50 protein-coding genes, 2 tRNA genes, 2 rRNA genes and 1 other RNA gene (1 of these 55 running past the window's edge) are annotated in these 57,671 nt (G+C 44.5%); 36 read left to right on the top strand and 19 right to left on the bottom strand.

Features of this window, described 5'->3' with window-relative positions; translation table 11 throughout:
• The first annotated feature begins 40 nt into the window (after positions 1-40).
• From rrf (GVO60_RS13365) to GVO60_RS13380, 4 genes are all read left to right on the top strand, one after another.
• Positions 41-157, top strand: a 5S ribosomal RNA gene (rrf, locus tag GVO60_RS13365).
• A gap of 100 nt (positions 158-257) precedes the next feature.
• Positions 258-333: transfer RNA gene (locus tag GVO60_RS13370), tRNA-Thr, on the top strand.
• 57 nt (positions 334-390) lie between these two features.
• Positions 391-507, top strand: a 5S ribosomal RNA gene (gene rrf / locus GVO60_RS13375).
• A gap of 30 nt (positions 508-537) precedes the next feature.
• Positions 538-614: transfer RNA gene (locus GVO60_RS13380), tRNA-Asp, on the top strand.
• A gap of 159 nt (positions 615-773) precedes the next feature.
• Here GVO60_RS13380 and GVO60_RS13385 read toward each other — a convergent pair.
• From GVO60_RS13385 to leuA, 5 genes are all read right to left on the bottom strand, one after another.
• Positions 774-1,556 (bottom strand): DUF547 domain-containing protein, encoded by a 783-nt coding sequence (locus GVO60_RS13385; protein ID WP_159654848.1) that lies wholly within the window; start codon positions 1,554-1,556, stop codon positions 774-776.
• 103 nt (positions 1,557-1,659) lie between these two features.
• A complete protein-coding gene (leuD, locus tag GVO60_RS13390; protein ID WP_159654850.1) occupies positions 1,660-2,262 on the bottom strand; it encodes a 3-isopropylmalate dehydratase small subunit in 603 nt (200 codons plus the stop codon).
• 14 nt (positions 2,263-2,276) lie between these two features.
• Positions 2,277-3,677 carry a 3-isopropylmalate dehydratase large subunit gene (leuC, locus tag GVO60_RS13395; RefSeq protein WP_159654852.1) on the bottom strand — a complete coding sequence of 467 codons (1,401 nt, stop codon included), beginning with the start codon at positions 3,675-3,677 and terminating at the stop codon, positions 2,277-2,279.
• A gap of 23 nt (positions 3,678-3,700) precedes the next feature.
• The gene (gene leuB / locus GVO60_RS13400; RefSeq protein WP_159654854.1) at positions 3,701-4,792 is read right to left on the bottom strand and encodes a 3-isopropylmalate dehydrogenase; all 1,092 of its coding nucleotides are present in this window, start codon (positions 4,790-4,792) and stop codon (positions 3,701-3,703) included.
• Between the two features lie 64 nt (positions 4,793-4,856).
• Positions 4,857-6,404 carry a 2-isopropylmalate synthase gene (gene leuA, locus GVO60_RS13405; protein WP_159654856.1) on the bottom strand — a complete coding sequence of 516 codons (1,548 nt, stop codon included), beginning with the start codon at positions 6,402-6,404 and terminating at the stop codon, positions 4,857-4,859.
• A 469-nt stretch (positions 6,405-6,873) separates the two neighbouring features.
• On the opposite strand from leuA, the gene GVO60_RS13410 reads away from it, so the two are divergent.
• The 6 genes from GVO60_RS13410 to ilvN all read left to right on the top strand — a co-directional run bounded on the left by GVO60_RS13410 (position 6,874) and on the right by ilvN (position 14,465).
• The gene (locus GVO60_RS13410) at positions 6,874-7,398 is read left to right on the top strand and encodes a phosphatase PAP2 family protein (protein ID WP_159654858.1); all 525 of its coding nucleotides are present in this window, start codon (positions 6,874-6,876) and stop codon (positions 7,396-7,398) included.
• Between the two features lie 7 nt (positions 7,399-7,405).
• A complete protein-coding gene (locus GVO60_RS13415) occupies positions 7,406-8,452 on the top strand; it encodes an MJ1255/VC2487 family glycosyltransferase (RefSeq protein WP_159654860.1) in 1,047 nt (348 codons plus the stop codon).
• A gap of 425 nt (positions 8,453-8,877) precedes the next feature.
• The gene (leuO, locus tag GVO60_RS13420; RefSeq protein WP_159654862.1) at positions 8,878-9,837 is read left to right on the top strand and encodes a transcriptional regulator LeuO; all 960 of its coding nucleotides are present in this window, start codon (positions 8,878-8,880) and stop codon (positions 9,835-9,837) included.
• Between the two features lie 164 nt (positions 9,838-10,001).
• Positions 10,002-11,810: an AMP-dependent synthetase/ligase gene (locus GVO60_RS13425; RefSeq protein WP_159654864.1), complete on the top strand. Its 1,809-nt coding sequence runs from the start codon at positions 10,002-10,004 to the stop codon at positions 11,808-11,810.
• Positions 11,811-12,244: 434 nt separating this feature from the next.
• A complete protein-coding gene (locus tag GVO60_RS13430) occupies positions 12,245-13,969 on the top strand; it encodes an acetolactate synthase 3 large subunit (RefSeq protein ID WP_159654866.1) in 1,725 nt (574 codons plus the stop codon).
• A 1-nt stretch (position 13,970) separates the two neighbouring features.
• Complete coding sequence (gene ilvN / locus GVO60_RS13435) at positions 13,971-14,465, top strand: acetolactate synthase small subunit (RefSeq protein WP_008073469.1); 495 nt, start codon at positions 13,971-13,973, stop codon at positions 14,463-14,465.
• Between the two features lie 68 nt (positions 14,466-14,533).
• Here ilvN and serA read toward each other — a convergent pair whose 3' ends face one another.
• From serA to GVO60_RS13460, 5 genes are all read right to left on the bottom strand, one after another.
• Complete coding sequence (serA, locus tag GVO60_RS13440; protein ID WP_159654868.1) at positions 14,534-15,763, bottom strand: phosphoglycerate dehydrogenase; 1,230 nt, start codon at positions 15,761-15,763, stop codon at positions 14,534-14,536.
• Between the two features lie 242 nt (positions 15,764-16,005).
• Positions 16,006-16,662 carry a ribose-5-phosphate isomerase RpiA gene (gene rpiA / locus GVO60_RS13445; RefSeq protein ID WP_159654870.1) on the bottom strand — a complete coding sequence of 219 codons (657 nt, stop codon included), beginning with the start codon at positions 16,660-16,662 and terminating at the stop codon, positions 16,006-16,008.
• Between the two features lie 63 nt (positions 16,663-16,725).
• Positions 16,726-17,313: a 5-formyltetrahydrofolate cyclo-ligase gene (locus tag GVO60_RS13450; protein WP_159654872.1), complete on the bottom strand. Its 588-nt coding sequence runs from the start codon at positions 17,311-17,313 to the stop codon at positions 16,726-16,728.
• A 30-nt stretch (positions 17,314-17,343) separates the two neighbouring features.
• A non-coding RNA gene (gene ssrS / locus GVO60_RS13455) (6S RNA) lies at positions 17,344-17,527 on the bottom strand.
• A gap of 21 nt (positions 17,528-17,548) precedes the next feature.
• Entirely contained in the window at positions 17,549-17,857 is a 309-nt protein-coding gene (locus GVO60_RS13460; RefSeq protein WP_159654874.1) for a cell division protein ZapA, read from the bottom strand.
• A gap of 227 nt (positions 17,858-18,084) precedes the next feature.
• Here GVO60_RS13460 and GVO60_RS13465 point away from each other — a divergent pair, with 227 nt between their 5' ends.
• From GVO60_RS13465 to GVO60_RS13475, 3 genes are read left to right on the top strand one after another with little or no spacing between them, the layout of a single operon-like run.
• Complete coding sequence (locus GVO60_RS13465) at positions 18,085-18,660, top strand: YecA/YgfB family protein (protein ID WP_159654875.1); 576 nt, start codon at positions 18,085-18,087, stop codon at positions 18,658-18,660.
• Between the two features lie 12 nt (positions 18,661-18,672).
• On the top strand, positions 18,673-19,851 hold the full coding sequence (gene ubiH, locus GVO60_RS13470) for a 2-octaprenyl-6-methoxyphenyl hydroxylase (RefSeq protein WP_159654877.1): 1,179 nt from the start codon (positions 18,673-18,675) through the stop codon (positions 19,849-19,851).
• A gap of 25 nt (positions 19,852-19,876) precedes the next feature.
• Entirely contained in the window at positions 19,877-21,103 is a 1,227-nt protein-coding gene (locus tag GVO60_RS13475; RefSeq protein WP_159654879.1) for an FAD-dependent 2-octaprenylphenol hydroxylase, read from the top strand.
• 53 nt (positions 21,104-21,156) lie between these two features.
• On the opposite strand, the gene GVO60_RS13480 is transcribed toward GVO60_RS13475, so the two are convergent.
• From GVO60_RS13480 to ygfZ, 3 genes are all read right to left on the bottom strand, one after another.
• Entirely contained in the window at positions 21,157-21,363 is a 207-nt protein-coding gene (locus GVO60_RS13480; protein WP_159654881.1) for a DUF1107 domain-containing protein, read from the bottom strand.
• Positions 21,364-21,973: 610 nt separating this feature from the next.
• On the bottom strand, positions 21,974-22,447 hold the full coding sequence (locus GVO60_RS13485) for an aminoacyl-tRNA deacylase (protein ID WP_159655375.1): 474 nt from the start codon (positions 22,445-22,447) through the stop codon (positions 21,974-21,976).
• A complete protein-coding gene (gene ygfZ / locus GVO60_RS13490) occupies positions 22,440-23,405 on the bottom strand; it encodes a tRNA-modifying protein YgfZ (protein ID WP_159654883.1) in 966 nt (321 codons plus the stop codon). The genes GVO60_RS13485 and ygfZ overlap by 8 nt, the downstream gene beginning before the upstream one ends.
• 190 nt (positions 23,406-23,595) lie before the next feature.
• Here ygfZ and GVO60_RS13495 point away from each other — a divergent pair, with 190 nt between their 5' ends.
• On the top strand, positions 23,596-23,856 hold the full coding sequence (locus GVO60_RS13495; protein ID WP_159654885.1) for an FAD assembly factor SdhE: 261 nt from the start codon (positions 23,596-23,598) through the stop codon (positions 23,854-23,856).
• A 400-nt stretch (positions 23,857-24,256) separates the two neighbouring features.
• Here GVO60_RS13495 and nadB read toward each other — a convergent pair whose 3' ends face one another.
• A complete protein-coding gene (gene nadB / locus GVO60_RS13500) occupies positions 24,257-25,870 on the bottom strand; it encodes an L-aspartate oxidase (RefSeq protein ID WP_159654887.1) in 1,614 nt (537 codons plus the stop codon).
• 428 nt (positions 25,871-26,298) lie between these two features.
• Between nadB and rpoE the strand changes: the two genes are divergently transcribed.
• The 14 genes from rpoE to GVO60_RS13570 all read left to right on the top strand — a co-directional run bounded on the left by rpoE (position 26,299) and on the right by GVO60_RS13570 (position 38,666).
• On the top strand, positions 26,299-26,877 hold the full coding sequence (rpoE, locus tag GVO60_RS13505; RefSeq protein ID WP_159654889.1) for an RNA polymerase sigma factor RpoE: 579 nt from the start codon (positions 26,299-26,301) through the stop codon (positions 26,875-26,877).
• A gap of 14 nt (positions 26,878-26,891) precedes the next feature.
• Positions 26,892-27,536 carry an RseA family anti-sigma factor gene (locus GVO60_RS13510; protein ID WP_263971951.1) on the top strand — a complete coding sequence of 215 codons (645 nt, stop codon included), beginning with the start codon at positions 26,892-26,894 and terminating at the stop codon, positions 27,534-27,536.
• A complete protein-coding gene (gene rseB / locus GVO60_RS13515) occupies positions 27,533-28,498 on the top strand; it encodes a sigma-E factor regulatory protein RseB (protein WP_159654893.1) in 966 nt (321 codons plus the stop codon). Before GVO60_RS13510 ends, rseB begins: the two co-directional genes overlap by 4 nt.
• Positions 28,495-28,965 carry a SoxR reducing system RseC family protein gene (locus GVO60_RS13520; protein WP_159654895.1) on the top strand — a complete coding sequence of 157 codons (471 nt, stop codon included), beginning with the start codon at positions 28,495-28,497 and terminating at the stop codon, positions 28,963-28,965. The genes rseB and GVO60_RS13520 overlap by 4 nt, the downstream gene beginning before the upstream one ends.
• 138 nt (positions 28,966-29,103) lie before the next feature.
• A complete protein-coding gene (lepA, locus tag GVO60_RS13525) occupies positions 29,104-30,897 on the top strand; it encodes a translation elongation factor 4 (protein ID WP_159654897.1) in 1,794 nt (597 codons plus the stop codon).
• A gap of 105 nt (positions 30,898-31,002) precedes the next feature.
• Complete coding sequence (gene lepB, locus GVO60_RS13530) at positions 31,003-31,899, top strand: signal peptidase I (RefSeq protein WP_159654899.1); 897 nt, start codon at positions 31,003-31,005, stop codon at positions 31,897-31,899.
• Between the two features lie 74 nt (positions 31,900-31,973).
• A complete protein-coding gene (rnc, locus tag GVO60_RS13535) occupies positions 31,974-32,651 on the top strand; it encodes a ribonuclease III (RefSeq protein WP_159654901.1) in 678 nt (225 codons plus the stop codon).
• Positions 32,644-33,621, top strand: a complete 978-nt coding sequence (era, locus tag GVO60_RS13540; protein WP_159654903.1) for a GTPase Era — start codon at positions 32,644-32,646, stop codon at positions 33,619-33,621. Before rnc ends, era begins: the two co-directional genes overlap by 8 nt.
• A gap of 82 nt (positions 33,622-33,703) precedes the next feature.
• Positions 33,704-34,426 (top strand): DNA repair protein RecO, encoded by a 723-nt coding sequence (gene recO / locus GVO60_RS13545; protein ID WP_159654905.1) that lies wholly within the window; start codon positions 33,704-33,706, stop codon positions 34,424-34,426.
• Positions 34,423-35,154, top strand: coding sequence for a pyridoxine 5'-phosphate synthase (pdxJ, locus tag GVO60_RS13550; RefSeq protein ID WP_159654907.1), 732 nt, complete (start codon positions 34,423-34,425; stop codon positions 35,152-35,154). Before recO ends, pdxJ begins: the two co-directional genes overlap by 4 nt.
• Before the next feature lie 5 nt (positions 35,155-35,159).
• On the top strand, positions 35,160-35,540 hold the full coding sequence (gene acpS, locus GVO60_RS13555; RefSeq protein WP_159654909.1) for a holo-ACP synthase: 381 nt from the start codon (positions 35,160-35,162) through the stop codon (positions 35,538-35,540).
• A 143-nt stretch (positions 35,541-35,683) separates the two neighbouring features.
• Positions 35,684-36,997 carry a hypothetical protein gene (locus GVO60_RS13560; protein ID WP_225874935.1) on the top strand — a complete coding sequence of 438 codons (1,314 nt, stop codon included), beginning with the start codon at positions 35,684-35,686 and terminating at the stop codon, positions 36,995-36,997.
• Between the two features lie 9 nt (positions 36,998-37,006).
• Positions 37,007-37,417: a hypothetical protein gene (locus tag GVO60_RS13565; RefSeq protein ID WP_159654911.1), complete on the top strand. Its 411-nt coding sequence runs from the start codon at positions 37,007-37,009 to the stop codon at positions 37,415-37,417.
• Complete coding sequence (locus GVO60_RS13570) at positions 37,410-38,666, top strand: GGDEF domain-containing protein (RefSeq protein ID WP_159654913.1); 1,257 nt, start codon at positions 37,410-37,412, stop codon at positions 38,664-38,666. Before GVO60_RS13565 ends, GVO60_RS13570 begins: the two co-directional genes overlap by 8 nt.
• A 13-nt stretch (positions 38,667-38,679) precedes the next feature.
• On the opposite strand, the gene barA is transcribed toward GVO60_RS13570, so the two are convergent.
• The gene (gene barA, locus GVO60_RS13575) at positions 38,680-41,475 is read right to left on the bottom strand and encodes a two-component sensor histidine kinase BarA (protein ID WP_159654915.1); all 2,796 of its coding nucleotides are present in this window, start codon (positions 41,473-41,475) and stop codon (positions 38,680-38,682) included.
• A 176-nt stretch (positions 41,476-41,651) separates the two neighbouring features.
• On the opposite strand from barA, the gene rlmD reads away from it, so the two are divergent.
• The 5 genes from rlmD (at position 41,652) to eno (ending at position 49,449) form a co-directional block, all read left to right on the top strand.
• The gene (gene rlmD / locus GVO60_RS13580; protein WP_159654917.1) at positions 41,652-42,971 is read left to right on the top strand and encodes a 23S rRNA (uracil(1939)-C(5))-methyltransferase RlmD; all 1,320 of its coding nucleotides are present in this window, start codon (positions 41,652-41,654) and stop codon (positions 42,969-42,971) included.
• A 71-nt stretch (positions 42,972-43,042) separates the two neighbouring features.
• A complete protein-coding gene (gene relA, locus GVO60_RS13585; RefSeq protein WP_159654919.1) occupies positions 43,043-45,262 on the top strand; it encodes a GTP diphosphokinase in 2,220 nt (739 codons plus the stop codon).
• A gap of 207 nt (positions 45,263-45,469) precedes the next feature.
• The gene (mazG, locus tag GVO60_RS13590; RefSeq protein ID WP_159654921.1) at positions 45,470-46,282 is read left to right on the top strand and encodes a nucleoside triphosphate pyrophosphohydrolase; all 813 of its coding nucleotides are present in this window, start codon (positions 45,470-45,472) and stop codon (positions 46,280-46,282) included.
• 146 nt (positions 46,283-46,428) lie between these two features.
• A complete protein-coding gene (gene pyrG / locus GVO60_RS13595) occupies positions 46,429-48,069 on the top strand; it encodes a CTP synthase (protein WP_159654923.1) in 1,641 nt (546 codons plus the stop codon).
• Positions 48,070-48,150: 81 nt separating this feature from the next.
• A complete protein-coding gene (gene eno / locus GVO60_RS13600; protein WP_159654925.1) occupies positions 48,151-49,449 on the top strand; it encodes a phosphopyruvate hydratase in 1,299 nt (432 codons plus the stop codon).
• Positions 49,450-49,556: 107 nt separating this feature from the next.
• Here eno and GVO60_RS13605 read toward each other — a convergent pair whose 3' ends face one another.
• Entirely contained in the window at positions 49,557-50,819 is a 1,263-nt protein-coding gene (locus GVO60_RS13605) for a multifunctional CCA addition/repair protein (protein ID WP_443098427.1), read from the bottom strand.
• A gap of 39 nt (positions 50,820-50,858) precedes the next feature.
• Between GVO60_RS13605 and GVO60_RS13610 the strand changes: the two genes are divergently transcribed.
• Both GVO60_RS13610 and GVO60_RS13615 read left to right on the top strand, forming a co-directional pair.
• On the top strand, positions 50,859-52,469 hold the full coding sequence (locus GVO60_RS13610; RefSeq protein WP_159654930.1) for an ExeA family protein: 1,611 nt from the start codon (positions 50,859-50,861) through the stop codon (positions 52,467-52,469).
• Entirely contained in the window at positions 52,469-53,233 is a 765-nt protein-coding gene (locus tag GVO60_RS13615) for a general secretion pathway protein GspB (protein WP_159654932.1), read from the top strand. The genes GVO60_RS13610 and GVO60_RS13615 overlap by 1 nt, the downstream gene beginning before the upstream one ends.
• Before the next feature lie 52 nt (positions 53,234-53,285).
• On the opposite strand, the gene GVO60_RS13620 is transcribed toward GVO60_RS13615, so the two are convergent.
• The 3 genes from GVO60_RS13620 to GVO60_RS13630 all read right to left on the bottom strand — a co-directional run bounded on the left by GVO60_RS13620 (position 53,286) and on the right by GVO60_RS13630 (position 56,122).
• Positions 53,286-53,897, bottom strand: coding sequence for a TIGR04211 family SH3 domain-containing protein (locus tag GVO60_RS13620; RefSeq protein WP_159654934.1), 612 nt, complete (start codon positions 53,895-53,897; stop codon positions 53,286-53,288).
• A 155-nt stretch (positions 53,898-54,052) separates the two neighbouring features.
• Positions 54,053-55,312, bottom strand: a complete 1,260-nt coding sequence (locus tag GVO60_RS13625) for an inorganic phosphate transporter (RefSeq protein ID WP_159654936.1) — start codon at positions 55,310-55,312, stop codon at positions 54,053-54,055.
• A 129-nt stretch (positions 55,313-55,441) separates the two neighbouring features.
• Positions 55,442-56,122, bottom strand: coding sequence for a TIGR00153 family protein (locus tag GVO60_RS13630; protein ID WP_159654938.1), 681 nt, complete (start codon positions 56,120-56,122; stop codon positions 55,442-55,444).
• 204 nt (positions 56,123-56,326) lie between these two features.
• Here GVO60_RS13630 and GVO60_RS13635 point away from each other — a divergent pair, with 204 nt between their 5' ends.
• Positions 56,327-57,671, top strand: partial view of a CYTH and CHAD domain-containing protein gene (locus GVO60_RS13635; RefSeq protein WP_159654940.1) — the 5' portion only. The gene runs 173 nt beyond the window's last position; only the first 1,345 of its 1,518 coding nucleotides appear in the window; it begins with the start codon at positions 56,327-56,329; its stop codon lies off the right edge, out of view.

Below are 57,671 nucleotides of genomic sequence, written 5' to 3' on the forward strand. Positions count from 1 at the left end.
TTTTAGAGAACGCAAACAGCTTTCCGAATTAAAGAATTTGCTTGGCGACCATAGCGATTTGGACCCACCTGATTTCCATGCCGAACTCAGAAGTGAAACGAATTAGCGCCGATGGTAGTGTGGGGTTTCCCCATGTGAGAGTAGGACATCGCCAGGCTTCCAATTTATTTTCACTTTTTAAAAGTGAAGACAAAAAGGTAAGAAAGAGCCCGTTTGAAAGAACGGGCTTTTTTAGTCCTCTAGGACGCGATAAAAATGCTGATATGGCTCAGTCGGTAGAGCGCATCCTTGGTAAGGATGAGGTCCCCAGTTCGATTCTGGGTATCAGCACCATTTATTGTTTGTTTTATGCTTTTGTTTAAAGCTTAAATCAAAACGTAAAGAATTTTACTTGGCGACCATAGCGATTTGGACCCACCTGATTTCCATGCCGAACTCAGAAGTGAAACGAATTAGCGCCGATGGTAGTGTGGGGTTTCCCCATGTGAGAGTAGGACATCGCCAGGTTCTCATTTAGACTTAAGGTCTAACCAGTGCGGAGCGGTAGTTCAGTTGGTTAGAATACCGGCCTGTCACGCCGGGGGTCGCGGGTTCGAGTCCCGTCCGCTCCGCCACTTATTTAGAAAGCCTAGTCTTACGACTAGGCTTTCGTCGTTTTAGAGCGAGGCAATCTTCCCTTTCAGGGAATGAGCTCCTGTTGCCCGCAACCCAATCGATAGAGTGATGAAGGTGAGTCGGGGTTCCCATTTACTATTCGACTCACTCGTATCTTGTTACTTCTTATCATTTAAATCCCAATTGTACTCATAACTAATCTTACCGTTTAGCTTTGCTAACTCAGGTCGATATTTAGATAAGTGCTCAATAAGCTGTTGCTTGTTACCAAAGTCATCTGCAAACCACTCATAGATAGAAGATAGCTGAGCCTTACCTTTTAGTTGAAGAACACCTTTATCGCTATTAATAAACTCTTTGGCTGCTTTTTCTAAAAGCTGCTCCGTATTATCAGCAGTATATGCTTGGCTCTGTAAATTTGGACAACCTAAGCTCGCACAGTTCACTGCGTAGTGGGTACGAGGATCATTCCAAATAGGTCGTAAGATACGATGCTCTATGTCGTTCAATGTGAGTGCTTTGCCGTTAATAGTTACAACATCATCACCCCAAGGACCAAAGCTAAATAACCCACCTAACTTAGTTATTGATTTAATTGGGTAAGCGTCAACGATTAGGTCAACGGTGACAGCGTTGTAGAGGTTAACCCAATACGCGTATTGCTGTGCTTTGGTTAACTGACGAGGGTCTTGCTGGCTGAGTCTATCTATATACTCTTTCAGGTTAGCTTTATCTTGTGAGCTAACCAAGCCGTATTTGAATAGGGTGTACTCACCATCAGTGACTAGATAATTATCGAGCAAATCTTGCCAAGTCTGATGGGATATAGCTACCGTATTAGCTTCATTGCTGCTATTCCAGTAAGGCCAAAGCTCTGATTTAGGAGCCGAAAATGCGCTAAATGAAATAAGCGTAAGTAATAGGGTAAAAAGTGTCTTCATAATGGTCTCAATTCGAAAGGCAATATGAGGGTAGACCGTATTTGCGAGGATTAACTTTCAATAAAAAAGGTTGGCAATTGCCAACCTTTGTCTATTCGGTTTCTTACTTTAAGAATGCGGGAATCTTATCTTCGTAAGCGGAGATTTTATCTTCGTGTTGCAGTGTTAAGCCGATATTATCCAAACCATTTAGTAAGCAGTGGCGACGAAACTCATCAATTTCAAATGAATATTCTTTGCCATTAGCGCGAACGACATTGGCTTCTAAATCGACTTCAACCTCTGCCCCTTCGTTTGCTTCAACGAATTGGAAAATCTCATCCACTTCTTGTTCAGTAAGACGAACTGGAACCATCTGGTTGTTGATGGAGTTACCGTAGAAGATATCAGCAAAGCTCGGTGCAATCATCGCTTTAATACCGTAGTCAGCAAGTGCCCATGGTGCGTGCTCTCGAGAAGAACCGCAGCCAAAGTTTTCACGAGCGAGAAGAATCGAAGCGCCTTGGTAGCGAGCAGCGTTCATAATGAATTCTGGGTTTGGTTGTTCACCCGCGTCATCTAAGAAGCGCCAATCATGGAAAAGGTGCTTACCAAAACCTAATCGAGAAACCTTCTGCAGGAACTGCTTAGGGATAATGGCATCAGTATCTACGTTCGCTGCATCTAGAGGAACGACTAAACCTGTATGTTGTTTAAAACCTGACATAGTATTGTGGCTCCTTAGTCCAACTCACGAATATCAACAAAGTGACCAGCAATTGCTGCTGCGGCTGCCATAGCAGGGCTCACTAAGTGGGTACGACCATCACGGCCTTGGCGACCCTCAAAGTTACGGTTTGAGGTAGAAGCGCAGCGCTCATGTGGACCTAAACGGTCGTTATTCATCGCTAGACACATGGAACAACCTGGTAGGCGCCATTCGAAGCCAGCCTCTTTAAATATGGTGTCTAAACCTTCCGCTTCTGCCTGTGCTTTCACTTGTTCAGAGCCAGGTACGATAAGCGCTTGAACGTTATCGGCTACCTTACGACCTTTCGCAACTTCAGCGGCTGCGCGCATGTCTTCGATACGAGAGTTCGTACAAGAACCCACAAACACTTTATCTACTTTGTAGTCAGAGAGTGCTTTACCTGCTTCTAGACCCATGTAAGCCAACGCCTTTTCAGCCGATGCTTTTTCCACTGGGTCAGCAAAGCTTTCAGGTGCAGGGATAGCTTCATCAACAGCGATAACTTGACCCGGGTTAGTGCCCCAAGTAACTTGCGGTTTAATATCAGCAGCGTTTAGTGTCACGACTGCATCAAATTCAGCGTCATCATCTGTTTTTAGTGATGACCAGTACTCGATAGCTGCTTCTAGATCTTCACCAACCGGTGCAAACTTGCGGCCCTTAATGTATTCGAATGTGGTTGCATCTGGTGCGATTAGACCTGCTTTCGCGCCTAGTTCGATCGCCATGTTACATACCGTCATACGACCTTCCATCGTAAGATCCGTAATAGCTTCACCGCAGAATTCTACAACATAACCTGTACCGCCTGCTGCCGTGGTTTCACCAATGATTGCTAGTACGATATCTTTAGCTGTGATGCCTGGCGCTACCTTGCCTTTCACTTCGATCTTCATCGTTTTTGCGCGCGCTTGCTTTAGCGTTTGAGTCGCTAGTACGTGCTCAACTTCAGAAGTACCGATACCAAACGCTAACGAGCCAAATGCACCGTGCGTTGCTGTGTGTGAGTCACCACAAACGATTGTCATGCCTGGTAGGGTAATGCCTAACTCAGGGCCCATGACATGCACAATGCCTTGGTATTTGTGGTTGATATCGTAGAGGGTAACGCCAAACTCTTCACAGTTTTTCGATAGCGTCTCCATTTGGATACGTGCCATCTCACCTGAGGCGTTGATATCTTTGGTTTGGGTTGAAACATTGTGGTCCATCGTCGCAAAAGTCTTGCTAACTTGACGAACCTTACGACCTTTTTCACGTAGACCATCAAAAGCCTGAGGTGAAGTCACTTCGTGAACCAAGTGACGGTCGATGTAAAGAATAGGGTTTTCACCCTCTGCGGCTACGGCGACGTGTGCGTCATAGACCTTCTCATAAAGCGTTTTTGCCATGCTCGTAAACTTCCGTGTAATTATTATGAATTTAGAATGTATTCAGCGATGTTATCGCCCATTTCTGATGTCGATAGTGCTGGCTTATCACCCGAAAGATCACCAGTCAGCTCACCAGCCGACAATGCTTTAGATACTGCAGTTTCAATATCTTGTGCGGCGTCTTCTTCACCTAGGCTGTAACGGAGCATGAGTGCAGCTGATAGGATTTGCGCGACAGGGTTAGCAATGTTCTTACCTGCGATATCAGGCGCGCTGCCACCTGCTGGTTCATATAAGCCGAACTTGCTTTCATTTAGAGATGCTGAAGGAAGCATACCCATTGAGCCAGTGATCATTGCACACTCGTCAGAGATGATGTCACCGAAGATGTTTGAACATAGCATGACATCAAATTGAGAAGGATCTTTGATTAGCTGCATGGTCGCGTTGTCGATGTACATGTGTGACAACTCAACATCTGGGTAATCTTTCGCGATCTCTTCAACCACTTCACGCCATAGAATGGAGCTTTGTAGTACGTTTGCTTTGTCGATTGAGCAGACTTTCTTATCACGCAGACGTGCAGATTCAAAAGCAATCTTTGCGATGCGCTCGATTTCGAAGCGGTGGTAAACTTCGGTATCAAAAGCTTTCTCGTTTGGCCCTTCACCTTCGCGACCTTTTGGCTGGCCAAAGTAAATGCCACCAGTTAGCTCACGAACAACCACAATATCAAAGCCGCGCTCAGAGATATCAGCACGTAATGGTGAGAAGCCTTCTAGCCCTTTATGGATCTGTGCTGGACGTAAGTTACAGAACAATTGGAAATGCTTACGAAGTGGCAGAAGAGCGCCACGTTCAGGTTGATCATTTGGTGGAAGGTGTTCCCATTTTGGGCCGCCCACAGAACCGAATAGTACCGCATCTGACTCTTCACATGCTTTTACTGTGCTGTCTGGAAGTGGGCAACCATGGTTATCGATGGCAATACCGCCGACATCATGCTCATCGCGAGCAAACTCAATACCATGTTTCTTTTCAATTGCGTCTAGCACTTTGTGTGCTTGAGCCATTACTTCTGGGCCAATACCATCGCCAGGAAGAATGGCGATTTTGTAAGATTTGTCTGTCATGTTATTCCTTTAATTTTTTATTTGTCTCCAGGGACGACTCTCGTCCCTAGAGTCTCTTTTATACTTATACTGTTGCGATTTTTTTCTGTTTGATCTCTGCGATCTTATCGGCGCGATGAATGCTATTAATAACATGCAATAGCGCTTGACCAGAGGCTTCAACGATATCGGTTGAAACGCCAGTACCATGGTATTTACGGCCTTTGTAGTTGGCGATGATGTCAGCTTGACCTAAGCCATCTTCACCTTCGCCTTTTGCGGTCAAATCAAATTTATCTAGAACAATATCATAACCCGTTACTCGATAGATACACTGGTACAATGCATCAACCGGGCCATTGCCGACAGCTGCTTCAGATTGCTCTTCATCACCACATTGAAGCTTGATACTTGTCGTAGCCATCACGCTGCCAGACTGCACACTTAGGTAGTTCAATTTGTAGAAGTCATCTTCTTCACGTAAGTTTGAGAAGTGCATAAGTGCTTCTAGGTCATAGTCAAAAACTTGGCCTTTACGGTCAGCTAGTTTCAAGAAGTCTTCATACAATGCATTTAGGTTGTACTCTTCTTCTTTATAACCCATCGCATCCATGTGGCTCTTCACAGCAGCTCGACCTGAGCGACTGGTTAGATTTAGCGCTTGGTTCTTAAGACCAATCGACTCAGGTGTCATGATCTCATAAGTATTTTTGTTCTTAAGCATGCCATCTTGGTGAATACCTGAAGAGTGGCTGAATGCGTTAGCGCCTACAATCGCCTTGTTGTCTTGAATTGGCATATTACAAAGTTGGCTAACTAGCTTACTGGTACGGTGGATTTCATCATGTTTCAAGCCTGTTTGAACACCAAGTAACTCTTGGCGAGTCTTGATGATCATGGCGATCTCTTCCAACGAACAGTTGCCTGCACGCTCACCAATACCATTAATAGTTCCTTCAATTTGACGAGCACCCGCTTGGACTGCAGCGATAGAGTTTGCAACAGACATACCTAAATCATCGTGACAGTGCACTGAGATGATCGCTTTGTCGATGTTTGGTACACGGTTGAAAAGCGTTTGGATAATCCCACCAAACTCATTAGGTACGGTGTAGCCTACAGTATCAGGAATATTGATTGTGCTTGCGCCAGCATTGATAGCCGCTTCAACCATACGACATAGGTTATCAATAGGTGTGCGGCCTGCATCTTCACAAGAAAACTCGACGTCATCTGTGTATTGACGGGCATGTTTAACGGCTTTAACTCCCATCTCAACTACGTCATCGTAGCTGCGGCGTAGCTTATCTTGTACATGGACGGTCGAAGTGGAAATGAAAGTATGAATACGGAACTGCTCTGCAACTTTCAGCGCTTCTGCTGCTGCATCGATGTCTTTCGCAACGGCACGCGAAAGACCACAAATGCGGCTATTTTTGATGTGTTTAGCGATAGTCTGTACAGATTCAAAATCACCAGGTGAAGAAACCGGGAAGCCCGCTTCAATTACATCAACGCCCAGCCTTTCAAGCGCATAGGCAATTTGCAGTTTCTCTTTAACTGTCAAGCTTGCTGACAACGCTTGTTCGCCATCACGTAGCGTGGTGTCGAAGATTATGACTTGATCGTTCATGTTTGCTTCCTTAGTGATTCGATGCTTATTGCACCTGTTAATCGTTTACTTCCATTACTTAGCCACAAAAGCTAGGTATAAAAAAACCCGCATCTGAGTGCGGGCTTCTTGTTATTCTGTGTGGTTATTTTTCTTCCACAGCCAACCCGCGCGATTAAGTCACGATAAGGAGGAGGCTCAGCAGGATAGAAAAACGGTTCATCATTGTTAACGGTTCCTTTAAACGGGCGTTAAATAATCCACATATTTAAGTTAATAAATTAGTACCGCACTCAAGGTTCGACGTCAACCGTTAAACTGAAAAATGGTTAAATTATTTCCACTCATCGGGTCAGTGGGAGATTTGCTTGGAGGATTTAAGTAAAAATTGCCTATTGCGATTGTCATGATATCGCCCAGAAACGTTCACTGATTTGTCACTGTTCTCTTTTAGTTTGAAGTCGTACGACAAATGAAAAGGAATCAGGTCATGCGTTCAATAGACTCCATTGCCAAACTCGATTTGGCGTTTTCACTACTTTGTCTTCAACATCGATTTAGCAATCCGCTCTCACGTATAAGTAAAGCTATTTCACATACTGGTGATGGCCACCTTTATGCTGCAATCGGCTTATTGGCCTGGTGGCAAGGTGGGGATCTAGGCCGTTTATTTTTCGTCGCAGGGCTGCTGGCATTTATTGTTGAACTGCCGATCTACTGGCTTGCTAAGAATCTGTTTAAACGTCGCAGGCCTGAAGAGTTTTCGGAGTTGGTTGTTTCTTATATTACTCCCTCTGACCGCTACAGTTTGCCTTCAGGTCATACGACTGCGGCTTTTGTCATGGCGACGCTGCTGAGTTACTTCTATCCAGAACTCGGGACTTTTGCGTTTACTTGGGCGAGTTTGATTGGTGCTTCTCGAATTATGCTTGGTGTTCATTTTCTTACCGATGTTGCCTTAGGGGCTTTACTCGGACTTGGCTGCGCTCAGCTAGCATTAACTTTGGTTCTGTAGGTGTAATATGAAAATCTTATATGGCGTGCAGGGCACGGGTAATGGTCATATCGCTCGTGCGAGAGCGATGAGTCATACGTTAAAAAAGCGCGGCGTGGAAGTCGATTTCTTGTTTTCTGGTCGAGAGCAGAACAAGTACTTTTCAATGGAAGATTTTGGTCATTATCAAACACGTAGAGGGTTAACCTTCGTGACTCACAATGGTGAGGTCAGCTACCTAAGAACAGGCTTAAAAAACAATCTTCTCTCATTTATGAAAGAAGTCATAGAACTCGATCTTTCTGGTTATGATCTCGTATTGAATGATTTTGAACCCGTATCGGCTTGGGCGGCGAAAAGACAGGGCAAAACCTCAATTAGCATCAGTCACCAAAATGCCTTTCGTTATTCGGTTCCTTTAAAAGGTGCAAGTTGGATGGATAAACAAATTGTGCGTCACTTTGCTCCAGCTCAGCATCATATCGGTTTGCATTGGTACCATTTTGGGCAGCCGATACTTCCGCCTATTGTCCATACTCCACGGCATTTTGCAGAGGAGCATGATTTCGTTCTCGTTTATTTACCTTTTGAAGCGCTAGATGATATCTCAGACTTGTTATTGCGCTTTTCCAGTCAGCATTTCGTTTGCTATCACCCGGACATTATTGAACAGCAGACGATCGAAAACATTCAGCTACAACCACTTAGCTTTGAAGGTTTCCAGTGTCATCTACATCGCTGTGCTGGAGTGATCGCTAATGGGGGCTTCGAGCTACCATCAGAAGCACTGACTTTAGGGAAAAAACTGTTGCTCAAGCCACTAGCAGGGCAGTTTGAACAACTCAGTAATGTCGCTACATTAGAAGATCTTGGTATGGCGACGTGTATGGAAGGGCTTGAAGCGTCAGTTGTAAGAGAGTGGCTAGATGAAGAACAAGCAGAGTGTGTGAGTTACCCAGATGTCGCAGAAGCGATAGTTGATTGGGTACTAAAAGGTGATTGGGAAAATCAAGCGGAGTTAACTACGGGCCTATGGGATAAAGTCGATTTTCCTAGCTATGTCACTAACATCTAGTAGGAGGGAAATGAAACATTGTTCAATTCATGTTTAAACGTGTCGTTAGTTTGAATTGAATAGCATTTACATATTGATACAGTTTTTGGGTTGGCTGTGCGATCTATTTGTTTGGTCTATGAGATGCTACTCGGCTTTAACATAGTGTCAAAAGTTATTTTTAATTGCTAAAAATATCCCAATCGGAATTTGATGTTTTTTTATAAACGAATCATCTATTTGATTAATAAGATGAAAATATAGGGGTAAGTAAAAAATACTGATTAATTGTCAATCTTGTTGTCACTCTTGAATTGATTCGTTGATAGTAGTGATTCGTTAGAACCTATCTAACAAATAAATATAACAAACGCAGGTTATCTATTCCTAACCGCTACTAACTTTCAGAACCATTTACACTGACGATTATTTAAGAGGCTTGACCCATGATTGATAAGAAAGAGTCTATGAGTGCCATTGCTAGCTACCGTATGGAAAGCACTCTACGTGGAGTAGATTTAAACCTTCTCACCGTTTTTGATGCTGTAATGCAGGAACAAAATATTACTCGTGCTGCTCACAATTTGGGCATGTCTCAACCGGCAGTAAGTAATGCCGTTGCACGTTTAAAAGTGATGTTTAATGACGAACTATTTATGCGCCAAGGTCGTGGTATTCAACCAACGCAACGTGCTCGTCAATTGTTTGGCCCAGTTCGTCAAGCTCTACAGTTAATTCGCAATGAACTACCTAGCTCTATCTTTTCACCAGAGAGTTCAACTCGTTTGTTTAAATTGGCTATTTGCAGTCCGTGCGATATGCGTTTCGCACCGAAAATCATGTCAACAATCCATGAGCAGGCGCCAAGTGTTCAACTTCACTTAGATGCTGAATTTGATCGTCAGTTAGCTGAACGTATGCGTTACCAAGAAATCGATTTTGTGATTGATTACGCTCGTTTTGATGACCAAGGCTTCTCTAGCACAGAGATCTTCCAAGATGAGTTGGTGGTTGTCGCGTCGAAATCTCACCCACGTATTCAAGGCAACATGAACCCTGAGCTCTTGCGTTCAGAGCGTCATGCTAAGCTATCGCGTGTACATGGTCAGCGCAGTTTCTCTGAGCAAGCGTACCGTGAAATGGACGTACCAGCTTATTACGAAGGTACGAGCCTTAGCAACGTGTTGTACGTCGTTGGCCAATCTGAGCTTGTGACGATTGCACCGCGTTGGATGGTAGAAAATGCCGCTAATAAAGAGCAACTACAGATTCTAGATTTCCCATTTGAGAATGCGAAAATCAGTGGCTACTTGAGCTGGCATGAATCAAGCGAAAAAGATAAAGGTCACATCTGGTTACGTGATCAACTAATGATGATTTGTGGAGAAGTGGTTGCGTTAGCGTAACTGAGCTCCTTAAATCTGTAAGGAAAACCTTGGGTGGCCGTATGTCATTCAAGGTTTTTTACTATTTAATTGATAACTTTGATACGCGTCAGTTGCCTTTTATTCGCCGAAATGTACACTTGTGCGCTCAAAAAGCTTACAGGTGTAAGCTAAAGGTAAAGAAGATGGCCAACTTAGATTTTCATATCGTAAAACGAATTCGTGAACAGATTGCTAAAGGCGGTGATCGTATTGCTCTAAAACACAAAGTGAGCGATATGTGGAACGGCATCAGCTGGAAGCAGTTTGGTCAGCAAGTCGACGCTTTGTCACTTGCTTTGCTGGCTCAAGGATTAAGAGTCCAAGATAAGATAGGGATCTTTTCCAACAACATGCCTCAGTGGACTGTTGCTGATTTTGCTGCGCTACAACTGCGCGCGGTGACAGTGCCAATCTACCCAACTAGCACACCTGCTCAATCTTCTTACATTCTACAAAACGCGGATGTGAGAGTACTGTTTGTTGGTGAGCAGGCTCAGTTTGATGCTGCGGTCACTATCTTTGAAGAGTGTGAACAATTAGAGCTCATTGTCGCGATGTCTGATGATATTGAACTCGGCGAACATGCTTTTGCAATGAGCTGGAATCAATTCATTGCTCAGGGTTCTGTTGAGAAACAAGCGGAGCTAGAAGAGCGTATTGAGCAAGCTAATTTTGATGACCTACTAACTCTTATCTATACATCGGGTACCACAGGCCAACCTAAAGGCGTGATGCTTGATTACGCTAACATTGCAGCTCAGCTTGAAGGCCATGACCAACGCCTAAGCCTGACTGAAGAGGATGTTTCTCTCTGTTTCTTACCACTCTCACACGTGTTTGAAAGAGCTTGGACGTTTTACGTACTTTATAAAGGTGCAACAAACTGCTACCTGCAAGATACAATGCAAGTACGTGATGCCTTGAGTGAAGTTCGTCCAACGGTGATGAGTGCGGTACCACGTTTCTACGAGAAGATCTTCTCAGCCATTCATGAAAAAGTGGCTAAGGCACCTTTCATTCGCAAAGTGATGTTCACTTGGGCGGTGAATATGGGCGCGAAGATGGCAGTGTGTCATCAAGAAGGACGTAAACCTTCAATTGCTTTGAAAAAGGCTTATGCACTTGCCGATAAATTGGTGTTGTCAAAACTAAGAGCACTGCTTGGTGGTCGTATCAACTTTATGCCATGTGGTGGCGCAAAGCTTGATGAAACCATTGGCCGCTTCTTCCATGCGATTGGGATCAACGTCAAGTTGGGCTACGGCATGACAGAAACAACGGCGACGATTTCTTGCTGGGATGATAAATGTTTCAACCCTGACTCTATTGGTATGGCAATGCCTGGAGCTCAAGTGAAGATTGGCGAGAACAACGAGATTCTGGTTCGCGGCCCTATGGTAATGCGCGGCTACTACAAAATGCCAGAAGAGACGGCAAAAACGTTTGATGAGCATGGCTTCCTTAAGACAGGTGATGCCGGGCATATAGATGAGAACGGTAACTTATTTATTACTGATCGCATCAAAGAGTTGATGAAAACCTCAAATGGTAAGTACATTGCGCCACAAATGGTGGAAGGTACGATTGGTAAAGATCACTTCATTGAACAGATTGCGGTTATCGCAGATACACGAAAATTTGTATCTGCATTGATTGTTCCTTGCTATGACTCACTAGAAGAGTACGCGAAAGAGTTGAACATCAAATACCACGATCGTGTTGAGTTGATTAAGCACCACCAGATCGTTGAAATGCTAGAGCAACGTGTTAACGATTTACAAAAAGAGTTGGCAAAGTTTGAGCAAGTGAAAAAATTCAAACTGCTGCCTAAAGCTTTTTCTATGGATGAAGGTGAGTTGACGCCAACACAGAAATTGCGTCGTAAAGTGATTAACGATAAATATCAGGACGAAATCGAAGAAATGTACACCGATAAATCGGATAAAAAGTAGATTTCGTAAAGTTAATTTTTCAATTGATTAAAAATCCCCCGAAGGTAATCCTAATGCTTTCGGGGGATTTTTTTATGTCCCAAGTTCTTAGTGGAGAGTAACAGAATTGGAATTAATGAGAGCTTTGTTGATATTTTGTCCTTTATTTTTATTGATTGCATAACTAAAGTTCTGCCTTATTCGGTTTGTTTGGTTTTGTTTCCTTTGATAACTCTAATAATTAGTATCTTGTTTAAATTGAGAGCAAAATCGCATTAGACCCATTGATAATAAAACGTTACATTTGTTGCGTTACCTTGCTCTTTGTTACTGAGGGCGGGACATAGCCGAAAAAGTGGAAGTATTTCGAATTAGGCTACGAATAAGACCTAGACTATGTAAAACCAGATCAATTCGTTGACCTTACAAATTGAATCACTGGTAAGGAGAAAAATATGACAGCAATGTTGTCCGGTGCAGAGATGGTTGTGCAATCTCTGATCGAAGAAGGCGTAGAACAAATTTTTGGATACCCTGGTGGTTCCGTTCTTGATATCTACGATGCGCTTCACGCAAAAGATGATCAGATTAAACACGTACTGGTTCGTCATGAGCAAGCCGCAACCCACATGGCGGATGGTTATGCGCGAGCAACCGGTAATCCAGGCGTTGTTCTTGTATGTTCAGGTCCTGGTGCGACCAATACCATCACAGGTATTGCGACAGCGTACATGGACTCAATTCCTATGATCGTGATTTCTGGTAACGTACCGAATAACATGATCGGCAATGACGCATTTCAAGAATGCGACATTGTTGGTGTTTCTCGTCCTGTAGTAAAACACAGCTTTTTAGTGAAGAAAGCAGAAGACATCCCTGAAACCGTTAAAAAAGCATTCTATATCGCAACCACAGGTCGTCCTGGTCCGGTTGTGATCGATCTGCCAAAAGATGTGATGAACCCGCAGATCAAATTTGACTACCAATACCCAGAAAGCATCTCTATGCGTTCTTATAAGCCAACCACAACAGGCCACAAAGGCCAAATTAAGAAAGGTTTAAAAGCGCTACTTGAAGCCAAAAAGCCAGTTCTTTATGTGGGGGGCGGTGCCGTTATCTCTGAAGCTGACGAGCATTTATTGAAGCTAGCAGAAGCATTAAACCTTCCAGTAGTCAGCACCTTGATGGGTCTAGGTGCATTCCCTGGGACGCACAATAACTCTTTAGGTATGCTTGGCATGCACGGCTCATACGAAGCCAACATGGCGATGCATAACGCTGATCTTATTTTTGGTGTCGGTGTACGTTTCGACGATCGTACCACCAACAACCTAGAAAAATACTGTCCTAACGCTAAAGTGATGCACATTGACATCGATCCTTCTTCGATTTCTAAAAACGTTAAAGCGGATCTACCGATTGTGGGCTCTGCAGAAAAAGTATTAGCGAGCATGCTTAAACTTTTAGAAGAACAGGGCGCAGTCAATGATGCTGAAGCAGTCAATCGCTGGTGGGATGAAATTCAAGTATGGCGCGATCGTAAGAGCTTAGCTTACGAAACCTCTCCAGAGCGCATTAAGCCGCAACAAGTGATTGAAACGCTCCACAAACTAACCAATGGTGATGCTTACGTTGCATCGGATGTAGGTCAGCACCAGATGTTTGCTGCGCTTTATTACCCATTCAATAAACCTCGTCGTTGGATCAACTCTGGTGGCCTAGGCACTATGGGCTTTGGTCTTCCGGCAGGTATGGGCGTGAAATTCGCTAAACCAGACGAAGAGGTCGTCGTGGTGACTGGCGATGGCAGTATTCAGATGAATATTCAGGAACTGTCTACAGCAATGCAATACGATATTCCTGTTAAAATCATCAACTTGAACAACCGTTTCCTTGGTATGGTAAAACAATGGCAAGACATCATTTACCAAGGCCGCCACTCTAACTCTTACATGAGTTCTGTACCTGATTTTGCCGCCATTGCAGAAGCCTATGGTCACGTGGGTATTCGTATCGAGTCGCCAGATGAGCTGGAAGCTGGTCTGAAAAAAGCACTTGATATGAAAGATCGCTTGGTATTTGTTGATATCAATGTGGACGAGACAGAACACGTATACCCAATGCAGATAAAAGGTGAGGGTATGGATAAGATGTGGCTAAGCAAAACGGAGAGAACATAATATGAGACACATTATTTCGCTATTAATGGAAAACCAACCTGGTGCTTTGTCTCGTGTGGTTGGATTGTTCTCCCAGCGTGGCTACAACATTGAGTCACTGACGGTTTCTCCGACAGACGATGAAACGCTATCACGCTTGAACATTACCACTATCTCAGATGAGATGAAGCTAGAGCAAATCCAAAAACAGCTTAATAAATTGATCGATGTGTTAAAGGTTCAAGAGGTCTCTGAGCTTGAGCACATTGAGCGTGAGCTGATGATGGTAAAAGTTAAGGCGAGTGGTTTTGCTCGTGCAGAAGTCAAACGCACCGCAGATATATTCCGTGGTCAGATTGTGGATGTGACATCTTCGCAATATACGGTTCAGTTGGCTGGCACCAGTGAAAAGCTAGATGCATTTATTCAAGCTATCTCTGAAGTGACGGAAGTTATTGAAGTTGCCCGAAGTGGTGTGGTTGGTATTGCTCGCGGTGAACGAGCCCTCAAACCTTAAATTGAGATTGTCTTTAGAACTAAAAAAACCACCGCATTTGCGGTGGTTTTTATTATTCGGCTTAGTAATTAGTGAAGAATACGCGCTCGAATTGTACCTTCGATTTTCTTCAGTTTTGCTAGTGCTTCTTCAGAACGACCTGATTCTACATCAATCACAACATAACCAATATCTGATGCTGTCTGTAGGTACTGACCTGCAATGTTGATGCCTTCTTCTGCGAAGATGGTGTTGATTTGAGTCAGGATGCCTGGGCGGTTTTTGTGAATGTGCAGTAGACGAGAACAATCACGATGCTCAGGTAGAGATACTTCTGGGAAGTTAACGCTTGATAACGTTGAACCGTTATCAGAATATTTCGCCAGTTTACCTGCGACTTCAACACCAATGTTTTCCTGTGCCTCTTGGGTTGAACCACCCACGTGTGGGGTCAGGATGACATTGTCAAACTTCTGCAATGGTGACTCAAATGGGTCAGCGTTGGTTTTTGGTTCAACAGGGAATACGTCAATAGCCGCTCCTGATAGGTGACCAGCTTCGAGTGAGTGGCATAGTGCTTCAATATCAACCACAGTGCCGCGCGCCGCATTGATAAAGATAGAACCCGGCTTCATGCGTGCAAACTCTTCTGCACCCATCATATCCTTGGTTTCAGGCGTTTCTGGTACGTGTAGAGAGATAACGTCACACTTATTCAGTAGCTCACTCATAGTATGAACTTGAGTCGCGTTGCCTAGTGAAAGTTTGTTTTCGATATCGTAGAAGTAAACACGCATACCTAGGTTTTCAGCAATAATACCGAGCTGAGTACCAATGTGGCCATAACCAATAATACCAAGGCGCTTACCACGGGCTTCATTTGAGCTATCTGCGCTTTTCTTCCAAATACCGCGGTGAGCAAGAGCATTCTTTTCAGGAATACCGCGAAGTAGCAGAAGAACTTGACCAAGTACCAATTCTGCTACACTTCGAGTGTTAGAAAATGGTGCGTTAAACACTGGAATACCGCGAACCGCTGCTGCATTCAAGTCAACTTGGTTTGTACCAATACAGAAACAACCGATAGCAACCAGCTTTTCCGCAGCATCGATAACCTGTTGGGATAGATTGGTACGAGAACGAATACCAATGAAGTGTGCATCTTTTACTGCTTCTAAAAGCTCTTCTTCAGGCAGCGAGCCTTTGTGGTATTCAATATTTGAGTAACCAGCAGCTTGCAGTACTTCTACTGAAGACGGGTGTAGGCCTTCTAAGAGTAGAATTTTTATTTTTTCTTTTTCCAGTGAAACTTTGGCCATTATCTTCATCCTTAAAATGGGAAATTGGGGCTTAACTGGCGCACATTGTCATTGATAACGTTTTATAGGCACTTTAATGTGACGCAAACGTTTTCCTTGTGCGTCTTCTGCTCATTAAGTTAACAAAAAAAATACAGTTTGGGTAAGAAAATTACGGAATAAGCCATAATTTTTATAGAGTAAAATGAAAAAACGGCACCGAAAGGTGCCGTTTGTAAGGAAATAACGAACAGAGTGGAAGTTTACTCTTCGATTTTTGCACCTTCTGGTGTACCTGTGATAACTACATCAGCACCACGGTGAGCAAATAGACCAACCGTTACTACACCAGCAATCGCATTGATCTTATCTTCAAGCTCTTTTGGATTTGTAATCTGCATGCCGTACACATCAAGAATGACGTTGCCGTTGTCTGTGATTACGCCTTCACGGTAAGTTGGGTCACCACCTAGTTTTACTAATTCACGCGCTACATAAGAGCGAGCCATAGGGATCACCTCAACTGGAAGCGGGAATTTACCAAGAACATCAACGGCTTTCGTGCCATCAACGATACAGATGAATTTTTCTGAAATAGCCGCTACGATTTTTTCACGTGTCAGTGCTGCGCCACCACCTTTGATCATATCGCGTGTTGCATTGATTTCATCTGCACCATCTACGTATACGTCTAGGCCTGCAACGTCATTACAGTCGAAAACCTCAATGCCTAAAGCGATCAGTTTTTCTGTTGATGCTTCAGAGCTTGAAACTGCGCCTTTGATCTCTTCTTTGATTGTCCCTAGAGCATCGATGAAGTGATTGACTGTGGAGCCAGTACCTACACCAACAATGCTGCCTTTCTCGACATATTTTAGTGCTGCCCAGCCAGCTTCTTTCTTCATTTCATCTTGAGTCATGCCCTTCTCCTAAGTGAGGTCTGTTTCGGTGGATTGCGGCGCGATTATATATCCTATTAATCCTTATTCCCAATCCCAGATCTGGCTTGGTGTCACTATTTTAGGTAGTGGTACGTCCCAAGAGGCAATCGGTAACCTGTCGACTTGCTGGCAATCATGCGCTAGGCCTATTGGCTTTGGACCTTGTTTGGTTTGAAACCAAGGCTCTAATGTACGGTCGTAGTAACCTCCGCCCATTCCTAAACGATGGCCTGTAGTGTCAAAGGCCACTAAGGGAGTGCAGATAAGATCGAGCTTAGATATTGGAATAATTTGGGTTTGATTGAGCTTAGGCTCCGCAATGGAATAGCGATTCATGACCATAGGTGTGTTTTCATCGTAGTGAAGAAACAGTAGGTGCCCTTTGGAGAAAGGATGAATGACAGGTAAATAGATCTGTTTACCTTGTTGCCACATCCATTCGATGAGAGGGTGGGTTTCTATTTCGCCATCGGCTGAGAGGTAGAGAGCGATATGCTGTGCTTGTTTGACTTCGGGAAGTGATGAAAACTGCCTAATCAAATCGAGACCAGCAAGGTGTTGGGCATCACTGTGGAGTTGGTTACGTTTAAAACGGATTTGTTTGCGAAATTCTTGACGAGAAAGTGTCATTTGAAATACCCCTTTGAAGGGTATCGAGGAGGATACCCCAGAGTGCCGTTGGAGAATGTTGACCCTTGAACCAGCTGATTCAAGGCGGATCAGCAGAGATAACCGTAGGCTTCTCGGTACAAGCCGAGCCTGCTCAATAGCTATCAAGTACTAACCCTTGGGTATTGCTTATCGGCTCAGGGACGTAATCCCCTCACGCACACTCCAGGGTAAATTCTTGTCTTTGCTGTAAAGGCTATTGCTGTCCTGGCTTCACTTTACTTAATGCATCGGTTAAGGATGCGCTGAGGAGTTCCATTCGCTCAGTTAACACGTTTTGCTGTTCTTCTTTAACACTATCACGGCTTTCTAATTCATGACAGAAATTCAGAGCAACAAAGGTCAATAATTGCACTTCATTGGTGATTTTAGTTTTCGCAGCTAGCTCTTTAATTTGATCATCAAGACGCTGTGCGGCCCTTAACAGTGACTCTTCTTGTCCTGCTGGGCAATTTACTCGACTTACTCGACCTAAAATTTCAACTTCAACCGCTTGATTACTCATATCGACTCTGTACGCGTGACTAAGGGTGACTCTGCAGTTCGTCACCGAGGGGGAAACTATAGGAAAAGCATTGTTAATATTCAAGCTTTTCGCAAATAACTCTGCGGTAATAACACAGTAATTGGACAAATTGTGTAAAAGCTACTCACAATTGGTTAATCGTTCGTTTTCGCTCGCATTGGTAAGTGGTACGATTAACTTTATTTGCAAATTTTTAGGTCATCTTAATGAGTGATACCCATCTTCCAGATTACTTGACGCTAGCGACTGAGCTGCAATCTTCAGGTTTAGCGGTTAACCCAGCAGAGCTGCATGGTTTATTAACCGGCATGTTAAGTGGTGGCTTAAGTTTAACCGATAACAGCTGGCAGCCGCTGATCTTTGACTATACCAATGATGGTATGGGCTGGCCAATGCAAGCGCTAAAAATGGCAGAATCAACACTAACAGCGACCACAAAAGAGTTGACGGGGTCGGCAATGGAAATCTCCATGCTGTTACCTGATGAGGAAGCAAGTGCCAGTCTTTTTGATATGGCAGATGGTTTGGCTGACTGGGTTAACCACTTTATCTCAGGCCTTGGTCTGGTGGGGGCTGATGTGAAAAAGGCCTCTGCAGATATCAAAGAAGCTCTGGCTGACTTAGAAGAGATTTCTAAGTTAGGTATTGATGAAGATGACGATATGGAAGAGCAAGCCCAATTATTGGAACAGGTGATTGAGCATGTTAAAGCTTGCGTCTTAACGATTCACGCCGAATTTGGTCAGAAGCCAAGTGAAGAAAAGGCTCCAACGATTCATTAATCAGGATTTTGCATGAAGCAGTTTGATGTAGTGATTGCTGGTGGCGCCATGGCGGGAATGACGCTTGCGCTTGCGATTAATAAGTTGTCAGAGCGCCCACTCTCTGTTGCGGTGGTAGAGCCGTTTAAAGCTGAACACCAGTCTCACCCCGGGTTCGATTCTCGTTCTATTGCGCTTTCATTTGGAACGGTGGAAATTCTAAAGCAGCTAGATCTGTGGCAGGAGATAGCTCCCGTCGCGACAGCCATTGAACACATTCATGTTTCGGACCGCTCTCACGCGGGAATGGCGGAAATCTGTGCCAAAGAAGTTGGGGTTGAGACGTTAGGATATGTGGTTGAATTAGCGGATGTTGGTCGGATTTACCACAAGCAAGTTGAGAGCTGTGAATCTATTGAGCTGCTCTGCCCTGAATCGGTAAAAACTATTGAGCGTAAGCAAGGGGAAGCCCTCATTACGTTAGAAAGTGGTGAGCGTATTGCGGCAAAATTGGTTGTGGCAGCTGATGGTGCAATGTCAAACTGTTGCCAGCAGATTGGCCTCACTCTCAATGAGCATAACTTTGATCAAGTTGCTGTCATTGCCAATGTCACCACTCAAGAAGCGCATTGTGGTCGTGCCTTTGAGCGTTTTACTAACAGTGGGCCTGTGGCTTTACTACCGATGAGTGAAGGTCGTATGTCATTGGTTTGGTGTCTACGCCCTGAGGATGCTGAAGCAGTGATGGCACTCGATGATGAAGCGTTTTTGACTCAACTTCAGGCGGCTTTTGGCTGGCGTTTAGGAAAGTTGGAAAAAGTCGGGCAGCGGGCAAGTTACCCATTGTTGCTACGTTATCGAGAGCAGAATATCTCCCATCGCTTTGCGGTTGTGGGGAATGCTGCTCAAACTCTTCACCCTATCGCAGGGCAAGGTTTTAACCTTGGCATAAGAGATGTAGTGAGTTTGGCGGAAGAAATCGCTCGTTCTTCGCAAGACCCTGGTGACTATTCAGTATTAAGTGGTTTTAAGCAACGTAGAGAATCTGACCGTGAAGCGACAATTGGTTTAACCTCGTCGTTAGTTCATCTATTCTCAAATGACTACCTGAGTTTACGCGTTGGTCGAAATTTAGGGTTGGTAGCGATGGACAACTGTTCAGTCCTCAAAGCGCCTCTTTTAGCAAGAACATTAGGTTTAGTCGCGAGATAGAAACTCGCATAAGGATAATAATCACATGATGCAAAGCGTAGATATTGCCATTGTTGGTGGTGGCATGGTTGGACTCGCGTTGGCTGCGGCATTCAAGGATACTGAGCTACGAATAGCGGTCATTGAAAGTCGTGAGCCTGATGCTCAATTGGCAGATTTACCTGATGTTCGTGTATCTGCCCTAAGTCGCTCTAGTGAAAATATTTTGCGTAACTTAGGTGCGTGGCCAGGTATTGTGTCGCGTCGTTGTGCCCCTTATTCTGCGATGGAAGTATGGGAGCAAGATAGCTTTGCTCGCATCGAGTTTGATGCATCTAAAATGGCGCAACCGGACTTGGGGCATATTGTCGAAAACAGGGTTATTCAATTAGCGCTTTTGGATCAAGTGAAACAACAGTCTAACGTAACTCTATTTATGCCAACGAAATGCAGTTCAATGGCAATGGGTGAGAGTGAAGCTTGGTTAACTCTAGACAATGGACAGTCACTAACTGCTAAGTTGGTTGTTGGCGCAGATGGTGCGAACTCTTGGGTTCGTAAACAGCAAGATATTCCACTGACGCATTGGGATTACGGTCATAGCGCGATTGTTGCCAATGTATGGACTGCGGAACCACATCAGCGTGTTGCTCGTCAAACGTTTACTCCTCAGGGGCCATTGGCTTTCTTACCTATGGGAGAAAGCAACATGAGTTCGATTGTGTGGTCAACAGAACCGAACCGGGCTGATAAATTGGTCGCGCTGTCTGACGCTGAATTCAACAAGGCTTTGACGGCGGAGTTTGATACTCGACTTGGATTGTGTGAAGTCGTGGGAGATCGATTCGCTTTTCCACTTAAGATGCGTTATGCACGAGATTTTGTGACTGAACGTGTTGCTTTAGTCGGGGATGCTGCTCATACGATTCATCCGCTAGCAGGGCAGGGGGTTAACCTTGGGTTGTTGGATGCGGCTAGTCTTGCTCAAGAAGTTATTGTACTTTGGCAGCAAGGTGAAGATATCGGTAGTAAACGCAATTTACGCGGTTATGAGCGTTGGCGTAAGGCTGAAGCGGCGAAGATGATTGCGGCGATGCAAGGATTTAAAGATCTATTCTCTGGCGGCAATCCGGCGAAGAAGTTAGTTCGTGGGATCGGTATGACTTTAGTGAGTCAGCTTCCTGGTGCGAAAGATGAGATCATGAAACGTGCTCTTGGCCTAAAAGGTGATTTACCATCGTTGGCTAAGCGACGCCAAAGTTCAATGAGCTAAAATGGCAAAGGGTTGGCAAAAGCCAACCCTTTTTAATTTGATCTGCGAGATTCTTAGGCGTATGCACAGCGGAGTTTCATTATCTCCTGATTCACTTCTTTTACTGTCTTAAAGTGCCTTTGTTCTGCTTTTTCTGGTGGAATAAGTTTGCCATTATCAAACTCAAATTTTCCTACCCCGTAGATGTAGATTCTTCCCTTAAATAGCCGACTTACGTGTTTAGCAATCATACCTGGCGTATAGCGCTTAAACAGTCTCATAAATAAATCCTTATGTTTAGCAAGCACTGCAAATTATACAAATATCCCCCTTATAAATATGTGATAGTGGTGGAGGATTATGCAGTTGTTATTAGTTAATTGGATATCTGTGCTGGTGTGAACAATTTTTTAGTTAAATATCCAATTTAGTGTGATAGTTACCTCATTAATCTTCTGTAGTAGGAACTTAGCTCCAACTTGTTTCAGCGCATATTAAGCCAGAACTATGTGACATTTTTAAGAATAGTTGAAGTTTTTAAGGATGTGCTAATTTAATGTAAATTTTAAGATAAAAAAAAGCCCGCTAATGGCGGGCGAATAGTCACAGATGCATTACACAAAAAGTGGATGTCCTGAAACAATCAGTGGATTCACTTTTCTGTTGGAGAAGGGTTACTACTAAAGTTAGCGACAGCTTAACCAAGTAGCATCAAGGCAAGATGACTTTCTTGCTTGAACTTTAACCAACGAATTGAGCATAATGCAAAATAACCCCTGTGACTATATATGCTTTTATTTTGAATAAAAATTTATTAAATTGGGATGGGAAATGCGAATGCTGTCACTGTTATGTGCAACAAAATGATCTTTTTAGATCGCTTAAAGCACGTTATCGACAAATATCAGCAAACATGGGGCAGCATAAACGAATGAGATCATCACGCTGCAACGCAATGCCAGCCATATTGGATCCACTACTAATCGTGACTTCTTCTTCAAGCAAGATCTTATGATCAAAAATGATCGTCATTGGTGTCGTCAGTAGCAGGGGAGTAACAGTTCCGATCTGGTAGCCAGTTAAATCAGCAACAGATTCAAGGTCAACACAAGTCATTCTTCGGCATTCAAGTAGAGCTCGAACCTTTTTAGGATCGACGGATTGATCACCTGGCGCACACGCGAGAGCGTATAAATTACCCATATCACGCAATACGATCGATTTGACCATTTGGCTTGCTCTAACCCCTCGTTGAGCGGCGGCATCTTCGATGGTCACTGCAGGAGTTTGGTGAGGCAGCAAGCGAAAATTCACTTGCTGCTCAGTTAAGAATTGAGTGACTTTGGTTTCAATATAATTATTCATCATCAAGCGAGTATGGCAGTGGCTGAATATACCAAAGCTGCTCAGGCTGTTCTTTTAAGCGAAGTGTAGTTTCCGTTTCTAAATTATTAGGTAAAACAATCAGACCAATCGCTTGCCCATCATTAAATGTGTAGCTAGATAACAAATTTCCTGCACTACGCCAGTTATCACCGACCGCTCGTTCTAGCTCTGCCCCTACGCTTACCGAGCCCACTGTGCTGCCGCGAACGATATAGGTCGCACGTTTATTCATGCCACGATATTTTGCGCGCGCTACAGTTTCTTGCCCTGTGTAGCAGCCTTTAGTAAAACTGATTCCGCCAACTGCTTGAAGGTTAAGTGCTTGAGGAATGTGTTGATTTTGCTGATCTGCATTGACACTTGGTTGCGCATTTTCAATTTCTAGGCGTGTCCAAAGATCTTCACTAACGAGTGGAGCATCAATCGTTTCTGTCATTGCTTGAGCGGCATCAGGCGAGAGCATCAACAGCCAGCGCTGATTGTCGATTTTGACTGCTGTTCCGCCTTCGATAGTGCGGACATCTCCTGTCTGTTCAGACAGAGAGTCGACAACTTGAGCGGCACGTGGGCCGATCAAGCCTAACAGGCTATCACCACTTTCTGTGATCTCAACTTTAGAGAAAATGGCGTATTTTTTTAGTTCGGTGAGTTCAACGTCAATGGCGGATTTAGCCTGCACCATGGTATAGCCCTGATTATGATGGAAAAGTCGGAACACACTCCAAACTTTACCTTTTGCATCACAATGAGCACCAAAGGTGGATTGGTCATTGGCAAGCGTCACGACATCACAAGTAACCTGACCTTGTAGATACGATTTTTTGTCATCACCGATCATGGTGATTGCGCCCCATGAAGCCAGATGTGTCAGGGCGAGTTCTGGTATTGCATCAGTGGATGAAAGAGATAGAGGTGCAAACTTATTTTGCCATTCCATGTTGGTTACCTGCTGTACTTACAATACCACTATGTTAATTCCTAATAGGCCAATGAAACAACCTTTGCTGTTATGGGTTTTTAGGTAGTGAAATTTTGTTAGCTTGCTCGGGAGTGTGACTGAGTTAGTAGTTGTCATGGGGTTTGCTTGTTACACTCGGCGCAAACAACCGGAAAGGTGAGGAAGTAGAATGTACACCGCGGAAGAAAAAGCGCGTATTAAATGGGGATGTCGTCGAGGTATGCTAGAGCTCGACGTAGTGATCATGCCATTTTTTGAGGAATGTTTTGAAACGCTCAAAGAAAACGAACAACGTGATTTTGTCTCGTTACTAGAGTGTGACGACCCAGATCTGTTTACTTGGATTATGGGCCACGGTCGTAGTGAAAATCTAGGACACGCTTCAATGGTAGATAAGATTGTCGCCCACAACCTTAGCAAAGTCCGTTAAGTTTGAAGCGAGAGACTCTTATTTAGCAAAACAGGTCGATATTACGCTGCTAATGTTGACCTGTTTTCTTGTTATCTTTTCTGATTTGCCTCTGGCGCCTTCTCTTTTCTTTTTATCGATACTCTTTCAATACTCTCGTCGTCACTCTCTTATCGTACCAGCCTTGTATGGGCGTGCTTGCTTTAGGCCAGATGGACAGCTTGAGATTCAAAATGCCTGCGTTGTGGTTCGGCGTGCCATATTGATTCTGGATCGGTTTGCCATTTTATTGATTTTCCAAGATGGGACACGGCGCTTGCTGTGGCGAGACAGTATCAATGAAGCCTGCTATCGACATTTGTTAGTGGTATTAAAAAAGGAGCATTGAGCTCCTTTTTATTGAATGGTGTTGCTGTTCAAGCTACTTGAGCTTTTCTGGCACCAGAATTGTTGGACCACTGTCTTCCGCGAGTTCTGGGTAGTCTAGGGTATAGTGTAAGCCACGACTCTCTTTTCGTTCCATCGCACAACGCACCATTAGCTCTGCGACTTGTAGCAAGTTACGCAGCTCTAGCAGGTTATTAGATACTTTAAAGTTGCTGTAATACTCATGAGTTTCTTGTTGAAGAAGTTGAATACGACGCAGAGCTCGTTCTAGTCGCTTATCAGTACGTACAATACCCATGTAATCCCACATAAATAGGCGTAGTTCATGCCAGTTGTGTTGAATCACAACCTCTTCATCTGAACAGCTTACTTGGCTTTCATCCCATGCGGGTAGGCTAGGCGGAAGCTCAGCTTGATCGAGCTTTTTAATAATATCTTTCGCAGCAGACCATGCGTACACCACACATTCAAGTAGTGAGTTAGAAGCCATGCGATTGGCGCCATGCAGACCGGTATAGCTTACTTCACCAATCGCATAGAGCTGGGCTAAATCGGTTTCGCCTTGGAAGTTCACCATAACGCCGCCGCAGGTATAATGTGCAGCAGGAACGACTGGGATGGGCTCTTTGGTCATATCAATACCAAGGTCGAGCAAGCGCATGTTGATCGTTGGGAAGTGTTTTTCAATAAATTCAGCCGGTTTGTGGCTGATATCTAGGTACATGCAGTCTGCACCCAAGCGCTTCATTTCAAAGTCGATAGCGCGTGCCACCACATCGCGAGGAGCAAGCTCTTCACGTGGGTCAAAATCCGGCATAAAACGCGTACCATCTGGACGACGTAAGTAAGCACCTTCGCCACGTAGGGCTTCAGTTAGAAGAAAGTTTCGAGCTTCTGGGTGGTATAAACAAGTTGGATGGAATTGGTTAAATTCTAGATTTGCAACACGACAGCCTGCACGCCAAGCCATAGCAATACCATCACCAGAAGAAACATCTGGATTGGAGGTGTATTGATACACTTTGGATGCACCACCAGTTGCCAGTACGACGAACTTTGCTCGTACGGTTTCAACGTGCTCTTGGTTGCGGTTCCAGATATAAGCACCGATGATCTTTTTGCTATCACCACCGACTTTATCTTCAGTAATTAAATCCAGTGCGTTATGACGCTCTAATACCGTGATGTTTGGATGATTGTGGACGTTATCTTGCAGAGAGGTTTGCATTGCCATACCCGTTGCATCAGCGGCATGCAGAATACGTCGGTGGCTATGACCGCCTTCACGAGTGAGGTGATAACGAGGCGCTTCATCACTGTCGTTTTCTTCACGGTCGAAAGGTACACCGCCATCAATTAGCCATTGAACACATTTCTTTGCGTTTTTGGCGATAAACTCAACGGATTCCTGCTCGCAGATACCACCACCAGCGATTAGAGTGTCTTGGACATGCGATTCGATGCTGTCGGATTCATCAAACACAGCTGCGATGCCGCCTTGAGCATAGTAGGTTGCGCCTTCACTACGAGGTCCTTTACTCAATACGATGACTTTGCCATGTTTTGCAACACGTAACGCCAAAGATAGACCAGCTGCCCCACTACCTACCACTAATACATCACACTGATGTTCACGGTTTGCGTTCATAAAACTTTTAAATTCCCGAGTTAAATTATCTCAATAGGGCGTTGTGCTTTTATGCAGAAACACTATTGAGCAAGAGCGATCCCACTCTATTTCAATCTTAAAAATGCAAGAACGGCTCCGAAAATTCAGAGTCAGCTCACTATATTACCATTTGCTCACACTCAAGTAACCTCTATGTAAGGGATTCGAAAGTCGATGCAATACTTGTGTAAATGGCATTGCTTTTGATCGACTTCATCCTCACAATCCTTGGTATAAGGTGTTGAGTCCACACTCGTCTAAATAAGTTTGAAGAAAGTTTGAACTTTATATTTTTTGTTAGGTCACAATAGTGCTCTAGTAAGCAGTGGTGTCAATACTACATTTTGCATAATTAATGTTCATACCTGGCAAGGTAAGAGCAAAAAACAATAGGAGTACCCGCTCGAATGAACGAGCAGCTGACCGATCAAGTCTTAATTGAGCGAGTTCAGAATGGGGATAAGCAAGCATTTAACCTGCTAGTGATGAGATATCAAAACAAGGTATGTAATCTTATTTCCCGCTACGTCAACAACCCTGGAGATATCCCAGACGTAGCACAAGAAGCATTTATTAAAGCGTACAGAGCGATTCCTAGTTTTCGAGGCGAGAGCGCCTTCTATACTTGGTTGTACCGTATCGCAGTTAATACTGCTAAAAACTACATTGTTGCTCAGGGGCGTAGGCCACCCGCACAAGATGTAGACACTGAAGACGCCGAATATTACGAAACTGGAAGTGCATTAAAAGAAATTTCGAACCCTGAGAACTTAACGTTGTCCAAAGAATTGAAACAAGTTGTTTTCAGTGCAATCGAAGCACTACCTGATGATTTAAAGACCGCAATGACGCTACGAGAGCTCGATGGCTTAAGTTATGAGGAAATTGCGGCAGTTATGGATTGCCCCGTCGGAACGGTACGTTCGCGTATCTTCCGAGCTCGTGAAGCGGTTGAAAAGAAGATTCAACCTCTTTTGCAACGCTAATACCAGTAACATTAATGGTGAAAATAATGGCTGACAAAGAGAAGCTTTCAGCACTCATGGATGGAGAGTTGGTCGATAAAGCTCTGATTACAGATATGGAGCACGACCAAGATTGCCTGCAGACCTGGAGTAATTACCATCTGATAGGTGATGTAATGCGCGGTGACGCACCGGAAAAACCGGAGTGGAATATCGCTGAAAGTGTGGCTTTAGCGCTAGAAAATGAACCAGCGCACTCAAAGTTTGGCTCGCAAAGTGCCGTCGTAGAATTGGATGAGCATCGTGTGGCTGAACCTCAGCCAACACCTCAACAAGCTCGTCGTCAATTACCTGCATGGTTAAGTCAGTTTGGTCAAGTGGCTGTCGCGGCTTGTGTCTCTCTGGCGGTAATTTTAGGTGTTCAACAATATGGTGGTAGCGATCCTGCTTCACCGGCTGCAGATCAGCTTCCTGTCTTGCAAACTATTCCTTTTGCAGGAAGTGCAGAGCCAGTAAGTCTTACGCGCCAATCTGTAGAACATCAAAGTGCGACCAATGAAGCGAATGTTCAAGAGCAACGTCGTCGTATCAACGCGATGCTACAAGATTACGAATTGCAACTACGCTTAAACAGTGAAGAAAACGTAGATAGTGATCACCCAGAAACGGTAATTGAATGAGAAAATTTCTGATCAGTGCGCTGACACTGTTCAGTTTGAATACAACCCCAGCCTTTGCAGAGCAAACCTCTGCAGAGGCTTTGTTGCATCAAATGAACGAAGCAAGTCAGCATCTCAATTACGAGCTGTCTTATATTCTTATTAAGAAAAACAGTATTGAACCTTTGCTGTATCGACACGCAAGGCTCGATGATAAACAGCTAGCGCACTTAGTCTATTTAAGCGGCCCTGTGCGAGAAGTGATTCGTCGCGATGGTGAGGTGAGCTATATCGAACCTGGTGTTGAGCCATTTACCATTGACTCAGCAAGTATGGTCGCGCCGACGATCCCGTTATTGAATACTAATATTGATAACTTGAGTGAGTTCTATGATTTCATTCAGGTTGGTCGCGCAAGAGAAGCGGGTGCTGCATGCCAAGTATTACGTGTTGTACCTAAAGACGGCCTACGTTATTCCTATGTATTATGGGTAGATGAGAAAAGTAAGCTACCTCTGCGTGCCGACCTCATTGATCGTGATGGTGAAGTATTAGAGCAATATCGTACTATTGCTTATAGCGTAAATGATCAAATCAGCACGATTCTAAGCCGATTAAATGATGTGAAATTGCCAGAAGTGCTCTCTTTGCCTAAAGGTCAAGTTAAGCAATCTTTTTGGAGTGTAAACTGGATCCCTACTGGTTTTGAACCTAAAGAGCTCAATCGCTATCGAATGGTCAATACTGATCGTATGGTTGAAAGCCAAATGTACAGTGATGGACTATTTAATTTCTCTGTCTATGTGGCTGACAGTGACAATTTGTCTCTAAAAGGGCAGTTAGTTCGTCAAGGTCGCCGGACGTTGCATAGTTTGGTCAAAGGGAATCTAGAGATTTCTGTTATAGGTGATGTACCTCCTGCGACAGCAAAACGTATTGCTCAATCTGTGGTAGTTAGTCAACCTGAGAGTGTAAGCCAATGATGACGGCACTTGCGACGGTTTCTAATGTTAAAGCTATTTCTGAAGGCTTTGATGTTGAACTTAGTTGTGAACAGCAAACAAGTTGTAGCAGTTGTTCGTCTCAAAAAAGCTGTGGAACTGGCATTGTCTCCAAAGCGGTGGGGAATAAATCGCTGAACTGGCATCTTGTGACGCAAAAAGTCGTCAAAATCGGGCAGGTAGTTGAAATTGGCTTGCCTGAAAAGAGCCTACTGCAATCTGCTGCGGTGGTTTATTTGATTCCTTTGTTTGCGCTAATTCTCGGAGCAATGTTTGGCCAATGGCTGTTAGCTCCTTGGCTATCAGGTGGAGAAGGGGTTGTCATTGCCTCCTCTGTGCTGTTTACCGTTGCCGGTATTTATCTCGCCAAACGTATCGCCGCAAAATTGGAAGCCAACTCTTCGCAGCAAGTGAAACTGCTGCGGGTGTTGGGAGAACCAATTAGCTAGTGCGTAGAGCCCAGAAATTGGGTAGAATCTGCCAACTTGATTGAAATGCCGTCAAACGACGGCGTTTCTGTACTCAGCGCTATAGCGTTAAAGAGTATTTATTGTCCCTAATTTTTAAGAGTTTAGTCACCCCAAATCATGAAGCACATTCGTAACTTTTCGATTATCGCCCACATCGACCATGGTAAGTCGACCCTATCTGACCGTTTGATCCAAGTTTGTGGTGGCTTAAGCGACCGTGAAATGGCAGCTCAGGTTCTTGACTCAATGGACCTAGAGCGTGAACGCGGTATCACCATCAAATCTCAGAGTGTGACACTAAACTACACTGCAAAAGATGGTGAAACTTATCAACTTAACTTCATCGATACTCCTGGACACGTTGACTTCGCGTACGAAGTATCTCGTTCTCTAGCGGCGTGTGAAGGTGCGTTGCTTGTTGTCGATGCAGGTCAGGGTGTAGAAGCGCAAACTCTTGCAAACTGTTATACCGCGATTGAGATGGAGCTAGAGGTAGTGCCGATCCTAAACAAGATCGACTTACCAGCAGCGGATCCAGAGCGTGTAGCAGAAGAAATTGAAGAAATCGTTGGTATCGACGCGATGGAAGCGACTCGATGCTCTGCGAAAACAGGTATTGGTGTTGACGATGTACTAGAAAACATCGTGTCTGCGATTCCTGCGCCTGAAGGTGATCCTGATGGCCCGCTACAAGCACTAATTATTGATTCTTGGTTTGATAACTACCTTGGTGTTGTTTCTCTTGTGCGCATTAAAAACGGCTCACTGAAGAAAAACGACAAGATCAAAGTAATGAGCACAGGCCAAGTTTGGGGCGTTGACCGTCTTGGTATCTTCACACCGAAGCAAGTGGATACTGAAGCACTGCGTACTGGCGAAGTTGGTTGGGTTGTATGTGGTATCAAAGATATCCTGGGTGCACCAGTAGGTGATACGCTGACTCTAGCGAAACATGGCTGTGAAACACCACTACCAGGCTTTAAAAAAGTAAAACCTCAGGTATACGCGGGTCTGTTCCCAGTATCTTCTGATGATTACGAAAACTTCCGTGACGCGCTAGGTAAGCTTAGCTTGAACGATGCTTCTCTATTCTATGAACCAGAGAACTCTGCAGCGCTTGGCTTTGGTTTCCGCTGTGGCTTCCTTGGTATGCTGCACATGGAGATCATTCAGGAGCGTCTAGAGCGTGAGTACGACTTAGACCTGATCACAACTGCGCCAACGGTAGTTTACGAAGTTGAAGAAACCAACGGTAACTTACTGTATGTGGATAGCCCTGCAAAACTACCTGCAGTGAATGATATCGAAGAAATTCGTGAGCCAATCGCTCGCTGTAATATTCTTGTGCCGTCAGAGTACCTAGGTAACGTTATTACACTATGTGTTGAGAAGCGTGGTATTCAGGTTGATATGGTGTATCACGGCAACCAAGTAGCAGTGACTTACGATATCCCAATGGCAGAAGTGGTACTGGATTTCTTTGACCGTCTGAAATCAACATCTCGTGGTTATGCTTCACTGGACTACAACTTCCAGCGTTTTGAAGCATCGAATATGGTTCGTGTTGACGTACTTCTAAACGGTGACACGGTTGATGCACTAGCAATGATCACTCACAAAGATCAGTCTCAAACACGTGGTCGTCAGCTTGTTGAGAAGATGAAAGAGTTCATCCCTCGTCAGATGTTCGATATTGCGATTCAGGCTGCAATCGGTAACCACATCATCGCACGTTCGACAGTGAAACAGCTGCGTAAAAACGTAATCGCGAAATGTTACGGTGGTGACGTGAGCCGTAAGAAGAAACTTCTGAAGAAGCAGAAAGAAGGTAAGAAGCGTATGAAGCAGATCGGTAACGTTGAGCTGCCTCAAGAAGCGTTCCTTGCAATTCTGCACGTGGGCAAAGACTAGAGTTGAACTACTCTCACTCTGGTCTGTCATAAGACGTTAGATAGTAAAAATAAGTGAAAGGGTTTCGGCTCTTTCACTTTCGTATTTTTGAGATAAGGGAAGTCAATGGCGAATACATTTTCACTCATCCTAGTGATTGTTACCTTGGTAACCGGTGTTGTCTGGGTTCTAGAGAAGCTGGTTTTTGCAAAGAAACGCCAAGAAAAAGTGGCAGAAGTTGAAGCTCAAACTAACGGTTTAGATGCTGCTGTTGTTGAAAAAGTGAAGATGCAGCCGTGGTGGATTGAAAATAGCGTTTCAATTTTCCCTGTGATTGCAGCTGTACTCGTATTGCGTTCTTTTATCTACGAACCGTTTCAGATTCCATCAGGCTCAATGATGCCAACCCTGCTGGTGGGTGATTTCATCCTAGTAGAGAAGTATGCATATGGCTTGAAAGATCCAGTGTGGCGTACTCAGTTGGTTGAAACGGGCAAACCAGAGCGTGGCGATACGGTTGTCTTCAAATACCCTCCACAACCAAGTATTGATTACATTAAGCGTGTGGTTGGTTTACCGGGTGATACAGTACGCTATAGCAGCAAAAAAGAAATCTGCATTCAGTCTCCAGGTGAGACGAGTTGTAAACAAGTAAAACTATCGAATGTAGAAGAGAGTCAATTCATCCAAAATGGTATCCCGTTGATCCAACTGGACGAAAAGTTGGGTGAAGTTGGCCATCAAATTTTGGTTAATCCACTTCGTCGCGATCGTGTAGAGGCTTACGAACCTCGCAATGGTGTCAATGAGTGGGTGGTACCTGAAGGTCAGTATTTTGTGATGGGTGATAACCGTGACAACAGTGCTGACAGTCGTTACTGGGGCTTTGTCCCAGAAGCAAACCTGGTGGGTAAAGCGGTAGGCATTTGGATCAGCTTTGAGTTTGAACGTGATGCAGACAGTATTTTACCTTCTTGGATTCCAACTGGTGTGCGTTTCAACCGCATCGGTGGTATTAACTAACTTCTCTTCTCATATGGAGTTGCCGAGTGGCGGCTCCAACTGTTCAGAGAATTAAAATAAATTAATGAGAGAGCATGAATTCTCCTATTGCAAAACTAGAGAAGAAGATCGGCTATCAGTTTAATGATGCGGATCTTATCAGCTTAGCGTTGACACACCGTAGCGCTAATGGAAAACACAATGAGCGTCTTGAGTTTCTGGGCGATTCAATTTTAAGTTTTGTCGTTGCTGATGATCTTTATCACCGCTTCCCTAAAGTGAATGAAGGGGACATGAGCCGTATGCGTGCTACGTTAGTTCGTGGTCATACATTGGCAGAACTAGGTCGAGAATTCGAACTAGGAGATCACTTAAAATTAGGTCCAGGTGAATTGAAAAGTGGCGGCTTCCGTCGTGACTCTATTCTTGCCGATGCTGTAGAAGCCATTATTGGTGCGGTTTACTTAGATAGTGATATCGAAGTGGTACGTGGCATCATTTTGAGTTGGTACAAGACTCGACTTGACGCAATTAAGCCAGGCGTTTCGCAAAAAGATCCGAAAACTCGTCTTCAAGAGTTCCTTCAGGGTCGAAGAAATCCGCTGCCTGCGTACACAGTGACTAATATTAAAGGTGAAGCACACAACCAAGAATTTACGGTTTCGTGTGAAGTGGCAGGTATTGGACAGCCTGTTATTGGTAAAGGCACCAGCCGCCGCAAGGCAGAACAAGCGGCTGCGGAATTAGCACTAGAGCAATTAACCAATGACTGATTCAACAGACAACAACGAATTTGATATCGATGCGTTTTTCTCATCGAGCAGCGAGCCAGTAAGTACGCCAGAAAACCAGCATTGTGGTTTTGTTGCGATAGTTGGCCGACCAAACGTAGGTAAATCGACACTACTGAACCGTATTCTAGGTCAGAAGATCTCGATCACATCACGCAAGCCTCAAACAACTCGTCACCGCATTATGGGTGTTGATACAGAAGGGGATTACCAGGCTATCTACGTAGATACTCCAGGTCTCCATATTGAAGAGAAGCGTGCGATTAACCGTTTGATGAACCGTGCAGCAAACTCATCTCTAAGTGATGTAAACCTGGTTTTCTTCTTAGTCGATGGTACCCACTGGACCAATGATGATGAGATGGTGCTGACTAAACTACAAAAAGCGAACTTCCCTGTTGTCCTATGTGTAAACAAAGTAGACAACGTTCAAGATCGCAACGATGTTATGTTGCACATGATGGATATGTCGAAGAAGATGGACTTCGTGGATGTTGTGCCAATCTCAGCGAAACACGGCAAAAACATTGATGTACTTCGTAAGCATGTACGTGAACATCTTCCAAAAGCGACGCACCACTTCCCAGAAGAGTATGTGACTGATCGTTCTCAGCGTTTCATGGCATCAGAGATTGTACGTGAGAAACTGATGCGTTTTACCGGTGAGGAGTTACCATACTCAGTGACGGTTGAGATTGAACGTTTCGATTACAACCCTGAAACTGATGGCTTCCACATTAATGCCTTAATTCTTGTTGAACGTAACGGTCAGAAGAAAATGGTTATCGGCAAAGGCGGTGAGAAGATCAAGACAATTGGTCGTGAAGCACGTCTAGATATGGAAGAACTGTTTGGCCGTAAGGTTTACCTAGAAACTTGGGTTAAAGTGAAATCTGGCTGGGCTGATGATGAGCGAGCACTACGCTCACTAGGCTACATCGACGATTTATAAGGTGCGAGAAGCGACACTGCTTCGCTCCGAGTCATCATGAATAAAAGGGGCCGTTGGCTCCTTTTTTGTATTAGAAGGTCATATGTCATCAGAAGGCTTACAACGCTGCTTTGTACTGAACCGTCGCCCTTACAGTGAATCAAGTTTGATTCTAGACGTGTTTAGTGAAGAGTATGGGCGCATTACCCTGATGTCGAAAGGGGCGCGCAGTAAGCGATCCAACCTAAAGGGGGCGCTGCAACCTTTTACCCCTCTATTGCTGAAATGGTCTGGTAATGGTTCGATGAAGACCTTAAGACAAGCCGAGCCGATCAGCTTAGGTCTGCCACTGTCAGGAATTAACCTTTATTCAGCAATGTATGTGAATGAGCTAATAGGACGGGTGTTGATGGCGGAAGTGGCCATGCCTGCACTTTTCCACGATTATTTGCATGCGCTTACCGAGTTGGCGCAAAGTGATAACCCTGAACCTGCCTTAAGGCGCTTTGAACTCGCATTGTTATCCGCAATGGGGTATGGCGTGGATTTCTTAAACTGTGCCGGGAGTGGGGAGCCTATAGACCCTAAAATGACGTACAGATATCGAGAGCAGAAAGGGTTTATTGCGTCAGTTCGTCATGACAATTTAACCTTTTTAGGTGATGAGTTGATCGCGATTAGCGAACGACGCTTTACCACAAAAGAACAACTTAAAGCGGCAAAACGCTTTACACGTATAGCCTTAAAGCCGTATCTTGGCGGCAAACCATTAAAAAGCAGGGAACTCTTTATTACCATGGTTCCCAAACGGAGTATTGGAAAATGAGCTCAATCTATTTAGGTGTCAATATCGACCACATTGCAACTTTACGTAACGCGCGTGGCACTAAATACCCAGATCCTGTTCATGCTGCAGAAGTCGCTGAACGTGCCGGAGCTGATGGTATTACGATTCACTTACGTGAAGATCGTCGCCATATTAACGATCGTGATGTGCGCATTCTCCGTGAAACACTTCAAACTCGTATGAACCTTGAAATGGCGGTGACTGATGAAATGGTCGAGATCGCTCTGCAGACTCAACCTGAGTACGTGTGCCTAGTGCCAGAAAAGCGTGAAGAGCTCACTACAGAAGGTGGTCTAGATGTGGTTGGCCAGCTTGAAAAAGTAAAAGCAGCAACGCAAAAACTGGGTGCCGCAGGTATTAAAGTTTCTTTATTTATCGATGCTGACCGCGAACAGATCTCTGCCGCTAAAGAGTGTGGTGCGCCATTTATTGAACTTCACACTGGTCACTATGCTGATGCAGAAACAGAAGAAGATCAGCAAGATGAGCTGAAAAAGATCGCTGCGGGAGCAAGTTACGCTGATGATCTAGGTATTACTGTTAATGCTGGTCATGGCTTGACTTACCACAACGTTGCGGCCATTGCAGCTATCCCTGAAATCTATGAGCTAAACATTGGTCACTCTATTATTGGCCGTGCTGCATTTGACGGCTTGCACAAAGCGGTTGCTGATATGAAAGCCGTTATGGTTGCCGCTCGTAAATAGTCTTTATGCCAATTGTAGGACTAGGAACTGATATTGCGGAAATCGAGCGTGTTGAGAAAGCTCTCGCACGCTCAGGGGAACCCTTTGCGAAACGAATTCTGACAGAGAATGAATATCAACGCTTCCAAACTTTGAAGCAACAAGGGCGTTTTTTAGCCAAACGGTTTGCTGCAAAGGAAGCCGCTTCGAAAGCACTTGGGACAGGAATCGCTCTAGGAGTCACGTTTCATGACTTTAATATCAGCAATGATGAGCATGGTGCACCATTGCTTGAGCTAGGCAATAAAGCCTTAGAAATAGCGACAGCTAAAGGGGTGAAACACATTCATTTATCGATTTCTGATGAGCGGCACTATGCTGTCGCAACAGTGATTTTGGAACAATAAGCGACTTATCGTCGCTTTTTTTATGTTTTGCGTAATATTTTAGCATTTGCTTTATAACACTTTCGTTTGTTATTGGTATACTTGTAAGTATTCAAAATAATTATAAATCGAACACTATTGTCTAGACACAAGGACAGCAGTATATGACCAATAGAACGATTGAATTAACGATTCGCAGTGTGCTCTTTGTTGGAGCGTTGAGCGGGAGCTTTGCTTCTCAAGCTTTTGACTATTCAGTATCAGGCTTTGGTACTTTAGGCTATACCTATAATAGCGAAAGTGACCTTGCTTACCGTCGAGATATTACCCATCCAGTAGAAAAAGATAGCCAAGGAAGCTTCGGTATCGACTCCAACCTTGGTTTACAGTTTGATGGCAACTTTAATAGGCAGTGGTCAGCAACCGTACAACTCCTTCTTGATAAGAGTGTTGAGTATAACCTGGACACATTAACTGAGTTCGCCTTTGTTCGATATTCTCCCAATGCCAGTTGGGACTTTCGTGCAGGACGTGTCGGGGTGAGTGCATATGCAGCCGCGAATAGTCGTCATATTGATTATGCCCATCTCTGGGTTCGCCCTCCTCAAGAACTCTATGGTGGTGTTGTGTTCAATTCCTTGGATGGAATTGGCGCAACCTACTACTCCAATAACCCCAACTTTAATTGGCAGGCGACGATTGAATATGGTCGAAACCAGCAAATGGGTGAGATCCCTATTTCCAGTGAAGAGTATTCAACAGATATTGAAAATGTCTTCAGCTTATCATTAGAAGCAGATAAAGGGCCTTGGAAATGGCAAGTTTCCTACGCTCACATTGGTTCTTTGACGGTCGATCATGGCGAGGGTGTGACAGCGCTTCAGCAGGGAATTGAAGGGCTAGCAAACAATACTCTTTTAGCCTCATTTTTTCCGAATATTGTCGCCGATGCTAACCTTGCCTCCGAATTGGTTACCGTTAAGGATGACCAAGTTAGTTACTTTCAAGGGGCGGTCAATTATTTTGATGGCAGTTGGACTCTGCAATCTGAACTGTTTCAAATTAACGCTAAGAAAGACTCTGTACCACAAGGTTATGGGGGGTACGCGCTACTTGGGCGAACATTCTCAAACTTTACTCCTTATGTGATGTACGGCCGATTCAAACCAACAACAGACTACTACCAATCGGATCAAGACTGGAGCTCTATTGGTGCCTTGGCAGGAGCGCAAGCCGGAGAGCAAGCGAGACAACTTCAGCATGGTGCTGGAGCCGCAATCAATTCTGTTCGTATCGACCAAGCGAGCTATTCGATAGGTGTTCGCTGGGATGTTTCCTCTCAAATTGCAATCAAAGCACAAATTGATCATGTGACAATCAACCCTTATGGCTATGGGTTGTGGGCATCTTCCGTAGAAGATATTAGTCAAAGTATGGATGTACAAGTGTACACCCTGAACATGAACTTTATTTTTTAGGAGGATGATATGAGAATTTTATGCCTCCTAATTTTGCTAGTTTCTAGCTCTGTTTACGCAGATTTATATATTGTTGTGAATGAGAAAAGTGCGATCGAAGAATTTGAGATTGATGACATTGCGGATGTTTATCTAGGTAGAAAGAAAACCTTGGGTTCGACCTATATTAACCAAGTACTAGACCGTACAGGTGAAGACCGTCGTCGCTTTTTTAGAACGGTTACGAACATGAGAGAAAGTCAGGTGAACGCTTATTGGGCTAAACTTAAGTTTTCAGGAAGTATGCGAGCACCTGAAGAGGTTGATTCTAATCAATTACTATTAGAGAAAATTATTGATAACCCTATGGCGATTGGCTATATGACCGAATTGCCCCCCCAAAACTCTGGAGTTAAGGTCGCTTTACAAATAGATGAATAGGTCAAAGCTAAACTCACTATCGAATAAGTTACTGAAAGCGATTACGCTTTTAGCCCTTTTTTATCTAGTGATTATATTGCTACTCATGATCCCAGTTGGTTTCGCCCAGGCTGATAAAAACCACAAAGAGTTGGAGCATAAACTGGTGCTTTCTCTGTCGGGATCTGCAGCAATTGCCCTATATGTGAACAATGATGAGATTGCTGAAGAGGTGATCTCTGCATTACTACTGCATGAAGAAATTGATGCAGTAAAGCTTGAAAGTGATGAAGGTATTGCTTTCGCTTCGAATCACTTGGTCGTTGAAGAGGAGAATTTATGGGAGCATGCCAATAAGTATCGCCTTTATTCCCCTACTGATGGAGAACCATTGGGTGCTATCTATATTCATAATAAGCATGCGGCCTTACAACAAAAAGCACTGGATAGAGTCTTTAATCAAGTATTGTTCATTCTCGTACAGTTTTTAGTTACCGTGATTGCATTGATCTTGGTATTCAATCGCACAATCGGGCGACCTCTCACGGCATTAGCGGATACCCTATACTCCACAACACCGGAAGACCCGAAAAATATCCCTATAGATAACGACAACCGTAATAATGAACTTGGTGTTGTTGTGCATAGTGTAAATACGTTTATCGAAAACTCGCGTCAAGCGATAAAGCGTGAGCGTGAGTTACGATCACAAATAGAACACTGGGAACATTACTATCGCAACTTGGCTGAACAAGATATTTTGACCGGTCTAAAAAATCGACTTGGCTGTGAAAAATATGTCAATCAAGCATCGAAGAGCTGCGAGTACATAGCACTACTCTTGGTTGACTTAGATGGCTTTAAAGCTGTTAATGACACCTATGGTCATGCAGCCGGTGATTTGATTCTAACGGAACTCGCCAGTCGTTTATCTTCTCTGCAGGCAAAGAGTAATGTACCTGGCGTTGTTGGTCGTATTGGAGGGGATGAATTTGTTGTTTACTTGGTGCTGCAACAGAATGATCATGAATTATTGACTCAGGTCGCTACTCATATAATTGAGTTGGCTAATCGTCCTGCTACCTATAATGGGCATACGATTAAAGTAGGCTGCAGCGTGGGTATAGCTGTGCAGCCAAGTACTGGAATTGAAATCGAAAGATTGCTTCATCGAGCCGATAGAGCCATGTATCGAGTAAAAGAAGAAGGTAAGAACAACTATCAGTTCTTCCACGGCGAGCGACAGGCCCGCGTGGAAAAAATGGATTAGTCATTCAATGGGTTTAATTTGTGGTGAGGTAAGGTTTAGCACTCGCCACGACTTTCTCCATCTCATCTTGTAATTCAAACAACTCTGGCTCTATATCTTCAATGCTTGTTCCTGAGCGAAGTTCTTTTTCTATCGTAGCGCAAATTCCTTTTAATCTTGGAACGCCACAGTAAGAGCTACTGCCATGTAATTTGTGTACATGGTGGATAAGCTGATCGGTGTCAAAATGATCGTCTTCCAATGCACCTTCCACTATGGCCGTAACTTCAGGAATATAGTCCACGAGCATGCGTAACATATCGCGTGCAAGGTCTTCTTTATTTGCCGATTGTTTCAGCGCAGCTTGCCAATCAATGATCATATTTGAGTGCTCACTGACCACCGATGCCTCTGATTCTTCTTCAAGCGGAGCTTGGTTGGATAAATCGAGTTTTTCGAGCTGCTCTGTGGTGGTTTTGGGACTCCAATGCATCAGCACTTGTTGTAAAACATGCTCTTCAATTGGCTTGGTGAGGTAGTCGTCCATACCTGCTGTGAGAAGTCGGTCGCGCTCTCCACTCATAGCGTGCGCTGTCACTGCTATTACAGGTGTAGAGGCATTGAGTTCAGTTTGCTTAATTTTCTCACACGCGGTGACACCATCCATATGCGGCATTTGGATATCCATCAAAATGATATCGAACGCTTGGACATGAGCTTGGTTGACGGCATCTAAGCCATTGGTACAAGTAATCACCTGATCAACACGCTCTTTCAATAGTGCGCTGATGAGTTTTAAGTTTGCTGGATTATCATCTACCGCCATGACGGTTAGTGGCAGTGTCTCTTCCAAAGTGTCGTGTACCTGCTCTGTGAGGATAGGTAAGTTCTCTTGATTTGCAGACAGTGTTTGCAACAGACGCTTACGCGAAAGTGGCTTGGTGATGCAGTGTACAGGGTAAGACTGAATGAGATGATCAGAGAGCGCTAACGTGGTACTTGGTACCCCAACCACCACATGAGGGGCACAGCGCAACGCATGTTCTACTTGCAGCTCAACAGCTTTCTCTTCGAGCTTTTTATTTGGAGCAAGGTTAAGTAACACGTAATCAAAGCTTTCGATCTCTTCAGGTAGAGATGATCGGTACGTGACCATGAGTCCTGCTTGAACAAGCTGCTGCTGGGTAACGGATGCGGCTTGCATGTTTGGCTCAATCAGTAGTAATGAGCGTTGAACTAAGCTTTCAGTATCCACCATTTCAGTGACTGGCATGTCTGTTGAGTTGAGTCTCAAAGTAAACCAGAAAGTAGAACCTTGGTGTAGTCGGCTGGTTAAACTGATTTCCCCGCCCATCTGGCTGACGAGCTTCTGGGTAATGACGAGACCAAGCCCGGTACCGCCATAGCGACGAGAAATACTAGCATCCGCTTGGCTAAATGCTTGGAATAACTGCGCCTGCTGACGTTCAGAAATACCAATGCCAGTATCACGAACCATAAACTGCAGCTCGACCACATCTTCTTTTTGCGAGCGCATTTCGACGCTAATGTCGATATTGCCGTGTTCAGTAAATTTGATAGAGTTGCCAACAAGGTTAGTGAGAACTTGCTGAATACGTAGCGAGTCCCCCACGAGTCCCGCTGGAATTTTAGGATCGATTCTCAGCGTCAATTCCAAGCCTTTTTCATGGGCGCTAGTCGCTTGTAGGCTGACGACTTCTTCTAAGGACTCTTGGAAGTCGAACGGAATGTTTTCAAGGGCAAGCTTACCCGCTTCCAGCTTAGAGAAGTCGAGGATGTCATTGATAATGTTAAGCAGGTTTGTTGCTGATTTCTCAATGGTTTGTAGATAGTCGGTTTGACTGTTAGTCAGTTTGGTCTTTAGCATCTGACGAGTAAAACCAATTACCCCGTTGAGCGGCGTTCTTAACTCATGAGACATATTCGCTAAGAACTCGGATTTCACTCGGGCCGCTTCTTGCGCGCGTTTCTTTGCAATGTCCAATTCAACGTTCTGGATCTCTAGCTGCTCAAGGGTTTCTCGCAAGTCCGATGTAGCTTGGTCGATACTGTGTTGCATCTCAACATGGTATTCAGAAAGTGAGACCGCCATGGCGTTGATACCATTTTTGAGCGAGTCGAGCTCACCGTGCATTTTGCCTTCGATACGAACATCTAAGTGACCACGACGAATACGGTCGACCATGTTTTTCATGTGCGAGATCGGGCGGGTCACGTCATACATTAAGCGATAAGCAAAGACTGCTGAAAGCCCAAGGCCGATAAGTAATACCAATACGGCAGAAAAGACTTCTTGGTATTGTTGTAACCGAAGAGAAGAAAGGTCGAGTTCGACGGCGACATAACCGAGTGCCGGGTTGTTTTCTTGGCTTCGAGCGGTCGCAATTAGACCGGATTCTGCGATCACAGGCGCTCTGAGTATCAGAGTGTTTTCTTGCAAATAAGAACTAACAAGAAGAGGAATGGGCTCATTTCGGGGAAAAGTCAGTGATTCAAAGTTTGGATGGAAGTTTGAAGTCACAAACAGTTCGTGATTGTAGTCGAATACAGCAATACTACGGACAAATTTAGAGTTCTTTCTATGGGCGTAGCTGATGATTCTGCGCACGGACTCTCGACTGTTATTCTTTAAGCCTTCTTCACTGGCAATCGCCAAAGGTTCAATAATACTTAAACCGGAGTTTATTACCTGCTTTTCCAGATCGTGATAGCGGTTAAAGGAGAAAAACGCACTCAATAGAAGCCCGATAATTAGCGTCGGCGCTAGAGTGAGGGTAATAACGCGGGCGCGTAAGCCATATCTTGTCATTATTGTCTAAACATCGTGGTGTGGATATGGGAAAATAACTTCTAAATAACAGAAGCCGTCGAATTACTAAGCATAATAAACTCAGTCGGCTCAGACAATGATTCCAGCGTAAAAGCTTGGAATAGAAGCAGCAATTCGAGCAATAGGTCAAAAGACCAGATAAATAGGCACAAAGCATGGCGCGTTTTTTCCAACCAAAGAAGAAAACTCAACTGAACACTAAGCATCAGTCTGTACAGATTGAAAAGCTTGATCACCTTGGCGCTGGCATTGCCTATCAGAATAAAAAACCAATCTTTATTGAAGGTGCGTTGCCGGGTGAGCAGGTTTTGGTACAGATCACCGAAAGTAAGAGTAAATTCTCGCGCGCTAACCTTATCAAGATTCAGAAAAGCAGTGATTTGCGTGTTGAACCATTTTGCCCACATTACCAAGAGTGTGGTGGGTGTAATATGCAGCACACAGATGTGTCAACTCAACAGCAGCACAAGCAGCAAACCTTGGCACAATTGATGAAAAAATTTGCTGGTCAAACCGCTGAACTAGAAGCGCCGATTACCGGTGACTCAAAAGGTTACCGTCGTCGTGCTCGTGTGAGTTTGATGGTGGATAAAAAAACGCGTCAGCTTAAGTTTGGCTTTCGTAAAAAGCAGAGTAAAGACATCGTTAATGTTACTCACTGTCCTGTACTTGCCCCTGAACTTAATCAGCTAATACCACCATTGCAAAAAATGTTGCAAGGGTTTAGCAATCAAGATGCCCTTGGCCATATTGAGCTAGTCAAAGGGGACAATACTCGTGTGATTGTATTGCGTCACATGAAGCCGCTGAAAGAGCAAGACCAAGCACAATTGGAAGCGTTTGCTGCAGAGCAACAAGCTACACTATACCTAATGCCGCAAACAGACCAATTGGATCGCATTGTGGGTGAGCAGGCCCACTATTTAGAAGCGGGTGTCACCATTCCTTTTGAACCGAATAACTTTATTCAAGTCAACCAACAGGTGAATGCTCAAATGGTTGAACAAGCTCTCAACTGGCTAGAGTTTGCAGAGCAAGACCGTGTGCTGGATTTGTTCTGTGGCTTGGGTAACTTCAGTTTACCGATGGCGAAAACTGCACAGCACGTCATTGGTGTTGAAGGGGTCGATTCAATGGTTGAAAAAGCCACCTTCAATGCAAAATTGAACCAGCTAGACAATGCCGTTTTTTATCAAGCAAATTTGGAACAAGACATGACTGGTCAGCCATGGGCAAGTGAAAAGTTTGATAAACTACTGCTTGATCCAGCACGAGCTGGCGCGAGTGGAATTGTAGATCAAATTTCTGAACTTGGAGCAACAAGAGTCGTTTATGTTTCTTGTAATCCTGCTACCCTAGCTCGTGACTCACAAAGCTTGCTAAATCAAGGCTTTCAGCTGGATAAATTAGGTATGTTAGATATGTTTCCACATACCAGCCATTTAGAATCAATGGCACTTTTTGTTAAGGATTAAACTTATTCCAATAAGGTGAGTCTTACACTGGGATAAGTCGAAGATAAAAATAAAGAACTAGGACGAAAACGATGGTTGCGGTAAGAAGCGCACATTTGAACCAAGACGAACAGTTTGAGCTAGATAAGTGGATTTCTAGCTTGGGGCAAGACGCCGCAATAGCAAAACGCCTTAAAGAGGTGTATCGCCATTGCGAGACCACACTACAAAATCATGATGATGGCGCACTTCTGTTGTGGCGCGGTCGAGAGATGATTGAAATCCTAATTACTCTTTCTATGGATAAAGCGACGCTGGTAGCAGCGTTGCTTTTCCCTCTTGTTTCGAGTGGGGCTTACGCTCGTGAACAGTTTGAAGAAGATTTTGGCAAAGAAACGGTCAAACTCATTGATGGCGTGGAAGAAATGGCAGCATTGGGACAACTCAATGTCACCATGGAAGGCAGCGCCGCATCGACTCAGGTAGATAATGTACGTCGCATGTTGTTGGCGATGGTGGATGATTTTCGCTGCGTGATTATCAAGCTGGCAGAGCGCATCGCAAACCTAGTCGAAGTAAAAAAAGCACCAGACGAAGTCCGTCAAGCGGCGGCGAAAGAGTGTGCCAATATTTACGCACCTTTAGCGAACCGCCTTGGTATTGGTCAGCTTAAGTGGGAAATCGAAGATTACGCATTCCGCTACCAGCAACCAGATACGTACAAACAGATCGCAAAACAACTTTCTGAGCGACGCATTGTTCGCGAGCAGTACATTACAGATTTTGTCGATGACCTTTCTCAAGAGATGTCTGCTTCCGGTATCAACGCAGAAGTGAGCGGTCGTCCAAAACACATCTACAGCATTTGGCGCAAAATGCAGAAGAAGAGCTTAGCTTTTGACGAGCTTTTCGATGTTCGAGCGGTACGTATCATCGCTGACAAGCTACAAGACTGTTATGCAGCACTCGGTATGGTGCACACCAAATATAAGCACCTGCCAAGTGAGTTTGATGACTATGTCGCAAACCCGAAGCCTAATGGTTATCAATCGATTCACACTGTGATTCTAGGCCCTGAAGGCAAAACGATAGAAATCCAGATTCGTACTAAAGACATGCACGAAGACTCGGAGCTTGGTGTCGCTGCACACTGGAAGTACAAAGAAGGTGGCAGCGGTCGTAGCGGTTATGACGAAAAAATTACCTGGTTGCGTAAGCTTCTAGACTGGCAAGAAGAGATGTCGGATTCTGGCGAAATGCTAGATGAAGTTCGTAGCCAAGTTTTTGATGATCGTGTCTATGCCTTTACACCGCGTGGTGATGTGGTTGACTTACCAATGGGAGCGACTCCGCTCGATTTTGCTTACCATATCCACTCTATGGTCGGTCACCGCTGTATTGGCGCTAAAGTAGCAGGGCGTATCGTTCCATTTACCCACAAGCTACAAATGGGCGATCAAGTCGAGATCATCACTCAGAAAGAGCCAAACCCATCACGTGATTGGTTAAACCCATCGACGGGCTTTGTCACATCAGGCCGTGCTCGCGCGAAAATTAACGCTTGGTTCCGCAAGCAGAGCCGTGAGAAAAACCTTGAAGCAGGACGTGAAATCTTAGAGCAAGAGCTGTCTAAGATTGGCGCTACGCTGAAGGATGCCGAGCAGTATGGTCTTAAGCGTTTCAACATGAACACGCCAGATGAACTGTATGTTGGTGTGGGTAGCGGTGATTTGCGTATTAACCAGATCATCAACCACATCAACGCGTTAGTAAATAAACCAACAGCGGAAGAGGAAGACAAGCAAGCGCTTGAAAAGCTGCAAGAAGCGGAGAATAAAGCGCCAGCACTAAGTCGTCCTAAGAAAGATGCCGTAGTGGTTGAAGGTGTTGATAATCTCATGACTCACCTAGCACGCTGTTGTCAGCCTATCCCAGGTGACGAAATCGCTGGTTATATAACGCAAGGTCGTGGCATTTCTGTGCACAGAGCGGATTGTGAGCAGTTAGAAGAGCTTCGCCATCATGCTGCAGAGCGTATCATTGATACGGTTTGGGGCAGTGGTTTTGTTGGCTCATATATTCTGACGGTGCGTGTTGAAGCAATGGAACGCAGTGGTTTGCTTAAAGATATCACCACGCTGTTTGCCAACGAAAAAATCAAAGTGACCAGCATGAAGAGCCGTGTTGATTATCGTAAACAGCTCTCGATCATGGACTTTGATTTGGAAGTCACCAACCTAGAAGTGTTCTCTCGCGTTTCGAAACGTGTTGAGCAGATCAAGGATGTGATGTCGGTGAAACGCTTAGGCTAATTTTTACGTCGTATTTGGCTTTCTAGCGGCGTTAGCTGCACTTATATCGCCCAATCTCATAGACAAGCTATGCTCATGGGGCTCATAAGTTTGCTGCCTTGCCAGAAGAACCAACTACTTAGTAAAAACAGTTAGAAAACAAATTAAAGGTGAGTGGTTTTGGCTGCTCACCTTTTTCTTTAGATAGAAAGGGTTAAGGAACAGAAAATGAGCCATCCAATTGAACAGTTAGAACAAATCATGGCGAAGCTGCGCGATCCAGAAAGTGGCTGCCCTTGGGATCTAAAGCAGAGCTTTGACACCATCGTTCCACATACGATTGAAGAAACTTATGAAGTTGTAGATGCCATCCAAAATCGTGATTGGCCAAATCTAAAGGAAGAGCTTGGTGATTTATTATTCCAAGTGATCTTCTATAGTCAGTTGGCGGAAGAGCAGCAATTATTCGACTTTTCTGAGGTGGTTGAAACGGTGAATGAAAAGCTCACCCGACGTCATCCTCATGTGTTTTCTGATGTCGAATTTGAGAACGATGAGCAAATAAATGCCAATTGGGAAGCGGAAAAAGCCAAAGAAAAAGCAGAAGTAGGTAAAAAAGAACAAAGTATTCTAGACTCAATACCAGTTTCTCTACCTGCGCTTTCTCGTGCTACAAAAATGCAGAAAAAGTGTGCTAAATTTGGTTTTGATTGGGACACTATTGGTCCGGTTATTGGTAAGGTTCAAGAAGAAATTGAAGAGGTGATGGAAGAAGTTCTTCAAGTGGAAGTCGATGAAGATAAAGTCGAATTAGAGTTAGGGGACCTGTTGTTTGCTACCGTAAATTTTGCTCGCCACTTGGGTAAAGATCCAGAAGTCGCACTCAGTAAAGCGAACCTCAAGTTTGCGCGCCGATTTAAAGGGGTTGAGGCGCTGGTGGCAGAGCAAGGTAAACAATTGATGGATTTTGATCTAGAGCAGCTAGATGCGCTTTGGGATCAAGTCAAAGCGAACGAAGCTCACAATTCTTCTGTGAAGTAATGCTCGCTTCGAATTTGATTTGAAGCAAAAAATAAAAAATTGCAGTGTGATAGATTTCACGTTGTAGCGGAAAAGGGGTTCTGGTATATTTATATCCCGTCCAGAAGAAATCCATTTTCCCTCATTCAACCAATTTCAGGTTAAACATGACGACAAATTACATTTTTGTTACTGGCGGGGTTGTATCCTCTCTAGGTAAAGGTATTGCAGCAGCATCTCTTGCGGCTATTTTAGAAGCTCGTGGTCTTAAAGTGACTATGATGAAGCTTGACCCTTACATCAACGTTGACCCAGGCACAATGAGCCCAACTCAACATGGTGAAGTGTTTGTCACGGAAGATGGCGCTGAAACTGACCTTGACCTTGGTCACTATGAGCGTTTCATTCGCACCAAGATGACTAAGCGCAACAACTTCACTGCAGGTCGTGTTTACGCTGACGTTCTACGTAAAGAGCGTCGTGGTGACTACCTAGGTGCAACCATTCAGGTAATCCCTCACATCACTAACGCTATCAAAGATCGCGTAATCGCTGGTTCTGAAGGCCACGATGTTGCTATCGTTGAAGTTGGCGGTACAGTCGGTGATATCGAATCTCTACCATTTATGGAAGCTATCCGTCAGCTAGCTGTAGAACTTGGCCGCGAGCGCGCTATGTTCATGCACCTGACTCTAGTTCCTTACCTAGCAGCTGCGGGCGAAGTAAAAACTAAGCCAACGCAACACTCAGTAAAAGAGCTGCTATCTATCGGTATCCAGCCTGACATTCTAGTTTGTCGCAGCGATCGTATGATCCCTGCGAATGAGCGTAAGAAGATTGCTCTTTTCTGTAACGTTCAAGAAAAAGCAGTTATCTCAATGAAGGACGTAGATTCAATCTACAAGATCCCTCAACTTATCAAAGCTCAAGGTCTTGATGATCTTGTATGTGCTCGTTTCGGCATTGATGCTCCAGAAGCTAACCTTTCTGAATGGGAACAGGTTATCTATGAAGAAGCAAATCCAACAGCTGAAGTGACTATCGGTATGGTCGGTAAGTACATCGAACTTCCAGATGCTTACAAATCAGTAAACGAAGCACTAAAACACGCAGGTCTTAAGAACCGTCTAAGCGTGAAAATTAAGTACGTTGACTCACAAGATGTAGAAACAAAAGGTGAAGAAGCACTAGAAGGTCTAGACGCTATTCTTGTTCCTGGTGGTTTCGGTGATCGTGGTGTTGAAGGCAAGATTCTTGCTGCAAAATACGCTCGCGAAAACAACGTACCTTACCTAGGTATTTGTCTAGGTATGCAAGTAGCACTGATTGAATACGCGCGTAACGTTGCGGGTATGGAAGGTGCTCACTCTACAGAATTTAATAAAGATACTAAGTACCCAGTAGTTGGTCTAATTACTGAATGGGTTGATGGCGAAGGTAAAGTTGAAGAACGTACTGAAAAGTCTGACCTAGGTGGTACTATGCGTCTTGGTTCACAGCTGTGTCACCTTGAAAAAGGCACGAAAGCACGTGAACTATACGGTAGCGCGACGATCCACGAACGTCACCGTCACCGTTACGAAGTGAACAACAATCTTCGTCCGCAGATCGAAAAAGCTGGCCTAAAAGTTTCAGGTCTATCTGCTGACAAGAAATTGGTTGAAGTAATTGAGAACCCAGCTCACCCATGGTTTGTAGCGGCTCAGTTCCACCCAGAGTTCACTTCGACACCTCGCGATGGTCACCCACTATTTGCAGGTTTCGTAAAAGCGGCTGGTGAATACCAACGCGGCGAATTCGAGAAGTAAGGTAAGGATACAGGTAGTAGCTTAAGTTGTGCTGCTACCTTTAATTTTGACATTATATATTCAACGAGAAGGAAACATTCAATGTCTAAGATCGTTAAAGTTCTAGGTCGTGAAATCATCGATTCACGTGGTAACCCAACTGTAGAAGCTGAAGTACACCTAGAAGGCGGTTTCGTAGGTATGGCTGCTGCTCCATCTGGCGCATCAACTGGTTCACGTGAAGCTCTTGAGCTACGTGACGGCGACAAAGCTCGTTTCCTAGGTAAAGGTGTTCTTAAAGCTGTTGAAGCTGTAAACGGCGAAATCGCTGAAGCTCTAGTTGGTAAAGACGCTAAAGACCAAGCTGCAATCGACGCAGTAATGATCGACCTAGACGGTACTGAAAACAAGTCTAAGTTCGGTGCTAACGCAATCCTAGCTGTATCTCTAGCAAACGCTAAAGCCGCTGCAGCGGCTAAAGGCATGCCTCTATACGAGCACATTGCTGAACTAAACGGTACTGCTGGTCAGTTCTCTATGCCTCTACCAATGATGAACATCATCAACGGTGGTGAGCACGCAGACAACAACGTTGACATCCAAGAGTTCATGATCCAACCAGTTGGTGCTAAGACTCTTAAAGAAGGTCTACGTATTGGTGCTGAAGTATTCCACAACCTAGCTAAAGTTCTTAAGTCTAAAGGCTACAGCACTGCAGTTGGTGACGAAGGTGGTTTCGCTCCTAACCTTAAGTCTAACGCTGAAGCTCTAGAAGTTATCGCAGAAGCTGTTGCAGCTGCTGGTTACGAACTAGGTAAAGACGTTACTCTAGCTATGGACTGTGCTGCATCTGAGTTCTTCGACAAAGAAGCTGGCATCTACAACATGAAAGGCGAAGGTAAAACTTTCACTTCTGAAGAGTTTAACCACTACCTAGCTGAGCTAGCTAACCAATTCCCAATCGTTTCTATCGAAGATGGTCTAGACGAGTCTGATTGGGCTGGCTTCAAGCACCAAACTGAACTACTAGGTGACAAGCTTCAACTAGTAGGTGACGATCTATTCGTTACTAACACTAAGATTCTTGCTGAAGGTATCGAGAAAAGCGTAGCTAACTCTATCCTTATCAAGTTCAACCAAATCGGTTCTCTAACTGAGACTCTAGCTGCAATCAAGATGGCTAAAGACGCAGGTTACACAGCTGTAATCTCTCACCGTTCTGGCGAAACTGAAGATGCAACTATCGCTGATCTAGCGGTAGGTACTGCTGCAGGTCAAATCAAGACTGGTTCTATGAGCCGTTCTGACCGTGTAGCTAAGTACAACCAACTTATCCGTATCGAGGAAGCTCTAGGTGAGCGCGCTCCTTTCAACGGTCTTAAAGAAGTTAAAGGTCAATAATTCCAAGCGAATTATTAGCTTAAAGCTTTAAAAAACGCCTCCGATTTCGGGGGCGTTTTTGTATCTGTCATACCGTAGAGCTGTGAAGGAGAGAGTAGGGAGTCCCTTTAAGCTCCCCGAATAGCCTCAACACGACGCTTTTCCATCTCTACACGAATATCTGCCCCTTTAAAGCCATCTTTGATTATGTCTTGAACATTCACTGCCAGCGCGGCTTGATAGGCATTTTGGAAGAGTTCCATCTGAGGGTAATCAATATCTTCAAAGCCAGTTCGGCCTCGGCTATCTGCCATACAGCACAGCAGGATCTCTTCTAAGCGTTCAGGTTTACGCCATACATCGAACTTGTTTAATACCTTAAGTTTGGTTTCTGGGCGTAGCTCCGCTGCTCTGTGGATATTTGAGTGCTGCTCACAAACCATTAGCGCCAAATCTCGAAACTCATTCGGAACACGAATACGCTCACACAGAGACTTAATCAGTTTAAGACCAGTATGGCAGTGCAACTTATGACTTGGCCATTCAGACTCTGGAGTAATACCTTTGCCTAAGTCATGCACTTGCGACGCAAAGCGAACGGGAAGAGATGGGCTAAGCATTGCAGCTTGCTGTGCGACCATTAAAGTGTGGATTCCCGTGTCAACCTCAGGGTGCCACTGCTCTGGCTGAGGTACACCAAACAACGCATCAATCTCGGGCAAAACAACTTTTAAGGCATCACACTTTTTTAGTACTGAGAGAAAGACTTCTGGATTCGGTGTTAACAAGGATTTGTGCCACTCTTGCCAAACACGCTCAGCAGTTAGGTGATTCAATTCACCCGAGTGGGCAATCGTACGCATCAACTCGATGGTTTCAGGCGCAATACTAAATCCTAAATGGTGCAGTTTTGCTGCGAATCTTGCCACTCTTAGAACACGCAGCGGATCTTCGGTGAAAGCGTCAGATACATGACGTAACACTCGATCATTAAGATCGCTTTGACCATGGTAAGGGTCAATAATCTTACCACTAGAATCTTGTGCCATAGCGTTGATGGTTAAATCACGTCTTTGCAGATCCTCTTCTAAAGTAACATCGGGAGCAAAGTAGCACTCAAAGCCTGTGTAACCAGAGCCTGTTTTTCTTTCAGTACGAGCCAGTGCGTGTTCTTCTTTACTTTTAGGGTGAAGAAAAACCGGAAAGTCTTTACCGACAGCCGTATATCCTTGCTGAATGAGTTCTTCTGGCGTCGCGCCGACCACTACCCAGTCTCTGTCATAGACATCAATACTTAGCAGTTGATCGCGAACTGCGCCGCCAACAAGGTATCTTTGCACTTGATTCTCTCTCATTTCTTCACATTGCCATTGGCTATTAATGCCTGCAATGGTACTTTTCTTATCACTAAATTCCCAGAGACGAGAAGTATGTATAAGCAATATTTTGGATTTACGGAGCTGCCATTTTCCATCGTTCCGAATTCTCGTTTTCTTTTTCAAAGTCAGCGCCATAAAGAGGCGATGGTACGATTAAAAGCTGGCCTTGGCGAAGGTGGCGGATTTGCGATGCTTACTGGAGAAGTAGGTACTGGCAAAACGACTGTGGCAAGAGCCATGCTACGCTCACTAGACGATAACATTCAAGCTGGATTAATCCTCAATCCGACCTTCTCTAATTGTGAACTGCTTGAAGCCATTTGTGATGAGTTCGCACTCGACTACCCGCAAGATGCTTCGCTTAAGCAGCTAAATCAGACTATTTATCAGTTCTTACTTGATAGTTATGCCAATGGGATTCAAACCTTGTTGGTGATTGATGAAGCTCAGCATCTTTCAGCTGAAGTGTTGGAGCAGCTTCGGTTACTGACTAATCTAGAAACAGAAAGTCAAAAGCTGCTCAAAGTACTTCTTATCGGTCAGCCTGAACTGCAACAGAAGCTCCAAATGCCCCAGCTTCGTCAGCTGGCTCAGCGCATAACTGGCCGATATCATTTACTTCCACTCAATGACCAAGAAGTGGCACAGTACATCCGTTATCGACTAGATTTTGCTGGTGGCGAAAGTAACATGCTTTCCAATAAGTCACTTAAGTATATTGCGACACAGACATTAGGCATTCCTCGCCTTATAAACTTAGTCTGTGATGCCGCCTTTAAGCAAGCTTACAGTGTTGGTGAAAAACCAGTGAGCCATGCTTCAATTCAAGTGGCATGTCAGGAGGTGATGAGCTTTCAAACCTCATTCCAGCCCCCTCAAGTTCAAGTATCACCTAAGCCAGCCTATTTGGTGTATGCGCTTGCCTCTGTAATCGGAGTTACTGTTGCGGCTTTGAGTTATGTGTTTACACCGACTTTGATTAGTGAACACATTGATGCTCAGTTAGCGCAGCAGTTCCCACCAAAAATCGAGACTATAGTAGAGCAGCAGGTCATGCCTGAGTCTTTGAAGAGTCAGCTTTCATTGTCGACAGACCTTGAGCAAGGTATCGGTGAGCTATACAAGGTATGGGGGTTTCAACCTTCGGTATTGGACAAGCTTTGTTTAAAAGAGAGTGAAAGTGCAGTCAGTTGTGAGAAGCTCAATGGAAGTTTGCAGGATATACGTCTAGGCAATGCTCCCGTGTTATTGACGCTAAAAAGTGATGGTATTGAGAGCTATGCCGTCTTACATCATTTGAATGAACAGAGCGCTCAATTATTGGTAGGGAATGAAAATATTGAGCTACCTCTTGAGTTTCTGACGCCACTCTGGAAAGGCGAGTATCATCAGATTTGGCGTCACTATTGGAACATCTCCTTAAAGCCAGGTATGCAAGGGGAAGCGGTGAGCTTACTGGATCGTCATCTATCTCATGTACTTGGTGAGCCTTTGGCGCAAAGCGATGTATATGACCAAGTGCTGAAAGAAAAAGTGAAACTGTTCCAACGCTGGCAAGGATTGTCAGTTGATGGTATCGCGGGCAAGAATACGCTGCGTCGATTGGAAAAAGTCGCTCGTGAAGATGCGCCTTCACTTCACTTAGCTAAGGAGCAAGCATAATGTCTAAGGTATTGAATGCTCTGGATGTGTCAGAACAAAACCATCAGGCATCTATCCATACTCCTTTTTATTCACCTCAAACGATGGCATCTGCTCCGGCCAAGGCGAGTAAAATGGCGATTGCGGTCCTGATTGCGGTACCTGCTGTATTAACTGCAGCTTGGAGTGGTTACCAAAGCTATCAAGACAAGCGTTTACAATGGCTGTCAACGAACCAAGCGCAAGTGGTGACTCAAGAGGTGCCTTTTGAGTATAGAGAGCTGCCGTACCCTGAGTTTGACCATCTTACTTCGACCTCTGACTTGGATATGCCGTATGCTGAGACGTCACAAGCGCCGGTAGTGGCTCAGGTTACCAAGTCTGCAGTGGAGGAACCAGCGATAGAACCTATGCCTGAGAGTTCTTCAGAACCGTTTCTTGACCAATTGGATCTCTCTGGTTTATCACCTGAACTGGCTTTGCGTGTAGAAAGCGCGCTAGGCAATGAGCAGTCGCGCCTTAATACAGAATCTAATAGTGCACTGTCTGATTTAGCTCAGCAGAGTGAGAAGTGGTATGGCAAGCTACCTGCTTTGAACTTCCAGACTCACGTTTATTCTAGTAACCCGACGAAACGTTGGGTGAAAGTTAATGGGGTTGAATACGAAGAAGGCGATTGGATCAGTGACCGTATAAAGCTAGAAGCGATAGAGCAGCAAAGCTGTCAGATTCGCTTTGATGGCGAGTTGATTGAAGTCCCTGCTCTTTACGATTGGAAAGGGTAACCCAGGTACAAAAAAGGTCGCAGCAGCGACCTTTTTTATTATTCATTTGTGCTTACGCCCAACCTGACGGTGAACGTTTTTTACGTGGCACAATGTGAGGCAGAATCAAACCAAATAGTAGGCCTAGACCCGCGACACCGCCACCATACATAAAGTACTTAAGCAGTAGATCATCTTTTTGTGTATCCAGCTTAGCGCGTAAGCTACGTACTTCTTCTTGAGCTGAAGACAGCTGCTGGCTCATATCGCTGTAGCCTTGTTCTAGCTCAGAGATTTGGCGGTTACGAGTAGCAAGAGATTCAACTAGACCTGCTTTCTCTTGATCAGAGGTTGAGCGAGCATTAGCTAACTTCTCTTTGGTTTCCGCTAGCTCTTTTTCGAGCTTTGGTAGGCGCAGCGCCATGCTTTCTTGGCTAGTGACAAATTTGCTTTCGACCCAACCTTTGCGGCCACGAGCATCTTGAATTTGGCTGTAACCTGATTCTTTATTCGTAGAAAGAAGTCTGACTTTATCACCTGCATCAATGCTTCCGATAATACGGTATTGGTTGTTTGGGCCAGAGTGCATGTAAGTAAATAACTTATCAGCAATGTAGCGGTCTTGAGCCAGTGCCGTTGGAGCGGCGACTAAGGTAGCCAAAACCAAGAAAACCAGTTTTTTCACGGTAAATCCTTTAACAGTCTTATTGTCTATTTCTTGCTAATCCGAAATAGTAAGTAGTTTCTTTGTCTACTGCAACAAAGAAGGGAGGCTTAGCCTCCCTTTCTGTGTATTTGAGTCAATAATGACAGTGTGTTAACACATCACTGACGGATGACTTAAGCGAACATCGCCTGAATGCCGTAGAAGAACACTACTGCAAGCAGTGCGCCTGCTGGTAGAGTAACAATCCAAGAAGCAACGATGTTACGTACTACGCCTAGGTTAAGTGCTGCAATACCACGAGCAAAACCAACACCTAATACCGCACCAACAAGAGTCTGAGTTGTTGAGATAGGTAGACCAGTGCCAGATGCTAGAACAACAGTACATGCTGTTGCAAGCTGTGCGGCAAAGCCACGGCTTGGTGTTAGCTCAGTAATACCTGTACCAACCGTTGCCATTACTTTATGACCTAGAGTTGCTAGACCAACAACAATACCAAAACCACCTAGAGGAAGAATCCACCAAGCAATTGTGCTCTTACCGGTAATTTCACCCATGTGCTCAACCGTTGAAACAACAGCAGATAGTGGACCAATCGCGTTAGCAACGTCGTTTGAACCGTGGGCAAATGCCATCGCACACGCAGTGATAACCATTAGGACACTGAAGATACCCTCAACGCCGGCAAAACCGTGGTCATCTTCGCGACTTGCAAATTTCTTCTGAATATAGAAGTAACCGCCAGCCATAACTAATGCTGAAACCGCTGCTGCCCACATCCATGCTTCACCGTTAGAAAGGTGTAGACCAACGTGCTTAAGACCTTTCTTGATAGTAACAAGTGCAATCACCATAGTCGTGATGAACATGTACACAGGTACGAAGCGTTTTGCGTTGAACAGTGGCTTTTCAGTATCAAAGATCAGGCGTTGTGCGCTGACAAAGATAACGTAAGCAAAGAAACCAGAGATAACAGGAGTAATAATCCAGCTACCGACAATGCCTTGAACTGAGCCCCAGTCCACTGCTTCAGTACCGACAGACACACACGCAAAACCGATGATCGCACCGATAATAGAGTGAGTGGTTGATACTGGCCAGCCCATGTAAGATGCAAGTAGTAGCCATGTACCAGCAGCAAGAAGCGCTGACATCATGCCGTAGACAAGAACATCTGGTTGAGAAGCAAAGAGTGACGTTTCGATTACGCCTTTACGGATAGTGTCGGTTACTTCACCGCCTGCAAGGTATGCACCCGCAAATTCAAAGATCATTGCGATAATGATCGCTTGTTTCACGGTTAATGCTTTAGAACCTACTGATGTACCCATCGCATTGGCTACATCGTTCGCGCCAATACCGATCGCCATCAGAAAACCGAAAGCTGCTGCAATAAGAATCAGGACAGTGCCGTAGTTCGCAAGGATATCCATCGTAATACCTAGTTGTTGATAACAAGCGGAGCAAATTAGGCACGACAAAGCCCCTTCGGCGCGTCAATATTTATCGCCTAGCAGGGGAGTGCAATTAAGATGCTCTTCGTTATTTGGTTAACTTATGATTTATGAGCGAGACAGCATTAGCTCTAGACGCGCGCCTACACGTTGCGCTTGGTCAGCTATGCCACCTACCCATTCTAAAATTTTGTAAAGGAACATCACATCGATAGGATTCATATCCTGCTCGAGCTCCATCAATTGTTGACGAAGTTCAATTTGCATTGCATCGGTGTCATCTTCGATTACGTCTAGTTGGTGGATCATTTCAGCCACAAGTGTTACTTCACGGCCTTTAAATCCAGTTTCCAATAACTCGTCGAGCTCATTGATTACTTTTTGCGCTTGATTCGCAGCGTCAAGACAACGCTTCACATACGCAATAAAGTTTTCTTGAAGAGGCTCAGGAATCATCAATTGACGGCCGTAAACACGACCAGCAATATCTTTTGCTAGGTTTGCCAGTTTGTCTTGCTGTGTCAGTAGCTCCAGCATATCGCTACGGTCAACAGGCATAAACAAACCGCGAGGAAGTTTAAGACGAATTTCGCGCTTTAAAACGTCGGCTTCTTTCTCTAGGTGAGAAATTTGTGCACGAATTTCAGATGCTTTCTCCCAATCACCCTTTGAACTTACTTCAAAGAAGTTGATTAGGTGAGAACAACATTCGTTCACACACACGACGTGGCGTTGCAAAGGTTTAATAGGGGACTTTGCAAATAACCCCATAATTGTATTTACTGGCATGGTCGTTCAACCTAATTAATATAACCTAAAAATAACATACACCAGTTAAGGCGAAATGTTGAGCGATGGCTATAAAGGCGCGCATGTTAACGCATTAAATCACTCATTAAAACTGTTTTAGATCATCATTCCGGCGATATTTCTTTCTTGCCGAGTAAGAAAATAGGCAATATCCTGTCCCTATCTGCTTTGAAAGGTACAACTATGGAAACCGAGATAGAACTGAAGTTTTTTGTTTCTCCTGATTTTTCAGAGACTTTACGTCAAAAAATATCTGAAACCAAAGTCCTTCAGCACAGCTGTCGTGAGTTAGGCAATACCTATTTTGATACGCCGGATAACTGGTTGCGTCAACATGACATAGGCATGCGTATTCGTCGTTTTGATGACGTATTCGTCCAAACTGTGAAAACGTCTGGACGAGTGGTTGCTGGATTGCACCAACGACCAGAATTTAACGCTGAACACACAAGCAATGACCCTGACTTAAGTTTGCACCCTGCTGACATTTGGCCGACAGGCAAACAGCCTTCACAGCTTCAATCTGAGCTTGTGCCGCTATTTTCTACCAATTTTACTCGTGAGCAGTGGTTGGTGTGTATGGCAGATGGCAGCCAAGTCGAAGTCGCTTTCGATCAAGGTAAAGTAGAAGCTAATGGCAAAGAAGACCCAATCTGTGAAGTTGAGTTGGAGCTAAAATCTGGCCAAACTGATGCGCTGTTTACGCTTGCTCGTAGCTTCTGTGAATTTGGCGGCATGCGATTGGGTAACTTAAGTAAAGCGGCAAAAGGTTATCGCTTAGCCGCTGGCTATCAAGGTGATTCCGTGAAGCCTTTGGCTCTTATGAATACTGATAAGCGTGATACGGTTGAGTCTTGCTTTATTAACTCGCTAGAGCATGCACTATCTCATTGGCACTACCATGAGCAAATATATTCAGAGCGTGAGTCAATTGAAGCACTGCACGAAATCAAAAACTCTATCAGCTTTATTCGTCAGGTCTTAACCGTATATGGCGGTGTTGTACCTCGCCGAGCAAGTGCGATTCAGCGCCAAGAACTAAAGTGGTTAGAGCAAACACTAGAGTGGTTAAATGATTACGACTATCTAGAAGACCTACTTGATGATAAAGGCCACGCGCTGCGTAAGCTGGATGCTCGTAAGTTTTTGGTTGCAGAGCTGAAGCAAGTCCAAGAGCAACTGCCAAGTCGAGAAGAGCTACTTGAACTGCTAAATAGTGCTCGCTATACCGGGTTATTATTAGATTTGAGTCGCTGGATTTTGACCCGAGGCTGGCAGCCATTCCTTGATGACAAGTCTCGTGAAAAAATGGCACTGAATATTGAGTACTTTTCTGTTAAGCAGCTTGATCGTACTTGGGCCGAGTTAATGGAAGCTTTTCCGCCAGAACGCAACTTAACAAGCCAAGATTATATCGACCAACAATATCGCTTGATGCGTAACCTCTACACTGGGGTGAGCTTTGCAAGCTTGTTCGATACCGAAGAGCGTAATAGTTTCCGATTACCATGGAGTGATTTGCTCCACG

It is taken from the genome of Vibrio atypicus (genome assembly GCF_009811315.1).
Taxonomy (GTDB): Bacteria; Pseudomonadota; Gammaproteobacteria; order Enterobacterales; family Vibrionaceae; genus Vibrio; species Vibrio atypicus.

Excerpts from the sequence above, each read along its gene's own strand:
- GVO60_RS13385 (WP_159654848.1), bottom strand. The coding sequence starts at position 1,556 with ATGAAGACACTTTTTACCCTATTACTTACGCTTATTTCATTTAGCGCA.
- leuD (WP_159654850.1), bottom strand. The coding sequence starts at position 2,262 with ATGTCAGGTTTTAAACAACATACAGGTTTAGTCGTTCCTCTAGATGCA.
- leuC (WP_159654852.1), bottom strand. The coding sequence starts at position 3,677 with ATGGCAAAAACGCTTTATGAGAAGGTCTATGACGCACACGTCGCCGTA.
- leuB (WP_159654854.1), bottom strand. The coding sequence starts at position 4,792 with ATGACAGACAAATCTTACAAAATCGCCATTCTTCCTGGCGATGGTATT.
- leuA (WP_159654856.1), bottom strand. The coding sequence starts at position 6,404 with ATGAACGATCAAGTCATAATCTTCGACACCACGCTACGTGATGGCGAA.
- GVO60_RS13410 (WP_159654858.1), top strand. The coding sequence starts at position 6,874 with ATGCGTTCAATAGACTCCATTGCCAAACTCGATTTGGCGTTTTCACTA.
- GVO60_RS13415 (WP_159654860.1), top strand. The coding sequence starts at position 7,406 with ATGAAAATCTTATATGGCGTGCAGGGCACGGGTAATGGTCATATCGCT.
- leuO (WP_159654862.1), top strand. The coding sequence starts at position 8,878 with ATGATTGATAAGAAAGAGTCTATGAGTGCCATTGCTAGCTACCGTATG.
- GVO60_RS13425 (WP_159654864.1), top strand. The coding sequence starts at position 10,002 with ATGGCCAACTTAGATTTTCATATCGTAAAACGAATTCGTGAACAGATT.
- GVO60_RS13430 (WP_159654866.1), top strand. The coding sequence starts at position 12,245 with ATGACAGCAATGTTGTCCGGTGCAGAGATGGTTGTGCAATCTCTGATC.
- ilvN (WP_008073469.1), top strand. The coding sequence starts at position 13,971 with ATGAGACACATTATTTCGCTATTAATGGAAAACCAACCTGGTGCTTTG.
- serA (WP_159654868.1), bottom strand. The coding sequence starts at position 15,763 with ATGGCCAAAGTTTCACTGGAAAAAGAAAAAATAAAAATTCTACTCTTA.
- rpiA (WP_159654870.1), bottom strand. The coding sequence starts at position 16,662 with ATGACTCAAGATGAAATGAAGAAAGAAGCTGGCTGGGCAGCACTAAAA.
- GVO60_RS13450 (WP_159654872.1), bottom strand. The coding sequence starts at position 17,313 with ATGACACTTTCTCGTCAAGAATTTCGCAAACAAATCCGTTTTAAACGT.
- GVO60_RS13460 (WP_159654874.1), bottom strand. The coding sequence starts at position 17,857 with ATGAGTAATCAAGCGGTTGAAGTTGAAATTTTAGGTCGAGTAAGTCGA.
- GVO60_RS13465 (WP_159654875.1), top strand. The coding sequence starts at position 18,085 with ATGAGTGATACCCATCTTCCAGATTACTTGACGCTAGCGACTGAGCTG.
- ubiH (WP_159654877.1), top strand. The coding sequence starts at position 18,673 with ATGAAGCAGTTTGATGTAGTGATTGCTGGTGGCGCCATGGCGGGAATG.
- GVO60_RS13475 (WP_159654879.1), top strand. The coding sequence starts at position 19,877 with ATGATGCAAAGCGTAGATATTGCCATTGTTGGTGGTGGCATGGTTGGA.
- GVO60_RS13480 (WP_159654881.1), bottom strand. The coding sequence starts at position 21,363 with ATGAGACTGTTTAAGCGCTATACGCCAGGTATGATTGCTAAACACGTA.
- GVO60_RS13485 (WP_159655375.1), bottom strand. The coding sequence starts at position 22,447 with ATGAATAATTATATTGAAACCAAAGTCACTCAATTCTTAACTGAGCAG.
- ygfZ (WP_159654883.1), bottom strand. The coding sequence starts at position 23,405 with ATGGAATGGCAAAATAAGTTTGCACCTCTATCTCTTTCATCCACTGAT.
- GVO60_RS13495 (WP_159654885.1), top strand. The coding sequence starts at position 23,596 with ATGTACACCGCGGAAGAAAAAGCGCGTATTAAATGGGGATGTCGTCGA.
- nadB (WP_159654887.1), bottom strand. The coding sequence starts at position 25,870 with ATGAACGCAAACCGTGAACATCAGTGTGATGTATTAGTGGTAGGTAGT.
- rpoE (WP_159654889.1), top strand. The coding sequence starts at position 26,299 with ATGAACGAGCAGCTGACCGATCAAGTCTTAATTGAGCGAGTTCAGAAT.
- GVO60_RS13510 (WP_263971951.1), top strand. The coding sequence starts at position 26,892 with ATGGTGAAAATAATGGCTGACAAAGAGAAGCTTTCAGCACTCATGGAT.
- rseB (WP_159654893.1), top strand. The coding sequence starts at position 27,533 with ATGAGAAAATTTCTGATCAGTGCGCTGACACTGTTCAGTTTGAATACA.
- GVO60_RS13520 (WP_159654895.1), top strand. The coding sequence starts at position 28,495 with ATGATGACGGCACTTGCGACGGTTTCTAATGTTAAAGCTATTTCTGAA.
- lepA (WP_159654897.1), top strand. The coding sequence starts at position 29,104 with ATGAAGCACATTCGTAACTTTTCGATTATCGCCCACATCGACCATGGT.
- lepB (WP_159654899.1), top strand. The coding sequence starts at position 31,003 with ATGGCGAATACATTTTCACTCATCCTAGTGATTGTTACCTTGGTAACC.
- rnc (WP_159654901.1), top strand. The coding sequence starts at position 31,974 with ATGAATTCTCCTATTGCAAAACTAGAGAAGAAGATCGGCTATCAGTTT.
- era (WP_159654903.1), top strand. The coding sequence starts at position 32,644 with ATGACTGATTCAACAGACAACAACGAATTTGATATCGATGCGTTTTTC.
- recO (WP_159654905.1), top strand. The coding sequence starts at position 33,704 with ATGTCATCAGAAGGCTTACAACGCTGCTTTGTACTGAACCGTCGCCCT.
- pdxJ (WP_159654907.1), top strand. The coding sequence starts at position 34,423 with ATGAGCTCAATCTATTTAGGTGTCAATATCGACCACATTGCAACTTTA.
- acpS (WP_159654909.1), top strand. The coding sequence starts at position 35,160 with ATGCCAATTGTAGGACTAGGAACTGATATTGCGGAAATCGAGCGTGTT.
- GVO60_RS13560 (WP_225874935.1), top strand. The coding sequence starts at position 35,684 with ATGACCAATAGAACGATTGAATTAACGATTCGCAGTGTGCTCTTTGTT.
- GVO60_RS13565 (WP_159654911.1), top strand. The coding sequence starts at position 37,007 with ATGAGAATTTTATGCCTCCTAATTTTGCTAGTTTCTAGCTCTGTTTAC.
- GVO60_RS13570 (WP_159654913.1), top strand. The coding sequence starts at position 37,410 with ATGAATAGGTCAAAGCTAAACTCACTATCGAATAAGTTACTGAAAGCG.
- barA (WP_159654915.1), bottom strand. The coding sequence starts at position 41,475 with ATGACAAGATATGGCTTACGCGCCCGCGTTATTACCCTCACTCTAGCG.
- rlmD (WP_159654917.1), top strand. The coding sequence starts at position 41,652 with ATGGCGCGTTTTTTCCAACCAAAGAAGAAAACTCAACTGAACACTAAG.
- relA (WP_159654919.1), top strand. The coding sequence starts at position 43,043 with ATGGTTGCGGTAAGAAGCGCACATTTGAACCAAGACGAACAGTTTGAG.
- mazG (WP_159654921.1), top strand. The coding sequence starts at position 45,470 with ATGAGCCATCCAATTGAACAGTTAGAACAAATCATGGCGAAGCTGCGC.
- pyrG (WP_159654923.1), top strand. The coding sequence starts at position 46,429 with ATGACGACAAATTACATTTTTGTTACTGGCGGGGTTGTATCCTCTCTA.
- eno (WP_159654925.1), top strand. The coding sequence starts at position 48,151 with ATGTCTAAGATCGTTAAAGTTCTAGGTCGTGAAATCATCGATTCACGT.
- GVO60_RS13610 (WP_159654930.1), top strand. The coding sequence starts at position 50,859 with ATGTATAAGCAATATTTTGGATTTACGGAGCTGCCATTTTCCATCGTT.
- GVO60_RS13615 (WP_159654932.1), top strand. The coding sequence starts at position 52,469 with ATGTCTAAGGTATTGAATGCTCTGGATGTGTCAGAACAAAACCATCAG.
- GVO60_RS13625 (WP_159654936.1), bottom strand. The coding sequence starts at position 55,312 with ATGGATATCCTTGCGAACTACGGCACTGTCCTGATTCTTATTGCAGCA.
- GVO60_RS13630 (WP_159654938.1), bottom strand. The coding sequence starts at position 56,122 with ATGCCAGTAAATACAATTATGGGGTTATTTGCAAAGTCCCCTATTAAA.